The organism is Streptomyces sp. NPDC041191 (genome assembly GCF_055591945.1).
On the sequence record NZ_JBVIZC010000006.1, the window covers coordinates 252662 to 309811 of the forward strand.

48 protein-coding genes and 2 tRNA genes (1 of these 50 running past the window's edge) are annotated in these 57150 nt (G+C 74.2%); 35 read left to right on the forward strand and 15 right to left on the reverse strand.

All coding sequences use genetic code 11. The features are described from left to right. Positions 1–184: 184 nt before the first annotated feature. The 5 genes from ACZ6AQ_RS14525 (at position 185) to moeZ (ending at position 6575) form a co-directional block, all read left to right on the forward strand. On the forward strand, positions 185–1945 hold the full coding sequence (locus tag ACZ6AQ_RS14525) for a glycosyltransferase (protein ID WP_468760117.1): 1761 nt from the start codon (positions 185–187) through the stop codon (positions 1943–1945). Between the two features lie 13 nt (positions 1946–1958). After that, entirely contained in the window at positions 1959–3500 is a 1542-nt protein-coding gene (locus ACZ6AQ_RS14530) for a hypothetical protein (protein WP_468760118.1), read from the forward strand. 130 nt (positions 3501–3630) lie between these two features. After that, positions 3631–4602, forward strand: coding sequence for an NAD-dependent epimerase/dehydratase family protein (locus ACZ6AQ_RS14535; RefSeq protein WP_388693567.1), 972 nt, complete (start codon positions 3631–3633; stop codon positions 4600–4602). Continuing rightward, positions 4590–5333: a spherulation-specific family 4 protein gene (locus ACZ6AQ_RS14540; protein ID WP_468760119.1), complete on the forward strand. Its 744-nt coding sequence runs from the start codon at positions 4590–4592 to the stop codon at positions 5331–5333. The genes ACZ6AQ_RS14535 and ACZ6AQ_RS14540 overlap by 13 nt, the downstream gene beginning before the upstream one ends. 63 nt (positions 5334–5396) lie before the next feature. After that, entirely contained in the window at positions 5397–6575 is a 1179-nt protein-coding gene (moeZ, locus tag ACZ6AQ_RS14545) for an adenylyltransferase/sulfurtransferase MoeZ (RefSeq protein WP_388693571.1), read from the forward strand. Between the two features lie 49 nt (positions 6576–6624). Here moeZ and ACZ6AQ_RS14550 read toward each other — a convergent pair whose 3' ends face one another. Together ACZ6AQ_RS14550 and ACZ6AQ_RS14555 are read right to left on the reverse strand one after the other, a co-directional pair. After that, entirely contained in the window at positions 6625–8202 is a 1578-nt protein-coding gene (locus ACZ6AQ_RS14550) for an alpha/beta hydrolase (protein WP_468760121.1), read from the reverse strand. A gap of 97 nt (positions 8203–8299) precedes the next feature. Further along, on the reverse strand, positions 8300–10951 hold the full coding sequence (locus ACZ6AQ_RS14555) for a lysylphosphatidylglycerol synthase transmembrane domain-containing protein (RefSeq protein WP_468760122.1): 2652 nt from the start codon (positions 10949–10951) through the stop codon (positions 8300–8302). A 192-nt stretch (positions 10952–11143) separates the two neighbouring features. Here ACZ6AQ_RS14555 and ACZ6AQ_RS14560 point away from each other — a divergent pair, with 192 nt between their 5' ends. The 5 genes from ACZ6AQ_RS14560 (at position 11144) to nudC (ending at position 21594) form a co-directional block, all read left to right on the forward strand. Further along, complete coding sequence (locus tag ACZ6AQ_RS14560) at positions 11144–11599, forward strand: MGMT family protein (protein ID WP_468760124.1); 456 nt, start codon at positions 11144–11146, stop codon at positions 11597–11599. A 185-nt stretch (positions 11600–11784) separates the two neighbouring features. After that, positions 11785–15312, forward strand: a complete 3528-nt coding sequence (locus tag ACZ6AQ_RS14565; protein WP_468760125.1) for an ATP-dependent helicase — start codon at positions 11785–11787, stop codon at positions 15310–15312. Positions 15313–15584: 272 nt separating this feature from the next. Beyond that, entirely contained in the window at positions 15585–19127 is a 3543-nt protein-coding gene (locus ACZ6AQ_RS14570; protein ID WP_468760127.1) for an ATP-dependent helicase, read from the forward strand. Between the two features lie 10 nt (positions 19128–19137). Continuing rightward, a complete protein-coding gene (locus ACZ6AQ_RS14575) occupies positions 19138–20556 on the forward strand; it encodes a dipeptidase (protein ID WP_468760129.1) in 1419 nt (472 codons plus the stop codon). A 126-nt stretch (positions 20557–20682) separates the two neighbouring features. Continuing rightward, complete coding sequence (gene nudC, locus ACZ6AQ_RS14580; RefSeq protein WP_388693615.1) at positions 20683–21594, forward strand: NAD(+) diphosphatase; 912 nt, start codon at positions 20683–20685, stop codon at positions 21592–21594. Positions 21595–21678: 84 nt separating this feature from the next. Here nudC and ACZ6AQ_RS14585 read toward each other — a convergent pair whose 3' ends face one another. After that, positions 21679–21921: a mycoredoxin gene (locus ACZ6AQ_RS14585; protein ID WP_388693584.1), complete on the reverse strand. Its 243-nt coding sequence runs from the start codon at positions 21919–21921 to the stop codon at positions 21679–21681. Positions 21922–22156: 235 nt separating this feature from the next. Between ACZ6AQ_RS14585 and ACZ6AQ_RS14590 the strand changes: the two genes are divergently transcribed. The 5 genes from ACZ6AQ_RS14590 to ACZ6AQ_RS14610 all read left to right on the forward strand — a co-directional run bounded on the left by ACZ6AQ_RS14590 (position 22157) and on the right by ACZ6AQ_RS14610 (position 26011). After that, the gene (locus tag ACZ6AQ_RS14590) at positions 22157–24280 is read left to right on the forward strand and encodes an ATP-dependent DNA helicase UvrD2 (protein ID WP_468760234.1); all 2124 of its coding nucleotides are present in this window, start codon (positions 22157–22159) and stop codon (positions 24278–24280) included. Between the two features lie 172 nt (positions 24281–24452). Continuing rightward, entirely contained in the window at positions 24453–24797 is a 345-nt protein-coding gene (locus ACZ6AQ_RS14595) for a hypothetical protein (RefSeq protein WP_468760130.1), read from the forward strand. 193 nt (positions 24798–24990) lie between these two features. Further along, positions 24991–25359, forward strand: a complete 369-nt coding sequence (locus ACZ6AQ_RS14600) for a WhiB family transcriptional regulator (protein WP_388693587.1) — start codon at positions 24991–24993, stop codon at positions 25357–25359. Continuing rightward, entirely contained in the window at positions 25356–25679 is a 324-nt protein-coding gene (locus ACZ6AQ_RS14605) for a hypothetical protein (RefSeq protein ID WP_468760132.1), read from the forward strand. Before ACZ6AQ_RS14600 ends, ACZ6AQ_RS14605 begins: the two co-directional genes overlap by 4 nt. Before the next feature lie 131 nt (positions 25680–25810). Next, positions 25811–26011: a hypothetical protein gene (locus ACZ6AQ_RS14610; protein WP_468760133.1), complete on the forward strand. Its 201-nt coding sequence runs from the start codon at positions 25811–25813 to the stop codon at positions 26009–26011. Between the two features lie 90 nt (positions 26012–26101). On the opposite strand, the gene ACZ6AQ_RS14615 is transcribed toward ACZ6AQ_RS14610, so the two are convergent. Together ACZ6AQ_RS14615 and ACZ6AQ_RS14620 are read right to left on the reverse strand one after the other, a co-directional pair. After that, positions 26102–27463: an ABC1 kinase family protein gene (locus tag ACZ6AQ_RS14615; protein WP_468760135.1), complete on the reverse strand. Its 1362-nt coding sequence runs from the start codon at positions 27461–27463 to the stop codon at positions 26102–26104. A 41-nt stretch (positions 27464–27504) separates the two neighbouring features. After that, a complete protein-coding gene (locus ACZ6AQ_RS14620) occupies positions 27505–28644 on the reverse strand; it encodes a TOMM precursor leader peptide-binding protein (RefSeq protein WP_468760136.1) in 1140 nt (379 codons plus the stop codon). Between the two features lie 272 nt (positions 28645–28916). On the opposite strand from ACZ6AQ_RS14620, the gene ACZ6AQ_RS14625 reads away from it, so the two are divergent. The 4 genes from ACZ6AQ_RS14625 (at position 28917) to ACZ6AQ_RS14640 (ending at position 32741) form a co-directional block, all read left to right on the forward strand. After that, positions 28917–29492: a M48 metallopeptidase family protein gene (locus tag ACZ6AQ_RS14625; protein WP_468760137.1), complete on the forward strand. Its 576-nt coding sequence runs from the start codon at positions 28917–28919 to the stop codon at positions 29490–29492. A 132-nt stretch (positions 29493–29624) separates the two neighbouring features. Beyond that, on the forward strand, positions 29625–31271 hold the full coding sequence (locus tag ACZ6AQ_RS14630) for a TerD family protein (protein ID WP_468760138.1): 1647 nt from the start codon (positions 29625–29627) through the stop codon (positions 31269–31271). Between the two features lie 14 nt (positions 31272–31285). Continuing rightward, the gene (locus ACZ6AQ_RS14635) at positions 31286–31966 is read left to right on the forward strand and encodes an AIM24 family protein (protein WP_388693601.1); all 681 of its coding nucleotides are present in this window, start codon (positions 31286–31288) and stop codon (positions 31964–31966) included. 19 nt (positions 31967–31985) lie between these two features. Further along, positions 31986–32741 (forward strand): AIM24 family protein, encoded by a 756-nt coding sequence (locus ACZ6AQ_RS14640; protein WP_468760139.1) that lies wholly within the window; start codon positions 31986–31988, stop codon positions 32739–32741. A 61-nt stretch (positions 32742–32802) separates the two neighbouring features. Here the strand turns inward: ACZ6AQ_RS14640 and ACZ6AQ_RS14645 are convergent, their stop codons facing one another. Both ACZ6AQ_RS14645 and ACZ6AQ_RS14650 read right to left on the reverse strand, forming a co-directional pair. Further along, positions 32803–33339, reverse strand: a complete 537-nt coding sequence (locus ACZ6AQ_RS14645; protein WP_468760140.1) for an NUDIX hydrolase — start codon at positions 33337–33339, stop codon at positions 32803–32805. After that, entirely contained in the window at positions 33336–34841 is a 1506-nt protein-coding gene (locus ACZ6AQ_RS14650; RefSeq protein ID WP_468760141.1) for a zinc-dependent metalloprotease, read from the reverse strand. The genes ACZ6AQ_RS14645 and ACZ6AQ_RS14650 overlap by 4 nt, the downstream gene beginning before the upstream one ends. A gap of 212 nt (positions 34842–35053) precedes the next feature. Between ACZ6AQ_RS14650 and ACZ6AQ_RS14655 the strand changes: the two genes are divergently transcribed. The 4 genes from ACZ6AQ_RS14655 (at position 35054) to ACZ6AQ_RS14670 (ending at position 38454) form a co-directional block, all read left to right on the forward strand. After that, positions 35054–36163, forward strand: coding sequence for an SDR family oxidoreductase (locus tag ACZ6AQ_RS14655; RefSeq protein ID WP_468760142.1), 1110 nt, complete (start codon positions 35054–35056; stop codon positions 36161–36163). Positions 36164–36282: 119 nt separating this feature from the next. Beyond that, on the forward strand, positions 36283–36744 hold the full coding sequence (locus tag ACZ6AQ_RS14660) for a molybdenum cofactor biosynthesis protein MoaE (RefSeq protein WP_388698296.1): 462 nt from the start codon (positions 36283–36285) through the stop codon (positions 36742–36744). Between the two features lie 136 nt (positions 36745–36880). Then, entirely contained in the window at positions 36881–37168 is a 288-nt protein-coding gene (locus ACZ6AQ_RS14665; RefSeq protein ID WP_468760238.1) for a hypothetical protein, read from the forward strand. 194 nt (positions 37169–37362) lie between these two features. Next, on the forward strand, positions 37363–38454 hold the full coding sequence (locus ACZ6AQ_RS14670; protein ID WP_388698294.1) for a YlbL family protein: 1092 nt from the start codon (positions 37363–37365) through the stop codon (positions 38452–38454). Between the two features lie 161 nt (positions 38455–38615). Here the strand turns inward: ACZ6AQ_RS14670 and ACZ6AQ_RS14675 are convergent, their stop codons facing one another. After that, entirely contained in the window at positions 38616–39167 is a 552-nt protein-coding gene (locus ACZ6AQ_RS14675; RefSeq protein WP_468760143.1) for a PPA1309 family protein, read from the reverse strand. A gap of 164 nt (positions 39168–39331) precedes the next feature. Here ACZ6AQ_RS14675 and ACZ6AQ_RS14680 point away from each other — a divergent pair, with 164 nt between their 5' ends. The 4 genes from ACZ6AQ_RS14680 (at position 39332) to ACZ6AQ_RS14695 (ending at position 44613) form a co-directional block, all read left to right on the forward strand. Next, positions 39332–42217, forward strand: a complete 2886-nt coding sequence (locus ACZ6AQ_RS14680; protein ID WP_468760235.1) for a UPF0182 family membrane protein — start codon at positions 39332–39334, stop codon at positions 42215–42217. A gap of 45 nt (positions 42218–42262) precedes the next feature. Further along, positions 42263–42336 (forward strand) — tRNA-Met (locus ACZ6AQ_RS14685). Positions 42337–42542: 206 nt separating this feature from the next. Continuing rightward, the gene (locus ACZ6AQ_RS14690) at positions 42543–44465 is read left to right on the forward strand and encodes a tetratricopeptide repeat protein (RefSeq protein WP_468760144.1); all 1923 of its coding nucleotides are present in this window, start codon (positions 42543–42545) and stop codon (positions 44463–44465) included. A gap of 74 nt (positions 44466–44539) precedes the next feature. Beyond that, a tRNA-Met gene (locus ACZ6AQ_RS14695) sits at positions 44540–44613 on the forward strand. A gap of 126 nt (positions 44614–44739) precedes the next feature. Here the strand turns inward: ACZ6AQ_RS14695 and ACZ6AQ_RS14700 are convergent. Continuing rightward, complete coding sequence (locus ACZ6AQ_RS14700) at positions 44740–45159, reverse strand: Fur family transcriptional regulator (protein ID WP_468760145.1); 420 nt, start codon at positions 45157–45159, stop codon at positions 44740–44742. Between the two features lie 164 nt (positions 45160–45323). Between ACZ6AQ_RS14700 and ACZ6AQ_RS14705 the strand changes: the two genes are divergently transcribed. After that, positions 45324–46775 (forward strand): catalase, encoded by a 1452-nt coding sequence (locus ACZ6AQ_RS14705; protein ID WP_468760146.1) that lies wholly within the window; start codon positions 45324–45326, stop codon positions 46773–46775. A gap of 76 nt (positions 46776–46851) precedes the next feature. Here the strand turns inward: ACZ6AQ_RS14705 and ACZ6AQ_RS14710 are convergent, their stop codons facing one another. Together ACZ6AQ_RS14710 and hisN are read right to left on the reverse strand one after the other, a co-directional pair. After that, a complete protein-coding gene (locus ACZ6AQ_RS14710; RefSeq protein ID WP_388698283.1) occupies positions 46852–47241 on the reverse strand; it encodes a CBS domain-containing protein in 390 nt (129 codons plus the stop codon). A gap of 249 nt (positions 47242–47490) precedes the next feature. Continuing rightward, a complete protein-coding gene (gene hisN, locus ACZ6AQ_RS14715; RefSeq protein WP_468760147.1) occupies positions 47491–48303 on the reverse strand; it encodes a histidinol-phosphatase in 813 nt (270 codons plus the stop codon). Positions 48304–48497: 194 nt separating this feature from the next. Here hisN and ACZ6AQ_RS14720 point away from each other — a divergent pair, with 194 nt between their 5' ends. Next, entirely contained in the window at positions 48498–49145 is a 648-nt protein-coding gene (locus ACZ6AQ_RS14720; RefSeq protein ID WP_388698278.1) for a TetR/AcrR family transcriptional regulator, read from the forward strand. Here ACZ6AQ_RS14720 and ACZ6AQ_RS14725 read toward each other — a convergent pair. From ACZ6AQ_RS14725 to ACZ6AQ_RS14740, 4 genes are all read right to left on the reverse strand, one after another. Then, positions 49037–49360, reverse strand: coding sequence for a DMT family transporter (locus tag ACZ6AQ_RS14725; protein WP_388698275.1), 324 nt, complete (start codon positions 49358–49360; stop codon positions 49037–49039). The two genes, ACZ6AQ_RS14720 and ACZ6AQ_RS14725, sit on opposite strands and share 109 nt — an antisense overlap. A gap of 111 nt (positions 49361–49471) precedes the next feature. Continuing rightward, positions 49472–50485 (reverse strand): ribosome small subunit-dependent GTPase A, encoded by a 1014-nt coding sequence (gene rsgA, locus ACZ6AQ_RS14730; protein WP_388698273.1) that lies wholly within the window; start codon positions 50483–50485, stop codon positions 49472–49474. A gap of 3 nt (positions 50486–50488) precedes the next feature. Then, the gene (gene aroA, locus ACZ6AQ_RS14735) at positions 50489–51820 is read right to left on the reverse strand and encodes a 3-phosphoshikimate 1-carboxyvinyltransferase (protein ID WP_468760148.1); all 1332 of its coding nucleotides are present in this window, start codon (positions 51818–51820) and stop codon (positions 50489–50491) included. A gap of 21 nt (positions 51821–51841) precedes the next feature. Next, entirely contained in the window at positions 51842–52528 is a 687-nt protein-coding gene (locus ACZ6AQ_RS14740) for a M50 family metallopeptidase (RefSeq protein ID WP_468760149.1), read from the reverse strand. 50 nt (positions 52529–52578) lie between these two features. Between ACZ6AQ_RS14740 and ACZ6AQ_RS14745 the strand changes: the two genes are divergently transcribed. The 6 genes from ACZ6AQ_RS14745 to ACZ6AQ_RS14770 all read left to right on the forward strand — a co-directional run. Beyond that, the gene (locus ACZ6AQ_RS14745; protein ID WP_468760150.1) at positions 52579–53394 is read left to right on the forward strand and encodes an SOS response-associated peptidase; all 816 of its coding nucleotides are present in this window, start codon (positions 52579–52581) and stop codon (positions 53392–53394) included. A 30-nt stretch (positions 53395–53424) separates the two neighbouring features. After that, on the forward strand, positions 53425–54087 hold the full coding sequence (locus ACZ6AQ_RS14750) for an alpha/beta hydrolase family protein (protein WP_468760151.1): 663 nt from the start codon (positions 53425–53427) through the stop codon (positions 54085–54087). A 281-nt stretch (positions 54088–54368) separates the two neighbouring features. Beyond that, positions 54369–55025, forward strand: a complete 657-nt coding sequence (locus ACZ6AQ_RS14755; protein WP_388698319.1) for a sigma-70 family RNA polymerase sigma factor — start codon at positions 54369–54371, stop codon at positions 55023–55025. Beyond that, positions 55022–55339, forward strand: a complete 318-nt coding sequence (gene rsrA, locus ACZ6AQ_RS14760) for a mycothiol system anti-sigma-R factor (protein WP_468760152.1) — start codon at positions 55022–55024, stop codon at positions 55337–55339. The genes ACZ6AQ_RS14755 and rsrA overlap by 4 nt, the downstream gene beginning before the upstream one ends. A 189-nt stretch (positions 55340–55528) precedes the next feature. Then, positions 55529–56896, forward strand: a complete 1368-nt coding sequence (locus tag ACZ6AQ_RS14765) for an HD-GYP domain-containing protein (RefSeq protein WP_468760153.1) — start codon at positions 55529–55531, stop codon at positions 56894–56896. After that, positions 56893–57150 carry the start of an HD-GYP domain-containing protein gene (locus ACZ6AQ_RS14770; protein WP_468760154.1) on the forward strand. 993 nt of this gene lie beyond the right edge of the window, so the window shows 258 of its 1251 coding nt (coding positions 1–258); its start codon is at positions 56893–56895; its stop codon lies off the right edge, out of view. Before ACZ6AQ_RS14765 ends, ACZ6AQ_RS14770 begins: the two co-directional genes overlap by 4 nt.

Genomic DNA, 57150 nt, shown 5'->3' on the forward strand with positions numbered 1-57150 from the left:
CAGACGGCGGAGTGCTGGAGGGGGGGGAGAAGGGGGCGGGGGGGAGAAGTCACAATCCCCCCCCCCTCCCTTCCACGCCCTTCACACCCCCCCCCCCCGCCACCGGCTTCTCCGCTTACGTTCTTCCCGCTGCGGGCCGCCGGACCGACGGGGGCCGCCGTCAAGGGAGATCGGGGGTGCACACGTGCGGATCGCACTGCTCACGGAGGGTGGCCACCCGTACGCCACCGGTGAGGCGGACCTCTGGTGCGAACGGCTCGTGCGCGGGCTCGCGCAGCACCGGTTCGACCTCTACGCGACCGGTCTCCCGTCCTCCGCCGGGGCCCTTCCGCCGCTGCCCGCCCACGCCCGCCTCGTCCGGTCGGCGGACCCGGCGGGGAGCGACACGGCCCCCGCCGGCAACCGCTTCGAACGGGCCGTGTTCGGCGAACCCCGCGCGGCCCGCCGCGCCTACGGCCGCCGCGACCGCCGCCGCTTCGTCGAGGCGTACGGCCTGCTCGTCACGGGGGTCTGCGCCGAGGACGCGGAGGAGGCCGGGGGGCCCTCGGCCACCGGAGCCCCCTCGGCCACCGGAGCCCCCGCGACCACCGTGACTCCCGCGACCGCCGGGGAACACCCGGCCGCCGGGGACCCCGCCGCCGCCTTCGCCGAAGGACTCTACGCGCTCGCCGAACTCGCCCGCGAGCGCGGCGGACTCCCCGGCGCGCTCCGCTCCGACGACGCCGTGCGCACCCTCGAAGCCGCCTGTCGCGCGCCCGGCGCACGCCGGGGCGCGGCCGCCGCCGGCCTCCCCGACCACCTGGCCTTCGCCGGGCACCTGGAGCGCGCCCTGCGCCCCCTCTCCTACGACTGGTACGAGGAGGACGCCCTCGGCGCGGCCGACCTCTGCCACGCCACCGCCGGAGGCACCGCGGCCCTTCCCGGACTGCTGGCCAAACGCTTCTTCGGAACCCCGCTGCTCGTCACCGAGTACGGCGTCCGGCTCCGCTCCCACTACCTCTCGGCCGCCGGCGCCGACCGCTCCGCGCCCCTGCGCACCCTGCTGGCCGCCCTCCACGGACGGCTCACCGGCGAGGTCTACCGGCAGGCCGCCCTGCTCACCCCCGACAACGCCCACACCCGCCGCTGGCAGGAGAGGTGCGGCGCCGACCGGGACCGCATCCGCACCGTCCACCCCGGCATGCCGGCCGACCGCTTCGACGCGGTGGGGGAGGACGAGGAGAGCGGCGACCCCGCCACCCTGCTCTGGGTCGGCCGCCCCGATCCCGCCAAGGACCTCGTCGCCCTGCTGCACGCCTTCGCGGAGCTCCGCTCCCGGCAGCCCGACGCCCGGCTGCGCGTCGTCACCGTGCCCGTACGGGACCCGGGCGCCGACGCGTACCTCACCCACTGCCGGGGGCTCGCCGCGCAGCTCTTCCCCGACGAGGCCACCGGGGCGTACGCCGTCGGGGAGAACCCCGTCGCCTTCGAGGAGCTGGGAAGCCCGGAGGCGCCCACCCTGGAGGACACGTACGCCTCCGGTGCGGTCGTCGTCCTCTCCAGCGTGGTCGAGGGCTTCCCGGCCGGTCTGGTGGAGGCCATGTTCTGCGCGCGGGCCACCGTCTCGACCGACGTCGGCGCGGTCGTGGAGATCGTCGGCGGCACCGGGCTCGTCGTGCCGCCGCGCAACCCCCGGGCGCTCTCCGACGCGTGCCTCGCGCTGCTCCGCGACCCCGGGCGCCGGTACCGGCTCGGCGCCGCCGCCCGCGCCCGCGCGCTCGAACTCTTCACCGTCGAGCAGAACCTCGCCGCGTTCCGCTCCCTCTACCTCGAACTCCTCTCCCACGCGCCGGTGCGCCACCGGCCCGGGGACGGGGCCCTCTTCGCCCACCCCGCCGAGGCCCACGTGCCGGGCAGCTGGGCCCACAAGAACGTGACGGCGGGGACAGGAGCCCCCGATGCCTGAAGGAGGCACCCCCATGCGCGGCCCCGCCGCCCCGACCGGCCCCGGAACCCGGGACGCCCGCTCCGAGGTCCTCCTCGGCACGCCCGCCGTCGACGCCCCGCCGGCCGGGATAGCCCCGGCCCCGGGGGCGGTCACGGCAACGTCCCCGCGGCCCGACACGACCCGGACGCCGTCCCGTCCCGGAGGCGGGGACGACAGCGCCCCGGAACCCGCGGCCGGCGCCGCGCCGGCGGAGAGCGGCACCGGCACCGCCCCGGCCGGGGGCGGCGCGGAGGGAGCGCGGGACGACCGGAGCGGGCCCGGGACCGCCCGGCGGCCCGGGGACCCCGGCGGGCCGGGGCCGGCCCCCGCCCCCGCCCCGCACGGCCCCACCGCGGAGGCCGCCGCCGTCCCCGGGCCCCCGCTCCCGGCCGCGACCGCCCCCGGAGCCGTACCCGCCCCCGTACCCGCTGCCCCGGGCACGGAAGGACCCGCCGCCGGAACACCGGCCCCGGTCCCGGCGGCCCCCGCCGCCCCCCGCCCCCGCCGGGGCACCGCCGACCCCGTCAGGGTGCTCATGCACCGGCACCGGGAGCTGTGCGAACGGGCCGTCGACCCGCTGGAGATCGCCGCCGGGCTCGAAGCGCGGGGGTTCACCGACCGGACCGCCGCGCGCTACCGGCACCGGGACGTGTTCTCGCTAGCCGAGGAGCTGTACGCCCGCGTGCCGCGCGGCCGGGAGGAGACCGCGCCCCCCGCGCCCCGGCGGGAGGCCGTCGCCCCCTGGGCGCTCGCCGCGCTCGCGCCCGGCGCCGTCGCCGCGCTCACCGGGCTCGGGCTCGGCACCACCCACGGGTCCGTACGCCTCGCCGTCGGAGCCGCCGGGGCCCTCGGGCTCGGCGGCGCCCTCCTCCTCGCCGTCCGGCGCGGCCCCCTCGGCGCCCCCGGCGGCCGGACCGTGCCCGCCGCCGGCCTCTGGACCCTCTGGCTCCTGGCGTACGCGGCCGGCGGCGACGGATTCCTCGCCGAGGTGCTCAGCGGCGGCCCCGACGACCTCTGGGACCTGACCCCCGGGCCCCTCCTCGGCCTCGCCCTCGCGGTGGCCCCGGCCGCCTGGTGCGCCCACCTCTTCACCCTCCGGGTCCGCCGCCGGATCGCCGGCAGCCGGGGCCTCGCCGACTTCGCCGCCTCCGCCCGGAGGCTGCTCCTGGGCACCGTGGCGCTCCACCTCCTGGCCCTCGCCGCCCTGCTGGGCCTCACCGGGTTCAGCCCCGGGGCCTTCGCCCTCGGCGCGCTCCTCCTGCTCGCCCGGCTCCTGACCGCGCACGGCTTCCCCGAGACGGCCACCGCCGCCCTCGCCGCCGCCTGCGCCGCCGAGGCCCTCGCCCCCGCGAGCGTCCTCTCCTCCCGCCTCCCCCTCCCCGGTTTCGACGCGCTCGCCGTCCCGGTACGCGCCGTCGTCGGCGCCTGGGGTCCTGGGGCCGTACCCACCCTCGTCTGCGGCGCCGCCGCGCTCGGCCTCCTGGCCCACGCGACCGGCGTCCTCACCCGGGCCTCCGCCCACACCGCCCCGTGAATCCCCCGCGCACCCGCGGAGCCGACGCCGCGGGCGCGCCCCACCCCCCCTTCCCTCACCCCGCAAGGAGAACGAAGACCATGACCCCTCGACCCACAGCACCGGCCGGTCGGCACGAAGGGGCCGCGCGATGAGGGTGCTACTGCTCGGAGCCAACGGCTTCATCGGCCGCTTCGTCGCCGACCGGCTGCTCGCCGACCCGGCCGTCCACCTCACCGCCCTCGGCCGGGGCGACGACGCCGACGTGCGCTTCGACCTCGCGTCCGGCAGCCCCGGCGCGCTCACCCGGTTCCTGGACGCCGTCCATCCCGGCGTCGTCGTCAACTGCGCGGGAGCCACCCGGGGCGGCGCCCGCGAGCTGACCCGGCACAACACCGTCGCCGTCGCCACCGTCTGCGAGGCCCTGCGCCGCAGCGGCTGCGGCGCCCGGCTCGTCCAGGTCGGCTGCGCCTCGGAGTACGGGCCCAGCCAGCCCGGCTCCTCCACCGCCGAGGACGCCGTGCCCCGCCCCGGCGGCCCGTACGGCGTGTCCAAGCTGGCCGCGACCGAACTCGTCCTCGGCTCGGCGCTCGACGCCGTCGTCCTGCGGGTCTTCTCGCCGGTCGGCCCCGGCACCCCCGCCGGCTCCCCGCTCGGCCGCCTCGCCGAGGCGATGCGCCGGGCGATGCAGGCCGGGGACGGCGAGCTGAAGCTCAGCGGCCTCGGCGTGCAGCGGGACTTCGTGGACGTGCGGGACGTGGCGCGGGCCGTCCACGCCGCCTCGCTCTCCGCCGCCCAGGGCGTTGTCAACATCGGCACCGGCCGCGCGGTCCGGCTCCGCGACGCCGCCGCCGTCCTGGCCCGGGTCGCCGGCTACGCGGGCAACCTGAACGAGCTGGACGTTCCGCACGGCGGCCCGCAGCGCCCCGTGATCGGCGCCCCCCGCACCGAGGGGACCGTCGCCGACCAGCTGGCCTCCGCCCCCTACCCGTACCCCGACGGCTGCGGTCCCTGGCAGCAGGCCGACGTGCGCACCGCCCGCGACCGGCTCGGCTGGCGGCCCCGGATCAATCTGGAGGAATCGCTCGCGGACATCTGGATGGAGGCCGCGTGTCGCATCTGACGGCCACCGCCGCCGGGTCGGTCCGGGCGCTCGGCGTGGGCGTCCCCGGCTACGCCCACCCGCTGCTCGCCCCCGTCGAGTGGGGCGAACTGACCCGCCCCGGCACCCCGTTGCACTGGGCGGTGCTCAACGTGGCGGAGGGACCGGGCAGCCGCCCCGACCCGCACTGCCTGGAAGCGGCCGGGCGGCTCCGCGACGCCGGGGTCAGGGTCCTCGGGCACCTCGACGCCGCGTACGGCACCCGGCCCTTCGGGGAGCTGATGTCGGACGCCCACCACTTCCTCGACTGGTACCGGGTGGACGGTTACTACCTGGACCGCTGCCCCGCCGACCGGGCCGACCTGGCCGGGGTCCGGCGGGTCGCCACCGCCCTGGGGGCGGGCCCCGGCGGCGAGTCCCACCTCGTCCTCGGCCACGGCACCCACCCCCATCCCGGGTACGCCGAGACCGCCGACCAGCTGGTGACGTTCTCCGGCGCCTGGGCGGACTACCGCTGGTCGCAGGTGGCCGAGTGGACCGCCGCGTACACGGAGGCGAAGTTCGTCCACCTCGTGCACGGCGTCCCGCGCACCCACCTGGAGGAGGCCCTGCGGATCGCCCGCTGGCAGGGCGCCGGGACGATCTTCTTCACCGACCGCACGGGGACACCGGGACAAACCGCGGCGTTTCACTCCCTGCCCGGCTACTGGGACGAAATCGTCTCGCGGATCGGAACGGGTGTCTCGGAATGAGAAGGGGCGTGGCAGTGTTACGGGGAGAACAACCGTACTGACATACCGACAACCGGAGTCCCCGTGTCGCTGCCACCCCTGGTCGAGCCGGCCGCCGAGCTCACCGTAGACGAGGTCCGCAGGTACTCCCGCCACCTGATCATCCCGGACGTCGGGATGGACGGGCAGAAGCGGCTGAAGAACGCCAAGGTGCTGTGCGTCGGTGCCGGCGGCCTCGGTTCGCCGGCGCTGATGTACCTGGCCGCCGCCGGCGTGGGCACGCTCGGCATCGTGGAGTTCGACGAGGTCGACGAGTCGAACCTCCAGCGTCAGATCATCCACAGCCAGGCCGACATCGGCCGCTCCAAGGCCGAGTCGGCCCGCGACAGCGTCCTGGGCATCAACCCGTACGTGAACGTGGTCCTGCACCAGGAGCGCCTGGAGGCCGACAACGTCCTCGAGATCTTCGGCCAGTACGACCTGATCGTGGACGGCACCGACAACTTCGCCACCCGCTACCTGGTGAACGACGCCTGCGTGCTGCTCGACAAGCCGTACGTGTGGGGCTCGATCTACCGGTTCGACGGCCAGGCGTCGGTCTTCTGGTCCGAGCACGGTCCCTGCTACCGCTGCCTCTACCCGGAGCCCCCGCCGCCGGGCATGGTCCCGTCGTGCGCCGAGGGCGGCGTCCTCGGCGTGCTCTGCGCGTCCGTCGGCTCCATCCAGGTCACCGAGGCCATCAAGCTCCTCGCCGGCGTGGGCGACCCGCTGGTCGGCCGCCTGATGATCTACGACGCCCTGGAGATGCAGTACCGCCAGGTCAAGGTCCGCAAGGACCCGAACTGCGCGGTCTGCGGCGAGAACCCGACCGTCACCGAACTCATCGACTACGAGGCGTTCTGCGGCGTCGTGTCCGAGGAGGCCCAGGAGGCGGCGGCCGGCGCGACGATCACTCCCAAGCAGCTCAAGGAGTGGATCGACGAGGGCGAGGACATCGACATCATCGACGTCCGCGAGCCGAACGAGTACGAGATCGTCTCGATCCCCGGCGCGCGCCTGATCCCCAAGAACGAGTTCCTGATGGGCACCGCCCTCCAGGACCTCCCGCAGGACAAGCGGATCGTCCTGCACTGCAAGACGGGTGTCCGCAGTGCGGAAGTCCTCGCCGTGCTCAAGTCCGCGGGCTTCGCGGACGCGGTGCACGTCGGCGGCGGCGTGATCGGCTGGGTCCACCAGATCGAGCCCGGGAAGCCGGTCTACTAGGGCGTGTGCCCGGAGGGCCCGGCCCCCGCCGGGGCCGGGCCCTCCGGCGTCACTTCTTGCAGACGGTTCCGGACTTCGGCACCCGGCCGTCCAGGAGGTACGCGTCCACGGCCTTCTTCACGCACGCGCTGCCGCCGTTGTAGGCGCCGTGGCCCTCGCCCTCGTACGTCAGCTCCACGCCGACCCCGCCGCCGAGCCCCTTCACCATGGCCCGCGCGCCCTCGTACGGCGTGGCCGGGTCGCCGGTGTTGCCCACCACCAGGATCGGCGCCGCGCCCGGCGCGGAGACGTCCGGGTGCTCCCAGGTCCCGGCCACCGGCCACTGCGAGCAGCTCGCGAGCGACCAGCCCATGAAGTCGCCGAAGACGGGGGACGCCTCGCGGAACCGGCCGAGCCGTTCCTTCGCCTGCCCGAGGGTGTAGCGCTCCTCGTAGTCCACGCAGTTGACGGCGGCGTTGGCGGCCTGGACGTTGCTGTACGAGCCGTCCTGGTTCCGCCCGTTCATCGAGTCCGAGAGGGAGAGGAGCAGCGCGCCGTCGCCGCCCTCGGCCGCTTCGAGGCCCTGCTCCAGGTAGGTCCAGAACTCCTTCGAGTACAGGGCCTGCGCGATGCCGTTGGTGGCCTGCGTCTGGGTGAGCCTGCGGTCCCCGATGCCGGTGATCGGCTTCTTGTCGAGGGACGCCAGCAGGTCCGTGACGAAGGTCTCGACCTCGGCGACGCTCGTGCCGGGCAGCGCGCACTCGTCGCCGCGCTCCACGCAGTCCCGGGCGAAGTTGTCCAGGGCCAGCTGGAAGCCCCTCGCCTGGCCGAGGGCCCCCTCCTCGACGCCCGCCCCCGGGTCCACCACGGCGTCGAAGACGGCCCGGCCGACGTTCTTCGGGAACAGGTGGGCGTAGACCCCGCCGAGCTCCGTGCCGTACGAGATGCCGAAGTAGTGCAGCTTCTCGTCGCCGAGGACCCGGCGCATCAGGTCCATGTCCCGGGCGGCGTTCTCGGTGCCGACGTGCGGCAGGACGGTGCCCGCCTCCTTCTCGCAGCCGGCCGCGTACTTCTTCTGCGCGTCCGACAGCGTCCGCTCCTCGGCCGCGTCGTCGGGCGTGAAGTCCAGCGCGTAGTAGGCGTCCAGCTCCTTGTCGCCGGCACACTCCACGGGGACGCTGCGGCCCACCCCGCGCGGGTCGAAGGAGACCAGGTCGTAACGGCTCCGCAGGGTCTCGTAGTCCTCGGCGAAGCCGGGCAGGCCGGTGACGCCGGAGCCGCCGGGCCCGCCGAAGTTGAAGACGAGCGAGCCGATCCGCCGGGCGCCGTCCCGGGCCCGGGCCCGGATGAGGGCCAGCTCGACGGTCTCGCCCTCCGGCTTCGACCAGTCGAGCGGGGCCCGCAGGAAGGAGCACTCCCAGGCCCCGCCGCCGGGCGGCGGGGACGGCGCGGGCCCGCCGCCCTCGGCGGGGGACGGCGGCGGGCACGGGTTCCAGGACAGCTTCTGCGCCGCCAGCGCCGGGAGCCCGCCCGAGACGGACGGCTCCGGCGGGTCGCCGGCGTCGTTCCCGCCGCCCGAGCACCCGGCGGCGAGCAGCACGGTGGTGACGGTGAGCAGGGCGACGCGCTGGGCTGCGGAGATCGGCATGGACCCATGGTGGTCCCCCGCCCCCGCCGTCGCGCGGGACGGGGGTCCATGCGGGTGGCCCCGGGCGTGCCGGGACCCGGACGGGCCCCGGCACGCGTCACAGCGCCTCGCGCCGCGTCAGCCAGTTGAAGCAGAGCCAGCCCGGCAGGACCGGCAGCCACAGGGTGAGGAGACGGTAGAGGAGCACCGCCGGGGTCGCGACCTCCAGCGGGAGGCCCCCCACCGTCACCAGGCCGAAGGTCAGCGCGCCCTCGACCGCGCCGACACCGCCCGGCGTCGGCGCCGCCGAGCCGAGCGCGTTGCCCGCGAGGAAGACGACGGCCACGCTCGCGTAGCTGAGGGACTGGTTGTCGTGGCCGAAGGCCCGGATCGAGGCGTCCAGGCAGAGCACGAACGCGCCGGTGAGCAGCAGCATCCCGCCGATGCCGGTCAGCAGCTTCATCGGCCGCTGGAGCACGTCCAGCATGCGCGGCACCACGCCCGCGAAGAGCGAGCGCAGCCGGGTGGACACGAACTTGCGCAGGAACGGGATGGCCGTCACCACCAGGACGAGCACCGCGACCGTGAGCAGTCCCGCGATGACCGTCCTCGACGGGGTGAAGGTCTGCGACTTCTCCGTCCCCGTCAGGTAGCCGAAGGAGAGCAGCAGCAGGACGTGCGCCCCGAGGCCGAAGAGCTGCGAGGCGCCGACGCTCGCCACCGCGAGGCCGGGCCGCACCCCCGAGCGCTGGAGGAAACGGGTGTTCAGGGCGACGCCGCCGACCGCCGCCGGGGCGACGATCTTCACGAACGAGCCGGCGACCTGCGCCACCACCGTCCGCCAGAACCCGACCCGCTCGGGCACGAACCCCAGCAGGCTCATCGCCGCCGCGACGTAGCTCAGCGCCGAGAACAGCACCGCGGCCGCCACCCACCGCCAGTCCGCCTGGCTGATCGTCGAGAGCGGGGTGCGGGCGATCTGCGAGAGCAGGAAGTACGCGGCGACCGCGCCCGCGATCAGACTGACCAGGGTCCGCGGCTTGATCCGCTCCAGGCGCACCGGCTCCACCGGGGCCTGCGGGCGGATCAGCAGCACCTGCTGCCGGATCTGGACGAGCAGGTCCTCCTCGCGGGCCTCGTCGAGCGCCGTGTCCAGGGCCTGCTTCTCGGCCTTCTTGTCCGCCTTCCGCTCGGCCTTCTTCTCCGCCCGCGCGGCCCTCTTGTCCGCGGCGGCCTCGGCCTTGGCCAGCTCCCGCTCGCGCTTGGCCGCCTCGGAGGCGGCGAGGGCGGCCTCGCGCTCCCGCGCCGAGCGCTCCCGCGCCAGCTTCCGCAGCGTCGCGCGCGTGGAGCGGCTCAGCGCGATCGGCTGGAGCAGCGGCAGGCAGTCCGCGACGGTGTCCGGGCCGAGGACCTCCACGGCCGCCGCGACCGCCCGCTCGGCCCCGATCCGCAGCCCCAGGGTGGTGAGCAGCTGCGCGATGTCCATCCGCAGGACCAGGTCGCCGGCCGCGATCTCGCCGCCCCGCAGCTCGGTCAGGATCACCTTGCCGGAACGATCCACCAGGATGGCGTCCCCGGTGAGGCGGCGGTGCGCGATCCGGCGCGACTGGAGCGCCTTCACCTGCCGCCAGGCGCTGCGGGCCAGCTCGCCGGTGATCTCGTGGTCGTCCAGCGAGTCCAGGCTGCGGCCGCCGGTGTGCTCGTACACCAGCATCACGGCGTCCGGGCCGAGTTCCGAGGTGGCGATCAGCTTCGGCGCGTTCGCGCCGGCGGCGATCGCCGCGTACGCGAGGAGCGCCTCCTGCTCCAGGGCCTGGCGCAGCGAGACGATGGAGCGGCGGGTGGTGATCGTCCGCAGGGTGATCCGCCGCCACACGCGGTAGAAGAAGCCGTGCGCCTGCTGCTCCCGGTCGACCACGGTGACGTCGAGCGGCGGTCCGGCCTCCAGGGTCACGATGTAGCGGCGGCCCCGGTCCCCGTTGTCCGCCGAGTCGGGCACGCCCTCCGAGCGCAGCGCCGTCACCGGCCGGAAGCCGACCCGGCGCAGTCCGGCGAGGAGGGTCTGCCCGGTGGGCCGGACGTTCGGGGAGCCGACCGCGTACAGCGTGCCGTACGCCACCGACCAGCCGATGAGCACGGTCAGGACGATCGAGAGCGCCGTGGTGTACCCGGCCACCAGCATGGTGAACGCGTCGAGCAGCAGCACCGCCCAGAGCGCGATCCGCCAGCGGGGACGGCGGGCCATGCCCACGGCGGTCATGTACGCGATGACCGGGGCGAGGTAGTTGTGCACCGGGTCGGTCAGCCCGCCGCCGGACTGCGGCTGGGTCAGCGCGTCCCGGATCGTGCCCCGGACGGTGCCGGGCACGGCCTGGGCGACCCAGAGGTCGGTGGCGAGGGTCACGCCGTGGGCGAGGACGGCGGCGAGGACGCCGTCCGCGATGCGCAGCCCGTCCCGCTTGACCAGCCGCTCGACGGCGAAGGCGACCGGGACGAGGAGGACGGCGATGGAGGAGACGAGGCCGGCGATCCTGACGAAGACGTCCGGGGCGCCGAGGGCCCCCGCGTTGATGTCCTTCTCCAGGCCGGAGGTCGTCGCGTGGGCGAACGCGGCGACGGCCAGGACGAGCCCGATCGCGAGCAGGCCGGCGAGCAGCCGCATCAGGTCGGAGGGCCGGTGGACGCGGGCGGCGAGCAGCGGTTCGTCACCGGAGACCCGCTCGGGCACGTCGGTCTCGCCTCCCCTCGGAGGCTGCGTGTCCTGCCCCATCACCCTGTCCGTCTCCGCATGCGCGCCGTCTCGTTCCCGCTCTTGTTCCCGTGCGTGTCGCTCTTGCGTTTCTTGTCGTTCTTGTCGTTCTTGTTGCTCTTGATCTCGTATCACCAGTCACCGCCCGCACGATGGTGGCACGAAGAGCAGCCGCGCGGAGGCAGCAGGGCCATGTCGGTGGGATGGGGGAGGATGGGACGGACGAGTCTGGAGGAGCCCGTGGGGGAGGCCGGAGAAGTGACCGAGCACGGCGGAGGGACGCCCGGGCCCGGCGGGGAGCCGCCCGCGTACCCCGCGTACGCGGAGCGGGTGCTCGACGTCGCCGACGCGATCCCGCCCGGCCGCGTGATGACCTACGGCGACGTCGCCGAGTGGCTGGGCGAGGGAGGACCGCGCCAGGTGGGCCGGGTGATGGCCCTGTACGGCGCGGCCGCGCCGTGGTGGCGCGTGGTCCGCGCGGACGGCACCCTGCTCCCCGGCCACGAGCGGCGGGCCCTCGCGCACTACCGCGAGGAGGGCACCCCGCTGCGCCCCGCGGGCCCCGCCGCCGGGGGGCACGTGCCCAGGATCGACATGCGGCGGGCGCGCTGGGACGGCGCCGGGGCCCCGGACGGGGACGCCGGCGTGGGTGCCGGAACTCACACGTGAGGACATCGGCCCAGGAGGCGCGGCCGGGGCCGGGCGGACGGGCCCGGCCCGGCCCGTCGCGCGGCGCCGCGCACGGCTCGCCGCCGCCCCGCTTCGCGTAACGTCGTCGTTCGCGTCTTCCGGGACGGCCGCTCCGCACGGCCGCCTCACCCGCACCACCACACCCACCAGGACCGGCGAACCACGTGAGCTCCTCCTCCACCACCCGGCGTACGCCGCCGCACCAGGGACAGCCGCACCCGGGCCCGGGACGGCAGCGGACCCCGGGCGCGTACCGGCTGGTGCGCACCGCACCGGCCCCGCCGGGTCCCCCTCAGCTGGACGCGGCACAGCGGGAAGTGGTTGAGCACACCGGCGGACCGCTCCTCGTCCTCGCCGGCCCCGGCACCGGCAAGACGACGACGCTGGTCGAGTCGGTCGCGGCCCGCGTGGAGAAGGGCGCCGACCCCGAACGCCTCCTCGTCCTCACCTTCAGCCGCAGGGCCGCCGTCGAACTCCGCGACCGCATGGCGGTCCGGCTCGGCGGCCGCCGCCCCCCGCAGGCCACCACCTTCCACTCGTACTGCTACGCCCTGATCCGCGCCCACCAGGACGCCGACCTCTTCTCCGAACCGCTGCGGCTGCTCTCCGGACCCGAGCAGGACCTCGCGGTGCGCGAACTGCTCGCCGGCCAGATCGACCTGGAGAGGAACGGCCTCGGCGGCATCCGCTGGCCCGACGACCTGCGCGCCTGCCTCACCACCCGGGGCTTCGCCGACGAGGTGCGGGCCGTCCTCGCCCGCTCGCGGGAGCTCGGCCTCGGACCGGACGAGCTGGCCCGCTTCGCGGAGCGGGTCGGCCGCCCCGACTGGAAGGCGGCGGCCGGCTTCCTCGCCGAGTACCTCGACGTCCTCGACCTCCAGGGCGTCCTGGACTACACGGAGCTGGTGCACCGGGCCGTGCTGCTCGCCGGGAGCGTCACGCTGCCCGCGTACGACGCGGTGTACGTGGACGAGTACCAGGACACCGACCCGGCCCAGGTCCGGCTGCTGCGGGCGCTCGCGGGCGGCGGCCGGAGCACGGTCGTCGCCTTCGGCGACCCGGACCAGTCCATCTACGCGTTCCGGGGCGCCGACGTGAACGGCATCCTCGACTTCCCCGACTCCTTCGGCGGCGCGCCGGTCCGCGTCCTGCGCACCTCCCGCCGCTCCGGGGCCCGGCTCCTCTCCGCGACCCGCCTGCTGGCGCAGCGGATGCCGGTGCCCCGGCTGCCCGCCGAGAAGGTCCGCGCCCACCGGGAGCTGACGGCGGTACGGGACGGGGGCCGGGCGGAGGCGTACACGTACCCCACGGCCTCGGCGGAGGCCGAGAACATCGCGGACCTGCTGCGGCGCGCGCACCTGGAGGACGGCGTCCCCTGGCAGGACATGGCCGTCCTCACCCGCGCCGCCGCCTCCCTCCCCTCCCTCCGCCGCGCCCTCACCTCGGCGGGCGTCCCGGTGGAGACGGACGCCGCGGACACCCCGCTCCGCCACGAACCGGCGGTGGCCCCGCTGCTGCTCGCCCTGCGCGCGGTGTCGGGGGCGGGGACGGCTTCCGGGGCGGCCGGGACGGAGAGCGGGGCGGAGAGCGGGGCGGAGGCGGAGCGCGGGACCGGAACCGGGGCGGAGAACGGGACCGAGGCCGAGGCCGAAGCCGGGGCGGAGAGCGGGACCGAAGCCGAAGCCGGGGCGGAGAGCGGGACCGAAGCCGAAGCCGGGGCGGAGAGCGGGACCGGAACCGAAGCCGGGGCGGAGAGCGGGACCGGAACCGAAGCCGAAGCCGAAGCCGAAGCCGGTCCCGGCGGCCACGGCGACGGCGGTTGGCTCGACACCGAGACCGCCCTCGCGCTGCTCGCCTCCCCGCTCGCCGGCGTGGACCCGGCCGACCTGCGACGGCTCGGACGGGCGCTGCGGGACGAGGAGCGGGCCGCGGGCAACAAGGTCCCGTCCCCCTCCGACGTGCTCCTCGCCCGCGCGCTCGCCGAACCCGAACGCCTCGTCGCGCACGACCCCGCCCACGCCCACGGCGTCCAGCGGCTCGGCCGGCTCCTCCGGACGACCCGGGCGCTGCTCGCCGCCGGCGGCACCGCCGAGGAAGCCCTCTGGGAGCTGTGGCAGGGCACCCCCTGGCCCGGCCGCCTGGAGCGCGCCGCCCTGCGCGGCGGCCCCGCCGGGCGCAACGCCGACCGCGACCTCGACGCGATCTGCGCCCTCTTCGAGACCGCGGCCCGCGCCGAGGAGCGCGTCGGCGGCCGGGGCGTCCTCAACTTCCTCGAAGAGCTCGACGCCCAGGACATCGCCGCCGACACCCTCACCCGCCGCCCCGCCCGCCCGGACGCCGTCCGGCTCATGACCGCCCACCGGTCCAAGGGCCTCGAATGGGGCCTCGTCGTCGTCGCCGGGGTCCAGGAGGGCCTCTGGCCCGACCTGCGCCGCCGCGGCTCCCTCCTCGAAGCCGACCGCATCGGCCGCGACGGCCTCGCCGAACCCCTCACCCCCGGCGCGCTCCTCGCCGAGGAGCGCCGCCTCTTCTACGTCGCCGCCACCCGCGCCCGCGACCGGCTCGTCGTCACCGCCGTGAAGGCCGCCGCCGAGGACGGCGACCAGCCGTCGCGCTTCCTCGGCGAACTGGGCGCCGAGCCCAAGGACGTCCCCGGCCGCCCCCGTCGGCCCCTCGCCGTCTCCGCCCTGGTCGCGGAGCTGCGCGCCACCACCGTCGACCCGGCCGCCCCGCCCGCCCTGCGCGACGCCGCCGCCCACCGGCTGGCCCGGCTCGCCGCGCTCACCGACGACGAGGGCCAGCCGCTGGTGCCGGCCGCGCACCCGGACCGCTGGTGGGGCCTGTTCGAACCGACGCGCAGCACGGTCCCCCTCCGCGACCGCGACCGGCCCGTGGCGCTCTCGCCCAGCTCCCTCGACAGCCTCGTCAGCACCTGCTCCCTCCAGTGGTTCCTGGGCCGCGAGGTCAAGGCCGACGCCCCCGCCACCGCCGCCCAGGGCTTCGGCAACGTCGTCCACGTCCTCGCCGACGAGGTCGCCTCCGGCCGCACCCCCGCCGACCTCGACGTCCTCATGGCCCGGCTGGACTCCGTCTGGGACGCCCTCTCCTTCGACGCCCCCTGGAAGTCGGCCCAGGAGAAGCGGAACGCGCGCGCGGCCCTCGAACGCTTCCTGAACTGGCACGTCATGGACCGGGGCGGCCGCGCCCCCGCCGCCTCCGAGCAGGACTTCGACGTGACCCTGGAGGCGGGGGAGTACGAGGTCCGCGTCCGGGGCTCCATGGACCGCGTCGAGACCGACGAACAGGGCCGCGCCTACGTGGTCGACTTCAAGACCGGGAAGTCGTCCCCCACCCGGGACGAGGTCGCCCGCCACCCGCAGCTCGCCGTCTACCAGCTCGCCGTCCGCGAGGGCGCCCTGGACGAGGTCTTCGGCGGACGGCGGCCGGAACCGGGCGGCGCCGAACTCGTCCAGCTCCGGCAGCCCGCCCCGAAGAAGGAGGGCGGCGACACCCTGCCGAAGGTCCAGGCGCAGGAGGCCCCGACCGGGGAGTGGGTCGGGGAGCTGCTCGCCCACGCCGCCGGCCGGGTCCTGGACGAGCGCTTCACCCCCACCACCGGCCAGCACTGCGCGACCTGCTCCTTCCGGTCCGCGTGCAGCGCCCGGCCGGAGGGCCGCCACGTCGTCGAGTAGCGGGACGCGGCCGGGGAGGGCCGGCCGCGCCGCCCCGTGCCGGGAACCCCGCGCTTCGCCGGAGCCCCCGTCCGGAACGCCGTGCTCCGCCCCGCGCCCGGCGCCCCGCCGGCACCGGGCACCGGCCCGCGCGTGACGCCCCGTCGGAAAGAGAGGTCGGTCACGCGCGCGGGGGCCCCGCGCCCGGAACTCCCGCGCGCGGGACGCCCGGAACCCCGGCGCGGGGCCCCGCGCCGGGCCGCGCTGTCGGACGGCCCGGCTAGCCTCTTCCGGTGACCGCACGCATCAGCGACCCCGAGGAGCTCAAGGAGCTGCTCGGCATCCCGTTCACCCCGGAGCAGACGGCCTGCATCACCGCGCCGCTCGCCCCGCAGGTCGTCGTGGCCGGTGCCGGCTCCGGCAAGACGACGGTGATGGCCGCCCGCGTGGTCTGGCTCGTCGGCACCGGCCAGGTCGCCCCCGAGCAGGTCCTCGGCCTCACCTTCACCAACAAGGCCGCCGGCGAACTCGCCGAACGCGTCCGCACCGCCCTCGTCCGCGCCGGCGTCACCGACCCGGACGCGATCGACCCCGACAACCCCCCGGGCGAACCCCGCATCTCCACCTACCACGCCTTCGCCGGACAGCTCCTCACCGACCACGGCCTCCGCATCGGCCTGGAGCCCACCTCCCGGCTCCTCGCCGACGCCACCCGCTACCAGCTCGCCGCCCGCGTGCTCCGCGAGGCCCCCGGCCCGTACCCGGCGCTCACCCGGTCCTTCCCGACCCTCATCACCGACCTGCTCGCCCTCGACGCCGAGCTGGCCGAACACCTCGTACCGCCCGAGCGGCTCCGCGCGTACGACTCCGAGCTGCTCACCGCCCTCGCCGGCGCCAGGCTGAGCAACGCCGAGCTGCGCAAGGTCCCCGAAGCCGCCACCGCCCGCCGCGAACTCCTCGACCTCGTCGTCCGCTACCGCGCCGCCAAGCGCTCCCGCGACCTGCTCGACTTCGGCGACCAGATCGCCCGCTCCGCCGAACTCGCCACCACCCGGCCCGAGGTCGGCGCGATCCTGCGCGACGAGTTCCGGGTCGTCCTCCTCGACGAGTACCAGGACACCTCCGTCGCCCAGCGGCTGCTGCTCTCCGGCCTGTTCGGCCAGGGCACCGGGCACGCCGTGACCGCCGTCGGCGACCCCTGCCAGGCCATCTACGGCTGGCGCGGCGCCTCCGTCGCCAACCTGGACGACTTCCCCGAGCACTTCCCGCACCGTGACGGCAGCCCCGCCGACCGTTACGCGCTCTCCGAGAACCGGCGCAGCGGCGGCCGCCTCCTCGACCTCGCCAACGGCCTCGCCGCCCCCCTGCGCGCGATGCACGCGGGCGTGGAGGCGCTGCGGCCCGCGCCCGGCGCCGAGAACGACGGCGGCGTACGGATCGCCCTGCTGCCCACCCACGCCGAGGAGATCGACTGGCTCGCGGACTCCCTCGCCCACCTCGTCCGCACCGGCCGCGAGCCCGGCGAGATCGCCGTCCTGTGCCGCACCGCCACCGACTTCCCCGCGATCCACGCGGCCCTCGTCGCCCGCGACGTGCCCGTCGAGGTCGTCGGCCTCTCCGGCCTCCTCCACCTGCCCGAGATCGCGGACCTCGTCGCCGTCTGCGAAGTCCTCCAGGACCCCGGCGCCAACGCCTCCCTGGTACGGCTCCTCACCGGCCCCCGCTGGCGGATCGGCCCCCGCGACCTCGCCCTCCTCGGCCGCCGCGCCCGCCTCCTGGTCCACCGGGGGAACGAGGAGCCCGACCCCGAGCAGCGGCTCGCCGCCGCCGTCGAGGGCGTCGACCCGGCCGAGGTGATCTCCCTCGCCGACGCGCTCGACACCTTCCTCGACTCCGGCGGCGCCCCCGACGACGGCCTGCCGTTCTCCGCCGAGGCCCGGGTCCGCTTCGCCCGCCTCGCCGCCGAACTGCGCTCCCTGCGCACCTCGCTCGCCGACCCCCTCATGGACGTGCTGCACCGGGTCCTGAACACCACCGGCCTGGAGGTCGAGCTCTCCGCCTCCCCGCACGCCCTCGCCGCCCGCCGGCGCGAGACCCTCGGCCACTTCCTCGACGTCGCCGCCGGCTTCGCCTCCCTCGACGGCGAGGCGACCCTCCTCGCCTTCCTCGGCTTCCTGCGCACGGCCGTCCAGTTCGAGAAGGGCCTCGACAGCGCCCTGCCCGGCGGCGAGAACACCGTCAAGGTCCTCACCGCCCACAAGTCCAAGGGCCTGGAGTGGGACGTCGTCGCCGTCCCCGGCCTGGTCACCGGCCAGTTCCCCAGCGTCCGCGCGCGCGAGTCCTGGACCTCCCAGCCGCAGGTCCTCCCGCACGCCCTGCGCGGCGACGCCGCCACGCTGCCGTCGGTCGGCGCTTGGGACGCCACGTCCCTCGCGGCCTTCAAGGCCGCCATGCGCGACCACCAGCACACCGAGGAACTGCGCCTGGGCTACGTCACCTTCACCCGTCCCCGCTCCCTCCTCCTCGGCTCCGGCCACTGGTGGGGCCCGTCCCAGAAGAAGCCCCGCGGCCCCTCGGACTTCCTGCTCGCCCTGTACGACCACTGCGCGGCGGGCCACGGCGACATCGAGGCATGGGCGGACGAACCGGAGGAGGACGCGGAGAACCCGGTCCTGGCGGACGCGGACCGCGACGAGGCGTGGCCCCTGCCCCTGGACGAGGAGTCCCTCGGCCGCCGCAGGAGAGCGGCGGAACAGGTGAGGGCGCGGCTGTGGGCCCCGCACCCCGAGGACTCCCGGCCGCACCCCGAGGACTCCCGCCCGGCCGACGGGGACTCCCGCCCGGCCGACGAGGACTCCCGCCCGGCCGGGGCGGACCTCTGGCCGGGCGAGGAGGAGCCCTGGCCGGACGAGGAGCCCTGGCCGGACGGGGAGGAACCCGTACGGGACGAGGAGCCCTGGCCGGACGGGGAGGAACCCGTACGGGACGAGGAGCCCTGGCCGGACGGGGAGGAACCCGTACGGGACGGGGAGGCCCTCCCCGGGGACACCCGCGCGGACACGGTCCCGGCGCCGAGGGCCCCCGAGCCGGAGGCCCCCGAGGACCCGGAAGGGGACCGGGACCTCACCCCCGAGGACGCCAGGACCATCGCCTCCTGGGACCGCGACCTCACCGCCCTCACCGCCGAACTCCGCCGCACCCGCGCCACCACCCGGGACGTCCTGCTGCCCCCGTACCTCTCCGCCTCCCAGGTCCTGCGCCTCGCCGCCGACCCCGACGGTTTCGCGCGCGACCTGGCCCGGCCCATGCCCAGGCCGCCGCAGCCCGCCGCCCGCCGCGGCACCCGCTTCCACGCGTGGGTGGAGTCCCGCTACGAGGAGCTGCCGCTGCCCTTCCTCGGCCCGGAGGAGCTGCCCGGCGGCGAGGACTTCGCGGGCGAGCCCGAGATCCTCGACGAGCGGGACCTGGACGAGCTGAAGGAGGCGTTCGCCCGCACCCCGTACGCCCGCCGCACCCCGTACCGCGTCGAGGTCCCCGTCCACCTCACCCTCGCGGGCCGGGTCGTCCGGGGCCGGATCGACGCCGTCTACCGGGACCCGGACACCGGCGCGTACGAGATCGTCGACTGGAAGACCAGCCGCACGCGCACCGCCGACCCGCTCCAGCTCGCGATCTACCGGCTCGCCTGGGCCGAACAGCACGGCCTCGCGCCCGAGGAGGTGGACGCCGTCTTCGTGTACGTGCGGACGGGCGAGACCGCCCGGCCCGCCCGGCTCCCCGGCCGCGCCGGACTGGAGGCGATCCTGCTCGGCGGGGCACCCCCGGACGCCGGATAGGCTCGTGTGCATGAGCGAGACCCCGGACAGCGCCGTCCACGCGATACGCACGTACATCGAGCGGCACCGCGCCGCCTTCCTCGACGACCTCGCCGAGTGGCTGCGCATCCCCTCCGTCTCGGCCCAGCCGGAGCACGCCGGGGACGTGCGGCGCAGCGCCGACTGGCTCGCCGCCCACCTGAAGGAGACCGGCTTCCCCACGGTCGAGGTGTGGGAGACGGCCGGCGCCCCCGCCGTCTTCGCCGCGTGGCCCTCCGGGGACCCGGACGCCCCGACCGTCCTCGTCTACGGCCACCACGACGTGCAGCCCGCCGCCCGCGAGGACGGCTGGCACACGGACCCCTTCGAGCCGGTCGTGGCCGACGGCCGGATGTACGCGCGGGGGGCCGCCGACGACAAGGGCCAGGTGTTCTTCCACACCCTCGGCGTCCGCGCCCACCTCGCCGCCACCGGCCGCACGACCCCCGCCGTGAACCTGAAGCTCCTGATCGAGGGCGAGGAGGAGTCCGGCTCCCCGCACTTCCGCGAGCTGGTCGAGACCCGCGCGGAACGGCTCGCCGCCGACGCCGTGGTCGTCTCCGACACCGGCATGTGGTCCGAGACCACCCCCACCGTCTGCACCGGCATGCGCGGGGTCGCGGACTGCGAGATCGACCTGTACGGGCCCGACCAGGACATCCACTCCGGCTCCTTCGGCGGCGCCGTGCCGAACCCGGCCACCGTCGCCGGCCGGATCGTCGCCGCCCTCCACGACGCCGACGAACGCGTGGCGATCCCCGGCTTCTACGACGGGGTGACCGAACTCACCGACACCGAGCGCGCCCTCGTCGCCGAGCTGCCCTTCGACGAGGCGGCCTGGCTGCGCACGGCCAGGTCCCACGGCACCCTCGGCGAGGCCGGCTTCTCCACCCTGGAGCGGGTCTGGGCCCGCCCCACCGCCGAGGTCAACGGCATCGGCGGCGGCTACCAGGGTCCCGGCGGCAAGACGATCGTCCCCGCCTCCGCCCACCTCAAGCTCTCCTTCCGGCTCGTCGCAGGACAGGACCCGGCCGCGATCGAACGCGCCGTCCGGGACTGGCTCGCCGGACTCGTCCCGGCCGGCATCCGGTACGGGATCGTCTTCGGCGCCCCGACCCGCCCCTGCCTCACCCCCCTCGGCCACCCCGCCCTCCGGGCGGTGGCCGGGGCGATGAGCCGGGCCTTCGACGGCGCCGAGGTCCGCTACACCCGCGAGGGCGGCTCGGGCCCGGCCGCCGACCTCCAGGACGTCCTGGAGGCACCCGTCCTGTTCCTCGGCATCTCCGTCCCGTCCGACGGCTGGCACGCACCGAACGAGAAGGTCGAACTCGACCTCCTCATGAAGGGCGTCGAGACGACCGCTCATCTCTGGGGCGACCTGCCCGCCGCCCTCCACGCCGCCGAGCGCTGAACCCACCCACCGAACCGGGGGAGTAGGAAGCAACCTGTGAGCACCTTGAAGAACGCGCCGGTCTCCGAGAACGCGCCGGCCGCGGAGCACGCGCCGTCCCGGCGGGACGCGCCGGCGGACCGCCCGATTCCGCTCACCGCCCCGAGCGGCATCGACCGCGCCGCCCACCACCGCCTCGACGAGGCGTGGCTGGCGGCGGCCTGGAGCCACCCCACGACCCGGGTCTTCGTGGTCTCCGGCGGACAGGCGCTGATCGACGACCGGCCCGACGGCACCACCGAACTCGTCATGACCCCGACGTTCGAGGCCCCGGTCACCGAGACCCACCGCTACTTCCTGGGCACGGACACCGAGGGCGTCTCCTACTTCGCGCTCCAGAAGGACTCCCTGCCCGGCCGCATGGACCAGTCCGCCCGCCCCGCCGGGCTGCGCGAGGCCGGCCTGCTGCTCTCCGACCGCGACGCCGCCCTGATGGTGCACGCCGTGGCCCTGGAGAACTGGCAGCGCCTCCACCGCTTCTGCTCGCGCTGCGGCGAGCGCACGGTCATCGCGGCGGCCGGCCACATCCGCCGCTGCCAGGCGTGCGGCGCCGAGCACTACCCGCGCACCGACCCGGCGGTGATCATGCTCGTGACGGACGAGGAGGACCGGGCCCTGCTCGGCCGCCAGGTCCACTGGCCGGAGGGCCGCTTCTCGACCCTCGCCGGCTTCGTCGAGCCGGGCGAGTCCATCGAGCAGTCGGTGGCCCGTGAGGTCTTCGAGGAGGCCGGCGTCACGGTCGGCGCGGTCGAGTACGTCGCCAGCCAGCCCTGGCCGTTCCCGTCCAGCCTGATGCTGGGCTTCTTCGCCCGCGCCACCTCCGCCGAGATCTCCGTGGACGGCGAGGAGATCCACGAGGCCCGCTGGTTCTCCCGCGAGGACCTGGCCGCCGGCTTCGCGTCCGGCGAGATCCTGCCCCCGTACGGGATCTCCATCGCCTCCCGCCTGATCGAACGCTGGTACGGCAGCCCCCTCCCGAAGCCGGGCGGCGCGGTCTGACCCGTCCCGCGCACGACGAGAGCCCCTGCCGGACGCACGGTCCGGCAGGGGCTCTTTCCGGTCACCCCGAAGGGTGGCGGGGGCTCAGGCGCCGATCTTCTCCTTGACCTGCGCGAGGCTCGGGTTCGTCAGGGTCGAACCGTCCGGGAAGAGCACGGTCGGCACGGTCTGGTTGCCGCCGTTGGCCTTCTCGACGAACGCCGCCGAGTCCGGGTCCTGCTCGATGTTGATCTCCGTGTACGCGATGCCCTCGCGGTCCATCTGGCTCTTCAGCCGACGGCAGTAGCCGCACCACGTGGTGCTGTACATCGTCACAGTGCCCTGCATGGCCAGGCGCTCCTCTGGTGTCGCTTCGATAGCTGGCGGGTCCGAGAAGGAGAACGCGCGCCCCGCCCGTACCATTCCCGGCCCTCCGCCCGTACGTGTCGTCGGATCAGTACGACCGGCGCCCCCGCCTGTGGACAACCCTCCGCACCCGCCTCCCGGGACCTGGCAGCATGGCGGGGTGACAGCAGCAACGCACTCCACTCTTTTCCCACCGGTCCCGGAGACGGCCGACGCGGTGCTCGACGGGCTCGACCCCGAGCAGCGCGAGGTCGCCCTCGCCCTGAACGGCCCGGTGTGCGTGCTGGCGGGAGCCGGCACGGGCAAGACGCGGGCCCTCACCCACCGGATCGCGTACGGGGTGCGGGCGGGCATGCTCCAGCCCTCGAGCGTCCTCGCCGTCACCTTCACCCACCGCGCCGCGGGCGAGATGCGCGGCCGGCTCCGCCAGCTCGGCGCGGGCGGCGTCCAGGCCCGCACCTTCCACTCCGCCGCCCTCCGCCAGCTCCAGTTCTTCTGGCCGAAAGCAGTCGGTGGCGAGCTGCCCCGGCTCCTGGAGCGGAAGGTCCAGCTGGTCGCCGAGGCCGCGGCCCGCTGCCGCGTCCGGCTCGACCGGAACGAGCTGCGGGACGTCACCGGTGAGATCGAGTGGGCCAAGGTCACCCAGACCGTCCCCGCCGACTACCCGGCCGTCGTCGCCAAGGCCCTGAGGGACGCCCCCCGCGACCCGGCCGAGATCGGCCAGATCTACGCCATGTACGAGCAGCTCAAGCGCGACCGCTCGGTGATCGACTTCGAGGACGTGCTGCTGCTCACCGTCGGCATCCTCCAGGACCGGCACGACATCGCGGACCAGATCCGCCGCCAGTACCAGCACTTCGTGGTGGACGAGTACCAGGACGTCTCACCGCTCCAGCAGCGGCTGCTCGACCTGTGGCTGGGGGACCGGGACGACCTCTGCGTGGTCGGCGACGCGAGCCAGACCATCTACTCCTTCACCGGAGCCACCCCCGAACACCTGCTGAACTTCCGCACCCGGCACCCGGGCGCCACGGTGATCAAACTGGTCCGGGACTACCGCTCCACCCCGCAGGTCGTCCACCTCGCCAACGGACTGCTCGGCCAGGCCCGCGGCCGGGCCGCCGAGCACCGTCTGGAGCTGATCTCCCAGCGCGACCCGGGCCCCGAGCCCGTCTACGCGGAGTACGCCGACGAGCCGACCGAGGCCGAGGGCACCGCCCGCCGCATCCGCGACCTCATCGCCTCGGGCGTCCCGGCCGGCGAGATCGCCGTCCTCTACCGGATCAACGCCCAGTCCGAGGTCTACGAGCAGGCCCTCGCCGACGCCGGGGTGCCCTACCAGCTCCGCGGCGCCGAGCGCTTCTTCGAACGCCAGGAGGTGCGGGAGGCGGGCATCGCCCTGCGCGGCGCGGCCCGCGCCGGGGGCAACGACTCCCTCCTCGACGACGCCGAGGACCTGCCCGCACAGGTCAGGGCGGTCCTCTCCACCAAGGGCTGGACCACCGAGCCGCCCGCCGGCTCCGGCGCCGTCCGCGACCGCTGGGAGTCCCTCGCCGCCCTCGTCCGGCTCGCGGAGGACTGCGCCCGCGCCAGGCCCGGGGCGACCCTCTCCGACCTGGTCGCCGAACTCGACGAGCGGGCCGCCGCCCAGCACGCCCCGACCGTCCAGGGCGTCACCCTCGCCTCGCTGCACGCGGCCAAGGGCCTCGAATGGGACGCCGTCTTCCTGGTCGGCCTCACCGAGGGCATGATGCCGATCACCTACGCCAGGACCGACGAGCAGATCGAGGAGGAGCGGCGCCTGCTGTACGTGGGCGTCACCCGCGCCCGGGTCCACCTCACGCTCTCCTGGTCGCTCTCCCGCTCCCCGGGCGGCCGGGCCTCCCGGCGCCCCAGCCGCTTCCTCACGGGGCTGCGGCCCGGATCGGGCTCCCGCGCGGGCGCGGCCCCCGGCGGCGCCCCGGGCTCCGTCGAGCGGGGCGCCGCCACCCGCCGGCGCGGGCCGCGCGGCCCCGTCCGCTGCCGGGTCTGCGGCACGACCCTCACCGAGGCGGGCGCGATGAAGCTGATGCGCTGCGAGGAGTGCCCCTCGGACATGGACGAGGGTCTGTACGAGCGGCTGCACGACTGGCGCGCCGAGCGCGCGAGGGAGCTGGGGCAGCCCGACTACTGCGTGTTCACCGAGAAGACCCTGATGGCGATCGCCGAGCGGGTCCCCACCACGGACGGGGAACTCGCCTCGATCTCCGGTGTCGGCGTCCGCAAGCTGGGCCGCTTCGGAGCCGATGTCCTGGCCATCTGCGCAGGTGGGGAGAGGGGGACGGAGGGCGGGGAGGCATGAGGGAAACTCGTCGCGAAAATAGTTTGCGCCCGCCCCGTCAAGCCCCATAGGTTCTTAACCACGGAAACGGAGGCTTCTTCGAAGCCCTGTCTTCGTGCTGTACTTGTCCAAATAAACATGAGGGTCCGGCTCGCACCCGAGCCCTCCGAGACGCCGAGAGGAGGCGATTCCAGTGATCAGCTACACCACCCAGACCAGCACCGCCAGCTTCGTCAGCACCGCCAAAATGACCGATCGCTCGGTCGTCTCCGCCTGCACGCTCGGCCTCTCCGCCTCGGCGTTCACCGGCACCGGTCTGCCCTTCGCCGGCCTCTCCTTCCTCGGCATGCCCGCCGTGGAACTGCGGCCCGTGGTGGACCTGCGCGACGAGCGACCGACCAGGGCACGGGAAGCAGGAGCGGCAGCCAAGGCGAACGCCTATGGCTTCGCGGCGACCGGTGCCGGCATTCAGCAGCAGACGCAGCACCACACGATGTGGGCCTTCCGTGGGCTCGAACCCTGGAGCGATCCAGCCTGATCCATGATCAGGCAGGCGCCTTCAGGGCCGCGGAACCCCACCCGGGATCCGCGGCCCTTCTGTTTGTCCCCGAACGGGGACGACCCCGTCCCCGTCCGGGACGGCGGGGAGAAGGTGCCTCGGGACAGAACCACCCGGTACCAGCCGAAACCCCGGCCAACAGGCCGGAACGACCAGACGAGGAAAGAACACCGTGCAACTCGAAGCGCACGCCCCGTCCGTACCGCCTTCCGCATCGATCTCCCGGCCCGGCCTCACGGAGGACCCCGCTTTGACCCCCCTCACCACGCTCACCGCGCTCGACGACGCCATCGAGAACCTCGGCGTCCCCGTCCCCTGTCGCGCCTACGACCCGGAGGTCTTCTTCGCCGAGTCCCCGGCCGACGTCGAGTACGCCAAGTCCCTCTGCCGGACCTGCCCGCTCGTGGCGGCCTGCCTCGCCGGCGCCAAGGAGCGGCGCGAGCCGTGGGGCGTCTGGGGCGGTGAGCTCTTCGTCCAGGGCGTGGTCGTCGCCCGCAAGCGGCCGCGTGGCCGTCCGCGCAAGAACCCGGTCGCGGCATGAGCGCCCTCGGAACCATCGACCGCCCCCTCACGCACGATCCCCAGAAGCAGGCCCCGATGACCTCGTCCACCAGCGAGCCCGCAGGCTCCGCGACCCCGGCTTTCTCCCCCGCCGCCGCGCCCACCGCGCGTCAGAACAGGACCCGTGAAATGCAACTCATCCCAGAAGCCCTGGCCCGTGCGCATATGAACGAGCGACGGCGCGAGGTCGACGCGGAACGCCAGGCCCTGCGCCTGGTCGCCGCCCGGCGCATGCAGCGCCGAGCCGAGCGCGTCTCGCTGCGCGCCCGGCGCGCGCTGGCCATGGCCGTCATGCACTGACGGCGCCGCCCGCCCGGAACGGACGGGCTCGCGCCCCTGAAGGCGCCCTCGCGGGGGCCGGTCCTCACGGACCGGCCCCTGCGGGGCGTTGTCCGGGACGGTCCCGTCCCCGCCGGGCTATCGTCGGAGGGGTGGACGACGCCCGGACCCCGGAAGAGCCCCTGCCCCCGGAAGAGCCCCTCGCCTGTGCGCGCTGCGGAACGACCGCCGACGCCCCGCCGCTGACCTGGACCTGCTCGGTGGAGAACGGCCGGCGGGTGTACTTCTGCGAGGACTGCGCCCGGGCCCACCTCCGCGCGATCGAGGCCCGGCTCGACTCCTCCTGGTGGTGACCCGGCCGCCGCCACGCCGTTCCGCCCGTGCCGGGGGGACCGGCCGCACTCAGAAGACCGGCCCCGGCGCGGGGCGTTCCGGTGCGGGGCCTATTCCCCGGCCGGGTCCAGGTCCGGTCGCCGCGGTGTGAAGCCCGGCAGCCACTCCTCCAGCTCGTCCCGCAGTCCGACCGTCGCGTTGAGCTGGCAGAGGACCCCGATGGTGCTCAGCGTCACCCGGTGTATCAGCAGGTACGCGGGGGGCAGGTTCAACTGCTTGCCCAACTGGTGGGCGGGGGAGCGGGGATCGGCGATCCGGGCGGCCTGGGCGCGCATCCAGCCACGGGTGAAGACGAAGGAGTCCGCCTCGGCCGGTTCGATGATCGGCAGCAGGTACTCCAGGACCGCGTCCGGGTCGAGGGAGACGGACTCCTTGACGAACCCCTCCTCCCGCAGCAGCGCGTAGACCCTCTCGGCGTCACCGTCGAGAGCCGTCCGCAGGCAGACGCCGATGGTCTCCGGCAGCCCGCCCGGCAGCCGGTCCACGGTGCCGAAGTCGAGGACGCCGAGCCGCCATTCCGCCGGGTCCCCGTCGGCGCCGGGCAGCAGCCGGAAGTTCCCCGGGTGCGGATCGGCGTGGAGCAGACCGGTGCGTGCCGGTCCGGAGAAGAGGAAGCGGGCGAGGAGCTGGCCCGCCCGGTTCCGCTGCGCCTCCGTGCCGTCCGTGATCACCTCCGCGAGGGGGACGCCCTCCATCCACTCGGTCACCAGGACCTGGTCCGACCGGTGCACCACCGCCGGCACCACCACGTCCGGGTCGTCCGCGAACTCCTCCGCGTGCTTCTGCTGGGCCGCCGCCTCCAGGCCGTAGTCCAGCTCCTCGGAGACCCGGTCCCGCATCTCGGCGATCAGCGGTTTGATGTCCATGCCGGGGATCAGCGGTCCCAACAGGCGGGCGAACCGGCTCAGTTGGGCCAGGTCCGAGAGCAGGGCGTCCCCGGCTCCCGGGTACTGCACCTTCACCGCGACCTCGCGTCCGTCGTGCCACACGGCCCGGTGCACCTGCCCGATGGAGGCCGCCGCCGACGGCTTGTCCTCGAACTCCAGGAACAGCTCGCGCCAGTCGGCGCCCAGCCGCTCCTCCAGGACCGTGTGCACCGTTCGCGTCGGCATCGGCGGCGCGGCGTCCTGGAGCTTCGTCAGCGCGGCCCGGTAGGGACCGGCGACCTCCTCGGGGAGGGCCGACTCGAAGACGGACAGGGCCTGGCCGAACTTCATGGCCCCTCCCTTCAACTCGCCCAACACCTTGAACAGCTGCTCCGCCGTGCGCTGCTGGAGCTCGCGCGCGACGAGTTCCGCGGATCTGCCGCCGAGCCGTTTGCCCAGGCCCCAGGTGGCCCGGCCCGCGAAGCCCAGGGGCAACGCGGCCAACTTGGCGGTCCGGGTGACCGCCTTCCGGGGAAGATCAGACATGCGCCCCTCCAAAACCCAGACTGTCGTGCCGCGCAGGGCCGTTACCCCGCCATTGTGTCGTGCGCCCCTCCGGCCGCCGAGACGCGCTCCCCCTTCCCTCCGCGCGCGGCCCCGCAGGGGCAGGCCGGATGGGGTCTCAGCGGCTCCGCCCGCCACTCCAGGAACGGCAGCGACGTCTCCCAGCGGGTGCCCGTGCTCGCCGGCAGGTCCCCGTCCAGAAAGGCGAGGGCGTGTGCGGCGGCCAGCCCCGCCACCGCCGCGGCCAGTCCGACGTCGCAGGCCGGCAGCGGATGCGGGGCGCCCGAGCGCCACTGGGCGAGCAGCCGAGGCCGGACCGGCTCCCGGTCCGTCCGTTCCTCCTGGAGGCACCGGGCGCAGGCCGTGCCGCCCGGCAGCACGAGCGGTCCGACCGTCCCCGTCGCCTCGACGACTCCGGCGTACAGGTGGGGGGTGCCGGTGGAGACCCACGGCGCGGCCGGGAGCGGATCGGGGACGTACGCGCCGAGGCCGTCCCTCGGCGCCACCACGACGAGGGAGAGCCCGGCGCCGCCCCGGTCGCCCTTCCGGCCCTCGCGGACCGCGCCCCGCGACCAGAGGCCGACCAGGCGCCGGGCCGCGGTCGCCCGGCGCTCTCCGGCGGCTTCGGCGGGAAGGCCGCCCGGGGCCGTCTCCCAGGGCTCGACCCGGCCCGAGTCCAGCACCTCGACCACGCCCACACCCGCCGAGGCGAGCAGGGCCGCCACCGTCGCCCCCACCCGTCCGGCGCCCTGGACCCGGACGCGCAGGGCGCGCCGGGCCGCGAGGGTGCGCGCCGCCCGGTCCGGTTCGGGGTGGACCACGGACAGCGAGGCCAGGTCGGCGCGGAGCGGATCGAGGGCCGTGTCCACGGCCCCGGCGGCCGGCCCCGTCCTCCCGGGCCGCCCGGTCGTGGCGTCCGTGAGGAGCCCGGCCGCCTCCAGCCGGCCGAGGAGCGCCTCCAGGCGGCCGTCCGGCAGGCCGAGTGCCCTCGCCTCGGACCGCAGCAGTTCGATCCCCCGGGTGCCGTCGAGCAGTCCGAGCAGCGAGCCGGTCGCCGGATCGACCGGATCGAGCACCACCGCGTGCGCGGGGGTCACGCCGAACTGGACGCAGCGGAGACTCCGCCAGGCCCTCCGCAGCGCCGGTTTCACCATCGGATGCATTTTCCCGCCCCCGTCCGTCCCCATGCGGTGATCAGCGGCCGGTGACCGGTGATCCGGGTCCAGGGAGTGAAGGTTCCCCGAACCGCATTCATGATCGACAACGGCTTTTCCGTCGTCCCGTGACGAGAATGCCCCGGCCCCGCGACAGCCGCCGAAAGTTGTCCACAGGTCCGGGCTATTAGTCATTCGAATGCGGAGCAGGGTGAACCGGGCGTTCCCGAAACCACCCCACCGGCGGGACTTCCACCGCCGTCGGCGGGTAACGTCGGGGCATGCCCGCCGATCCCCAGCCCCGCGTGACCGACGAACCGCCCGGGGACGGGGGAGGGGGCGCGGTCGAGGTCCGCAGGAGCGCGCGGCGGAGGAAGTCCGTCTCCGCCCACCGCGAGGGCGACCGGACCGTCGTGCTCATCCCCGCCCGCATGACGGAGGCGGAGGAACGGCGCTGGGTCGGGATCATGCTGGCCAGACTGGCCGCGAAGGAGAGCAGGCCCGTCCCGGGCGACCGCGAGCTCACCGAGCGGGCGCTGCGCCTGTCCGACCAGTACCTCGGTGGCCGGGCCCGTCCCCGTTCGGTCCGCTGGGTGACCAACCAGAACTCCCGCTGGGGCTCCTGCACCCCCGCCGAGGGCAGCATCCGCCTGTCCCACCGGCTCCAGGGCATGCCCGAGCACGTCGTCGACTACGTCCTCCTGCACGAGCTGGCCCATCTGCTCGTCGCCGGACACGGCCCCGCCTTCTGGCGGCTTCTGGAGGCGTACCCCCGCACCGAGCGGGCGCGCGGCTATCTGGAGGGCGTGGCCGACGCCGAGCGGCTTCCGCGTCCTTCGGCCCCTCGCGAGGAGTGACGGAGCCGCCACGCGCCGGTGCGCGGGTTTCCCGATTTCGTACCGAAAACCGTTCGGCGTGTCTCGATGTCGTACACAGCGGTTAGCCTGGCGCGAGCATTCGCCATTCGGGATGGGGGACGGTCGTTACGCATGGCCAGGGAATTCCAACGCGGCCACAAGGCCAAGATCAGTGATCTGACCGCGGGGACGGATCTGTACGTGGGCGTGCAGATCTCGGCGCCCGGACTGACTTTCGACATCAGCTGCTTCGGGCTCGACGCCGACGAGCGGCTGTCGGACGACCGCTACTTCGTGTTCTTCAACCAGCCGAAGTCGCCCGAGGAGTCCATCCAGCTCCTCGGCGCCCAGGCCGGCGACACCGAGTCCTTCCGCGTCACCCTCGACCGCGTCCCCGCGCACATCCACAAGCTGTCCTTCACCGCGACGATCGACGGCGCGGGCCAGATGTCCCAGGTCGGCCCCGGCCATCTGCGGATCGTGGCGGGCGGCGAGGAGGTCGCCCGGTACGCGTTCACCGGAGCGGAGTTCTCCACCGAGCGCGCGGTGATGCTCGGCGACTTCTACCTCAAGGACGTCTGGCGGTTCGCCGCCGTCGGCCAGGGATTCGACGGGGGCCTTGAGGCCCTCCTGCGGAACTTCGGCGGCGAGGTCGCCGAGGAGGAGCCCGCCCCGCAGCAGGCGCCCGCCCCCGGCTTCGCCCCGCCGCCGCAGGCCGCGGCGCCCCCGGCCTTCGCCGCTCCCGCGGCACCGGCTCCCCCGCCCGCTCCGGCCCCGGTGCCGGCTCCCGCGTTCGGCGCTCCGCCGTCGCCCGCCCCCGCCCCGCCCGCGCCCCCGGTCCACACGGCGCCCACGATGGTCGCGCCCCTGGCCCCGGCCCCGGTGCCGCCGCCCGCCCCGGCCCCCGCGCCGTACGGACAGCCGCCCCAGCCGCCCCAGTACGGCCAGGTGCCCGGCCCGCCCCCGGGTCACCCGTACCCCGGCCACGGCGGGCCGCCCCCGTACGGCCAGACACCGCCCCCGTACGGGCAGGGCCAGACACCGCCCCCGTACGGACAGCAGCCCCCCGCGTACGGGCAGCAGCCCGGCGGCGTCCCGCAGGGCGTCCCCACCGGTGGCGCCGGACTCGCCGCCGCGCTCGCGCCGTACAAGGAGACCGCCACCGGCGCCCGGTGGACCCCGCAGAACCAGCAGCTCATGCGGGTCGACCTCGCCATGGGCGGCACGCCCGTCCTGGCCCGGCAGGGCTCCATGGTCATGTACCAGGGCAAGGTCGACTTCGGCTACAAGGGCGCGGGTTTCGCCGGCCGGATCGTCGGCAACGCCACCGGCCAGGAGATGCAGCTGATGCGCTGCACCGGCCGCGGCCAGGTCTTCCTCGCAGAGGAGAGCGCCCACCTGCACCCGATCGAGCTCCAGGGCGACGGCATCTGCGTCTCCGCCGAGAACGTCCTCGCGTTCGACGAGTCCCTGCAGTACGAGGTCCGCCGCATCGAGGGCCACGGCATCCCCGGCGGTGCCCTCTTCACCATGCAGTTCCAGGGCAGCGGCACCGTCGTCGTGAAGACCCGCGGCATCCCCGTGGTGCTGCCCGTCACGCCGACCACCTTCGCCGACTGCAACGCCGTCGTCGCCTGGTCGTCCGCCTCCCAGGTGGTCCTCTCCAGCCAGGTGCGGCTCCGCCGCAACGCCTACCCCGGCCACAGCGGGGAGACCGTGAACCTCCAGTTCCGGGGCGCCCCCGGCAACTTCGTCGTCGTCCAGCCCTACGAGGTCTGAGGGAGCCCGAAGCCATGAACCAGCAACTCGCGGGCTACGCCCCGACCCCCGTCGCGGCCCGGATGGAGAACCACGGCCGCGCCATGCTCAAGGTCGCCATGGCGACCGGTCAGGACCTCTACGCCCGGACCGGCTCGATGGTCGCCTACGAGGGCTTCATCACCTACGAGCCCAACCCGCCGGCCGTCCGCCAGTACGCGCAGCAGTGGATCACCGGCGAAGGCACGCCGATCATGAAGTGCGCCGGCGACGGACTGCTCTACCTCGCCGACTACGGCGCCGACGTCGTCGTGATCAACCTGAACAACGACTCCCTGTCGGTCAACGGCACCAATCTCCTCGCCTTCGACGCCCACCTCCAGTGGGGTGTCGAGCGGGTCAAGGGGCTCGCCAAGTTCGCCGGGCAGGGGCTGTTCAACGTGACGGTCTCCGGCACCGGCTGGGTCGCGCTGACCTCGCGCGGCACGCCGATCGTCGTCGACTGCGGCCGCGGCGAGGACGAGACCTACGTCGATCCCGACGCCCTCGTCGCCTGGTCGCCCTCGCTCAAGGTCAAGGGCAAGCGCAGCTTCAAGGCGTCCTCCCTCATCGGACGGGGCAGCGGCGAGGCGTACCAGATGGCCTTCTCGGGCCAGGGCATCGTCGTCGTACAACCGAGCGAGGACAGCACCGACCGCCTGCGGGCCCGGGGCTGAGGGGGAGCGAGAACACACCATGCAGAGCCCGCTTTTCAACCACGCCGAACAGCAGAGCCAGGAGCGCTACGTCGTCCAGAACCCGCAGCTCCTGCGGGTCAGCCTGAACGGCCAGGACGACGTCCTGGCCCGCAAGGGCGCCATGGTCGCGTACCAGGGACTGATCGACTTCGACGGCGAGTACCAGACCGCCAACCAGCGCCGGGCCCGCGCCCGCACCGGTGAGGGGCTCGACCTGATGCGCTGCTCCGGGCAGGGCACGGTCTACTTCGCCAACCTCGCCCAGCACGTCCACGTCGTGGAGGTCGAGCAGGAGGGCCTCACCGTCGACAGCGCCTACGTCCTGGCGCTCGACTCGACCCTCCACACCGAGGTCATCGCCGTCGACAGCCAGTACGGCGTCTCCGGCTCCGGCAAGTACCAGCTCAACATCTCCGGCCGCGGCAAGGTCGCCCTGATGACCTCGGGCCAGCCGCTGATGATGCGGGTCACGCCGGACAAGTACGTCAGTGCCGACGCGGACGCGATCGTCGCCTGGTCCACCGGCCTCCGCGTCCAGATGCAGGCGCAGACGCACAACTCCAGCGTCCGCCGCCGGCGCGGCGACACCGGCGAGGGCTGGGAGCTCAGCTTCCTCGGACAGGGCTTCGCCCTCGTCCAGCCCAGCGAGGTCATGCCCCCGCAACACGCGGCCATCGGCCAGGGCGTCGCCGCCCAGTTCGGGGCCGGACAGCACGGCGCCCGCGGCCAGAACCAGAACAACGCCTGGAGCTAGGGCGTGTGTGACGGAGGGGTGGGGGACGCCATCGGCGTCCCCCACCCCTCCGTCGTGCCCGTCACAGCCGTGCCAGCGTGCCCTCCAGAAGGCGGACCACCGACGTGTCGGCCACGTCCGCCACCTCCTCGTAGGCGTACCAGCGCAGATCGAGGGACTCCTCGCTGATCCGCTCCACCGCGCCGGCCGGGGCGAGGGCCGCGTACTGCACGTCCAGGTGCCAGTGGCAGGGCGGCGGGATCGGGTGCCGGTCGAGCCGTACCGGGCCGCCCGGCAGCAGGGTCAGTCCCGCGATCCCGGACTCCTCCGCCGCCTCCCGCAGCGCGGCCGCCTCGACCGTCGGGTCGTCCGGCTCGCAGTGGCCACCCATCTGGAGCCACAGGCCCAGCTTCTTGTGGAGGGTCAGCAGCACCCGCTCCCGCGCGGGATCGACCACCAGCGCGCTGGAGGTCAGGTGCCCGGCCCCGCACGCCTTGTACATGCCGTCCGGATGCGCGTCCAGATGGTCCAGGTAGACCTGGCGCAGCCGCTCCTGGTCCGCGTCCCCCCGGCCCCCGTACCCCTTCAGTACGAGGACCGCGTCGTCGTGCAGGCTCACCGGTCGCCGTCGCCCTCGCCGGAGCCGTCCTTGCCGGATCCGTCCTCGTCCGTCCCGCCGGGGGCGCCGTCACGCTTCTCACCGGAACCGGAACCGCCCGCAGCCGCCTCGCCCAGCATCTTGTCCAGCTCGGAGAAGTCCAGGTGCTCGCGGTGCACGAAGCCGTCCGGATCGTCCAGGTCGGTCGCCGTCGGCAGCATGTCCGGGTGCTCCCACAGCCCGTCCCGGCCGTCCACCCCGCGCGCGTCGGTGAGCGAGGCCCACAGGCGCGCCGCGTCCCGCAGCCGCCGGGGCCGCAGCTCCAGACCGATCAGCGTCGCGAAGGTCTGCTCGGCGGGACCGCCCGAGGCCCGGCGCCGGCGCAGCGTCTCACGCAGCGCGTCCGCCGAGGTCAGACGGGACTTGGCGGCCTCGTGGACCACCGCGTCCACCCAGCCCTCGACCAGCGCGAGCGCCGTCTCCAGACGGGCCAGGGCCGCCTTCTGCTCCGGGGTGTCCTCCGGCTGGAACATGCCCTGCTGGAGCGCCTCCTGAAGCTCCTCGGGGTGCGTCGGGTCGAGCCGGCCCACCGCCTCCTCCAGCTTCGAGGTGTCGACCTTGATCCCGCGCGCGTACCCCTCGACCGCGCCGAACAGGTGGGCGCGCAGCCACGGCACGTGCGCGAAGAGACGCTGGTGCGCCGCCTCGCGCAGGGCCAGGTACAGCCGCACCTCGTCCAGGGGCACGCCCAGGTCCTTGCCGAACGTCTCGATGTTCAGCGGCAGCAGCGCGGCGCGTCCGGCCGGACCCAGCGGCAGGCCGACGTCGGTCGAACCGACCACCTCGCCGGCGAGCGCGCCCACGGCCTGCCCGATCTGCTGGCCGAACATGGCGCCGCCCATGGAGCGCATCATGCCGATCAGCGGACCCGCCATGGCCTGCATCTCCTCCGGCAGGACGTCGCCCATCGCCGCGCCGACCCGCTCCGCGACCGGGTCCACGAGCTGCTGCCACGCGGGCAGCGTCGCCTCGACCCACTCCGCGCGGCTCCACGCCACGGCGGTGCCCGCACCGGAGGGCAGCGAGGTGACCTGGTCCAGCCAGAGGTCGGCCAGGCGCAGGGCCTCCTGGACCGCGGACCGCTCGGCCGGGCCCACGCTGGCGTCCTTGGTGCCGTCGGCGGTGCCCTGGGCCACCACCTGGCGTGCGATCTGCTTGGCCATGTCCCAGTTCACGGGACCGCCCTCGTAGCTCAGCATCTGTCCGAGCTGCTGGAAGGCCGCGCCCAGGTCGTTGGGGTTCAGCGAGCCGAACATCGCCGCGAACGGATTGTCCGCACCGCCCGCGCCTCCCGGTCCGCCCATGCCGGGCAGCGCCCCGAAGCCGAAGGGGTCGGCACCGAACGGGTTGCCGCCCTGGCCACCGGACCCCTGGCCACCTCCGGCGGGGTCCTTCTTCTTGCCCTCGTCGCCGTCCTCCGGCTCCTCCGGCGGAAGGCCGAATCCGAATGGGGTGTCACTCACAGGTTTCCTCGGCTCGTAGGGCCGCCGGCCTCCTGCCGACGGCGACTGCCCGACCAGGGCCCGACAGGCGGGCCCCGCACACCACCAGCGTAGACATCCGGGCCGGAAACGGGCTCGGTGCTCCGCCGGGGCGTGCCCTGCGGCAGGATGGACGCCACCTGGTCCGTACGCCGTGCGGCGTACGTACTGAAGACAACCGCTGGAGACGCCCGGTGAGTTCCCCAGATCCACAGGTTCGCGGAGCGCGAAACCACTCGTCCCGGTCCGCCGCGCGCGGCCCCGTCGTCGCGGTCACCGGCGCGGCCTCCGGCGTCGGCGACCTGCTGACCAGACGCCTCGCCGCCTCCGAGGAGGTCGGGCGGGTCGTCGCCATCGACGAGCGCCGGGGCGAGGTCCCCGAGGCGCGGTGGCACATCCTCGACGTGCGCGATCCGGCCATCGCGGAGAAGCTGCGCGGCGCCGACGTCGTCGTGCACCTCGCCGTCGACCTCGACCTGGAGACCGATCCCGCCGCCCGGACGGCCTACAACGTGCGCGGCACGCAGACCGTCCTGACCGCCGCCGCGGCGGCCGGGGTCCACCGGGTGGTGCTCTGCACCTCCGCCATGGTCTACGGCGCTCTGCCCGACAACGACATCCCGCTCTCCGAGGACGCCGAGCTGAAGGCCACGGCGGAGGCCACCGGCGTCGGCGACCTGCTGGAGATCGAGCGCCTCGGCCGCCGGGCGCCCCGCGCGCACCCCGGACTCCACGTCACCGTCGTCCGCCCGGCCGTCCTCGTCGGCGGCACGGACACGGCGCTCACCCGCTACTTCGAGTCGCCCCGGCTGCTCGTCGTCGCCGGTTCCCGGCCCACCTGGCAGTTCTGCCACGTCGAGGACCTGGTGAGCGCCCTGGAGTACGCGGCCCTGGAGAAGGTCGAGGGCGAGTTCGCGGTCGGCTGCGAGGGCTGGCTGGAGCAGGAGGAGGTCGAGGCGCTCTCCGGAATCCGGCGCATGGAGCTGCCCTCCGCCGTCGCCCTCGGCACGGCGGCCCGTCTCCACCGGATCGGCCTCACCCCGTCCCCGGCGGGCGACCTCGCCTACACCATGCACCCCTGGGTGGTGAGCGTCGGACGCCTGCACGACGCGGGCTGGCGGCCGAAGTGGACGAACGAGGAGGTCCTCGCCGCGCTCCTGGAGGAGGTCGAGGGCCGTCACACGGTCGCCGGCCGCCGCCTGGGCCGCAAGGACGCGACGGCGGCCGGCGCGGCCGGCGCGACGGTGGCGCTGCTGGGTACGGCGGCGCTCGTACGGCAGATGCGGAAGCGGCGCGGGATCTGACCCGCGCGGGTCCCGCACCGGCCGGGGCCCTGCGGACTGGAGGACCCTCCAAGGACGGTCCCGTCCATCGGTCGGAACCGTCCTTCCGGGTTGTCGGCGGCGTACGGCACGATGGGGGCATGGCACTGAGGTCTGACCATCCCGGCGAACGGGCCGCGGACGATCCCATCAAGCTCCTCGCGATCCGGGAGACCCCGCTCTCCGTCGACGAGGTCCTCCGGGCCGTCGGGGACGACGCCTCCGGCGGCACGACGCTCTTCGTCGGCACCGTGCGCAACCACGACGGCGGCGCGGACGTCGACGCGCTGGGCTACTCCTGCCACCCCACGGCCGGGGCGGAGCTGCGCCGCGTCGCCGAGAAGGTCGTCGCGAACCACCCGGTCCGCGCCCTGGCCGCCGTCCACCGGGTGGGTGACCTGCGCGTGGGTGACGTCGCGGTGGTCGTGGCCGTCTCCTGCCCCCACCGCGCGGAGGCGTTCGACGCCTGCCGCCGGCTGATCGACGACCTCAAGCACGAAGTACCCATTTGGAAGCACCAGACCTTCTCGGACGGAACCGAGGAGTGGGTGGGCGCCTGCTAGGGAGGACGGGAGGCAAGGCGGCGCGCCGACGAGCCGTAGCCGACCGCCCGATTTGCGTAACCGCCCCCCGGACGCGAGCGTTGACGACACGGATGAAACAGTCTGCTGATCAACTCACTGGGGATGGGAGGTCGGAATGGCAGCGCTGGCCTGGTTGCTGATTCCGCTTTTCGCAGTCGTCGGCGCGGCGATATGGGGAAGCTGGGCTTCGAGGGACAAGACCATGGGCGACGTGGCCGAACTCGCCGGCTACGCCCGCTTCAGGGACGCGATGGAACGCGCCCACGCTCCCCACGACTCCGCCTCCCCCGGCCCGGCCCTCCACGATCCCGTCCCCCAGGATTCCGCTTCTCACGGTTCCGTCCCCCACGAGCGCGAACCGGCCGCGGCGGCCACCGCCGTCACCACGTCGTCGTCCGGCTGACGCGGTCCCCGTTCGAAGCGGGCCACGCCCGTACGGCGTCCGGGCCCCCGGCCCCCGTGGGAAACCGGTTCCGCAAGGCCCTTCCGCGACTCTCGCGACCCCGGCCCCGCGAGGCCCGGACCCCGTAGGGCCCCGGGCCTCGTACGGCCCCGCCCCACGGGTGTGCTCACAGGCGAGTCCCGTACTGTCGTTCCATGCCACGCCGCACCGCGACGATGCTCGCCTCCACCCTGGTCCTGATCTGCCTGCTCATCGCGGGCGTCCTGATCCCGGTGCCGTACGCGGAGATGAGCCCGGGGCCCACGGTCAACACCCTCGGCGAGGCCAGGGGGAAGCCGGTCCTGCGGATTTCCGGCCGCACGACCTACCCGACCGACGGGCACCTGAACATGACGACGGTCCGCGTCACCGGCGCGAACTACCGGATGAACGCCTTCGAGGCCGTCTACGGGTGGCTCGCCCACGACAACGTGGTGGTGCCGCACGACACGCTCTACCCGGACGGGAAGACCGAGGAGCAGTCCAGCCAGGAGAACGCCGAGGAGTTCAGCCAGTCCCAGGAGAGCGCCAAGACCGCCGCCCTCAAGGAGCTGGGCATCCCCGTGGTCTCCCGGGTCGTCGTCGGCTCGGTGGTCAAGGGCGCCCCGGCCGAGGGCAGGCTGCACGCGGGGGACGTCATCAAGGCCGTCGACGGCGTGCCGATCGCCGAGCAGAGCGACGTCGCCGAGCAGGTGACGAAGCGCAAGCCCGGCCAGAAGGTCGAGTTCACGATCGTTCCCGCCAAGGAGGCGGCCGACGCCGAGAAGGCGCACAAGGAGCCGACCGTCACCCGGAAGGTGGTCGTCACGACCACCGCCTCCGAGGAGGGCGGCCGGGCCGTCGTCGGCATCCGGGCCGGGACCGACCACGTCTTCCCGTTCACGATCGACGTCAACCTGGCGGACATCGGCGGTCCCAGCGCCGGTCTGATGTTCGCGCTCGGCATCATCGACAAGCTCACCCCGGAGAGCCTCACCGGCGGCCGGTTCGTCGCCGGCACCGGCACCATCGACGACAAGGGCGAGGTCGGCCCGATCGGCGGCATCGGGATGAAGCTGGTCGGCGCGCGCGAGGCGGGCGCCGAGTACTTCCTCACCCCGGCCGACAACTGCGCGGCGGCCGCCGCCGACACGCCCGAGGGCCTCACCCTCGTCAGGGTGGACACCATCGCCGACGCCACGAAGTCGCTGCGGAAGCTCCGCGAGGGCGACACGGCGTCCCTGCCGAGCTGCGCGAAGAAGGGCTGACCGGCGGAAGGGCCGCCCCGCGCGCCCGACGGAGACCGGCCCGCGGGGCCGGGACCCGTACACGGGACCCGTACGGACACGGAGGACGTACGCGGAGGACGCCCCCGGACACGGGAGGAGGGGCACCCGGCCGGGCGTCCCTCCTCCCGTCCGCCGGGGCCTCAGTCCTCGAAGGTCGCCGCCAGGGCCTCGGCGAGCCCCGGCACCAGGTCCGGGCCGGTCAGCACCTCGGTCGCCGTGTCCTTCTCGCGCAGCCGGATCGCGGCCTCGCGCGCCCCGCTCCGCAGCACCGCCACGGTCATCCGGACCTCCTGGCGGTCCGGGTGCGCGGCGACCCACTTGGCGAGCTGCTTCTCGTTCAGGCCCTGCGGCACTTGGGCCTCCGCCGACGGCGGCAGCATGAGCCGCTCCACCGTCATGGCGCAGCCGACCACGGCGCCGGGCCAGGCGATCGTGCCGAGGAAGTCGTCGAGCGGCTTCCCGCGCGGCACCTTGTCCTGCTCGATCGGGGTGTAGGAAGCGGTGTCGTCGCCCAGGCCGAGCTGGGAGGCGAGCTTGGGCTCCTGGGCGCGCAGCCGGGCGGTGTCGACCAGGGCGAACAGGCGGGCGGGCTGGTCCCAGCCGAGACCCGACGCGTACGCGTCGATCTCGAGCACCGCGCGGGTGAGGGGGCTCGCGGCCATCGCCGGGCCGGAGGGGGAAACGTTGGACATGACCAATATCCTGCCTCCTCCGCCCCCGAAGACGGGAACTAGGTAAAGCCTCAGTAAGTTGCACCAGTGGGCCCTAGGATCGCGGGGCCTGTTTTCCGGCGCGTCACCAGCACGCGTCGACACCGAGACGCATCAACATCGAGGGGCGCACGTTGGCTTTCCAGATGCCGGACCGCGGCGGAGGCCCGTCAGGGCCAAGGATGAGAGTCGGCCGGCCGTCCCGGCGGGCCCGTACCCTGCTCATGACACTCGGGGTGCTGGCCGTTCTGGCCATGGCGTTCGTGATGTTCGCCGGGTTCTGGACGGACTGGCTCTGGTACCGCTCGGTCGAGTACTCGTCCGTGTTCACCACCACCCTCTGGACCAAGATCGGCCTCTTCGCGGTCTTCGGCCTCCTCATGGCCCTCGCCGTCGGCTTCAACATCTGGCTGGCGCACCGGCTGCGGCCGCCGCTGAGCGCGATGTCGCTGGAGCAGCAGAGCCTCGACCGGTACCGGATGGGCCTGGCGCCGTTCAGGAAGTGGGTGCTGCTCGCGGTCGCCGCCCTGGTGGGCCTGATCGCCGGCGCCTCCGCCTCCGGCCAGTGGCGCACCTGGCTGATGTGGGTCAACGGGGTGTCGTTCGGCCAGAAGGACCCCCAGTTCGGCCTCGACGTCTCGTTCTACGCCTTCGACCTGCCCTGGTACCGCTTCCTCCTCGCGTTCGGCTTCGCCGCCGCGGTCCTGTCGCTGATCGCCGCCGCGCTCACGCACTACCTGTACGGCGGACTGCGGGTCACCAGTCCGGGCGCCCGCGCCACGGCCGCCGCCACGGGCCACCTCTCGGTGCTGCTCGGCGTCTTCGTGTCGCTGAAGGCCGTGGCGTACTGGCTCGACCGCTACGGCCTGGCCGTGAAGTCCAGTGACTTCAAGGCCACCGGCAACTGGACGGGCCTGCGGTACGTCGACGCCAACGCGTACCTGCCGGCGAAGACCATCCTCTTCTGCATCGCCGCGATCTGCGCCGTGCTGTTCTTCGCGACGCTCTGGCGCCGCACCTGGCAGCTCCCGGTGATCGGCTTCGGCCTGATGGTGCTGTCGGCGGTCCTGATCGGCGGCCTGTACCCGGCCATCGTGCAGAAGTTCCAGGTCCAGCCGAACGAGCAGGCCAAGGAAGCCGAGTACATCCAGAAGAACATCGACGCGACCCGCAAGGCGTACGCGATCGACGGGACGAAGCCCGAGAACTACTCGGGCAAGTCGACGGTCAAGGCCAAGGACCGGCTGCGGACGGACGCCGATTCGGCGGCCAGCTACCGGCTCCTCGACCCGAACATCGTCTCGCCCACGTTCCAGCAGCTGGAGCAGAAGCGGAAGTACTACCAGTTCCCGACGACCCTGGACGTGGACCGCTACCAGGGCAAGGACACCGTCATCGGTCTCCGCGAGCTCAACATCAAGGGCATCCCGAAGCGGAACTGGATCAACGACCACTTCACCTACACCCACGGCTACGGCGCGATCATGGCCACGGGCACCCAGACGGACGCCAACGGCTCCCCGGTCTTCACCGAGTCCGGCCTGCCGACCACCGGCACGCTGCCGAAGTACGAGCAGCGGATCTACTACGGCGAGAAGACCGACCAGTACTCGATCGTGGGCGGCCCCCAGAAGGAGCTGGACTACGAGGAGAACGGCGAGAAGACCACCAGCTACAAGGAGAAGAGCGGCGTCAGCCTCTCCAGCACCTTCAACCGCGCGGCGTACGCGGTGGCCTTCAGCGAGCCGCAGATCCTCTACTCCGGGGCCATCGGCGACGGCTCGCGCGTCCTCTACAACCGCACGCCCAAGCAGCGCGTCGAGGCGGTCGCGCCCTGGCTGACCATCGACGGCGACGCCTACCCGGCGGTCGTCGGCGGCCGGATCCAGTGGATCGTCGACGCGTACACGACGACCAACGGCTACCCGTACGCCTCGCGCACCACGCTCGGCGACACCACGGCGGACTCCCTGACCGTCGGCAACCGGCAGCGCGCGGTCGTCGCCCAGCAGAACCAGGTCAACTACATCCGCAACTCGGTGAAGGCCACCGTCGACGCCTACGACGGCACGGTGACCCTCTACGAGTGGGACACCCGGGACCCGGTCCTGAAGACCTGGATGAAGGCGTTCCCGGGCACGGTGAAGCCGAAGTCCGAGATCAAGGGCGACCTCCTGGAGCACCTGCGCTACCCGCAGGACATGTTCAAGGTCCAGCGCGAGCTGCTGACCCGCTACCACGTCACCGACCCCGCGCAGTTCTACAGCGGCTCGGACGCCTGGCAGGTGCCGGACGACCCGACCACCAGGAACGGCAACGCGGTCCCGCCGTACTACCTGAGCATGAGGATGCCCGGGGACGAGGCGCAGCGCTTCTCGCTGACGACGACGTTCACGCCGAACGGCCGGCCCAACCTGGGCGGCTTTATGGCGGTCGACGCCGACGCCACCAGCAAGGAGTACGGCCGGCTGAGACTGCTCCGGGTCACCCAGGACGTGCCCGGTCCCGCCCAGGTGCAGAGCAAGCTCAACGGTCTGCCGTCCGTGGCCCAGTTCGTCCGGGACATGAAGGGCGCCGACTCGGACATCCAGTACGGCAACCTGCTGACCGTGCCGCTGGACGGCGGGTTCCTGTACGTGGAGCCGGTGTACGCCCAGGGGCGGAACGCGCTCTACCCGCTCCTGAAGAAGGTCGCGGTCTCGTACGTGGACGCGGACCAGCCGGAGGGCGACACGACCAAGGACACCACGGTGTTCGAGGACAACCTCACCAAGGGGCTCAACGCGGTCTTCGGGGTGGAGGCGCCGTCGCAGCCGACGCCGCAGCCGCCGGGCACCACGCCGCCGCCGGCTTCGGACGGCGACGCGCTGAAGCAGGCGATCGCCGAGGCGCAGAAGGCGTACGACGAGGGCGAGGCCGCCCTGCGCAAGGGCGACTGGACCGCGTACGGCAAGGCCCAGGCCGACCTCCGGGCGGCCCTCCAGCGGGTCGCGGACGCCGGAGCGAGGGTCAAGCCACCGGCGGGCGGCTGACCTGAGGTTTCTCCACCCCGCGTCGTGATACTGTTACGTCATCGACGCGGGGTGGAGCAGCTCGGTAGCTCGCTGGGCTCATAACCCAGAGGTCGCAGGTTCAAATCCTGTCCCCGCTACTCAGTGAGAACGAGGGCCCGAATCCATAAGGATTCGGGCCCTCGTCGTGTGTCGGCGTGTCAGGGGGTACCGAAGAGCGGTAGGGAAGGGGCGGGTTGGCGTGAGTCGTGTTTGACTTGTCTCTCTGTGGGCATGTCGACAAAACGCCGAGTGACCTCACTGGCTGCGGTTTACCAGATGTGCTCGGGTGGCGGGTGATGCGACGATGGTATTTATGGGGGACAGGGCAACTCTGTTGGAGACAGGGCGGTTTGTGCAGCGGCACGCCAGGAACGCCGCGGACGAGATCATAGAGGCGGTGGGGGCCGCCGGTGCCGCCGTGGGCACCGTCGAGAGCGATGCCGACGCCGAGAACGAGACCGAGACCGAGGCCCGGCACCGCCGTGCCGCCGAACTCGGCGACCTCGCCTCGGTGAGCGCCCTCGGCGCGATGCTGCTGCGTCGCGGCGACCTCGACGCCGCCGAGCCCTACCTGCGCGCCGCCACCGCCGAGGGGGACCGGGCCGCCGCCAACAACCTGGGCGTCCTGCTGCACCAGCGCGGATACGCCGACGAGGCCGCGGGCTGGTGGCGGGTCGCCGCCGTCGCCGGCTCCGCCCCCGCCGCCCACGCGCTCGGCCGCCACCACCGCGAGCGCGGCGACGAACCCGCGGCCGAGTACTGGCTGCGCCAGGCCGCCGAGCAGGGCCACGCCCTCGGCGCGTACGCCCTCGCCGACCTCCTGGAGCACCGCGGCGACATCGGCGCCGAGCGGTGGCTGCGCGCCGCCGCCGAGCAGGGCCACCGCGAGGCCGCCTACCGCCTGGCCACGGCCCTGGAGCGCCGTGCCACCGGGACGACCCGCGGCCCCCACGACACCGGCTCCCGGCTCCCCGTGCCCGGGGCCGCCCCCGCCGGAACGGCCGGCGACTCCCCGGGCGTGCTCGCCGAGGCCGAGCAGTGGTTCCGCCAGGCCGCCGCGCGCGGCCACCGCAGGGCCGCGCTCCACCTCGGCGCCATCCTGGAGCAGCGCGGCGAACTCAAGGAGGCGGGCCGCTGGTACCTCAGCTCCGCGAAGGAGGGCGAGGCCAGGGCCGCCTGCGCGCTCGGCTTCCTCCTCCGCGACGCGGGCGACGAGGAGAACGCCGCCGTGTGGTGGCTGCGGGCCGCCCAGGACGGCGACGGCAACGCCGCCAACGCCCTGGGCGCCCTCCACGCGGCCCGAGGCGAGCAGCAGACCGCCGAGCGCTGGTACCGGGCCGCCATGGACGCCGGGGACGTCAACGGCGCCTACAACCTCGGGCTGCTCTGCGCCGCCCAGGACCGCATCCCGCAGGCCGAGCAGTGGTACCGGCGGGCCGCCTACGCCGGCCACCGCGAGGCCGCCAACGCGCTCGCCGTCCTGCTCCTCCAGGCCGGCGACGCCAACGGGGCCGAGCCCTGGTTCTCCAAGGCCGCCGAGGCCGGCAGCGTGGACGCCGCCTTCAACCTGGGCATCCTCCACGCGGGCCGCGACGACGACCGCACGGCCCTCGTCTGGTACGAGCGGGCCGCCGCCGCCGGACACACCGAGGCCGCCCTCCAGGTCGGCATCGCCGCCCTGCGCGACGGGGACGAGCGGACCGCCGAGCGGCACCTGCGGTGCGCCGCCGGGGGCGGGAGCGCCGAGGCCGCCTTCCGGCTCGCCTCGGTGCTCGACGCGCGTCGCCCCGATCCGGGCCCCGCCGTGCTCGGCGCCTCCCGCGACGAGAAGAGCGAGTGCGAGGAGTGGTACGAGCGGGCCGCCCAGCAGGGCCACCGGCGCGCCCAGGTGCGGGTCGGGATGCTGGCCGCCGCGCGCGGCGACCTGGCGGAGGCCGACCGCTGGTACCGGGAGGCCGCCGAGGCCGGCAGCCGCAACGGCGCCTTCAACCTGGGGCTGCTCCTCGCCCGCGAGGGCAACGAGCGGGAGGCCGCCCTCTGGTGGACCCGGGCCGCCCGGGCCGGCCACGGCCGTGCCGCCCTCCGGCTCGCGCTGCTCGCGGCGCGCCGGGGCGAGCTGACCGAGGGGCGCCGCTGGTGCGCCCGCGCGGTGGAGCTGGGCCCGGCCGAGGTCGCCGAGCGGGCGGCGCGGCTGAGCGAGGCCCTGCACCAGGAGCTCACGGCCTGACGGCCCGGCCCCAGGTCGCCGGGGCCAACGGATTTGCGCCGGCGACGGAGTACCCGTAAGGTGGTGTTCACCGACGCGGGGTGGAGCAGCTCGGTAGCTCGCTGGGCTCATAACCCAGAGGTCGCAGGTTCAAATCCTGTCCCCGCTACTCAGTAGCAGACGTAAGGCCCGCATCCGATCACCTCGGATGCGGGCCTTCGTCGTATCCCGATGTGCATCCGGGAAGAGCGAAGGGGCCCCCGCCCGTGGCGGGGGCCCCTTCGGCGTACGGGTGTCAGGCGGTCGTCGCGCAGCTCGGGCAGAGGCCCCGGTAGGTGACCTCGACCTCGGAGACGGTGAAGCCGAAGCGTTCCGTGTCCGGGAGGTCCGCCAGCGGGTCGCCGACCGGGTGCACGTCGCGGATCGCGCCGCACCGGCCGCAGACCAGGTGCTGGTGCGGACGGTGGGCGTTCGGGTCGTACCGCTTGGCGCGCCCGTCGGTGGCCACCTCGATGACCTCGCCGAGGGTCACCATCTCGCCCAGCGTGTTGTAGACGGTCGCGCGCGAGATCTCGGGCAGCCGTGTCACGGCGCGCGCGTGGACCTCGTCGGCGGTCAGGTGCACGTGCTCCCCGTCGAGGACTTCGGCCACGACGCGTCGCTGTGCGGTCATGCGCCAGCCGCGTCCGCGCAGTCGTTCCAGCAGGTCACTCATGGGACTCAGCGTAACAGTCGGAGGACAAGATCCTGAACGGGTGTGACTTTGGAAGCCAGCTTGATTTGGACAATGTCCAGTGTAGGATCGTGCTCGGCACTGGCCGGAGTCCCCGAGGGACCGGCCGGAGGACAGGACACGCAGGGATGACGCAGGAGGCGCACGTGACGCAGGGACCGCTCACCACGGAGGCCGGAGCTCCGGTCGCCGACAACCAGAACAGCGAGACCGCGGGCGCCGGCGGTCCGGTCCTCGTCCAGGACCAGCTCCTCCTGGAGAAGCTCGCCCACTTCAACCGCGAGCGCATCCCGGAGCGCGTGGTCCACGCGCGCGGGGCGGGCGCCTACGGCACCTTCACGGTCACCCGGGACGTCTCGCGGTGGACCCGCGCCGCGTTCCTCTCCGAGGTCGGCAAGGAGACCGAGACCTTCCTGCGCTTCTCCACCGTCGCGGGCAGCCTCGGCTCGGCCGACGCGGTCCGCGACCCGCGCGGCTGGGCGCTGAAGTTCTACACCGAGGAGGGCAACTACGACCTCGTCGGCAACAACACCCCGGTCTTCTTCATCCGGGACGCCATCAAGTTCCCCGACTTCATCCACACCCAGAAGCGCGACCCGTACACCGGCTCGCAGGAGGCGGACAACGTCTGGGACTTCTGGAGCCTCTCCCCGGAGTCGACCCACCAGGTCACCTGGCTCTTCGGCGACCGCGGCATCCCCGCCTCGTACCGCCACATGGACGGCTTCGGCTCGCACACCTACCAGTGGAACAACGAGGCCGGCGAGGTCTTCTGGGTCAAGTACCACTTCAAGACCGACCAGGGCATCAAGAACCTCACCCAGGAGGAGGCCGACCGCCTCGCGGGCGAGGACCCGGACTCGCACCAGCGCGACCTGCGCGAGTCCATCGAGCGCGGCGACTTCCCGAGCTGGACCGTGCAGGTCCAGATCATGCCGGCGGCCGAGGCGGCGACCTACCGCTTCAACCCGTTCGACCTCACCAAGGTGTGGCCGCACGCGGACTACCCGCCGATCGAGATCGGCAGGCTGGAACTCAACCGCAACCCGGAGAACGTCTTCGCCGAGGTCGAGCAGTCGATCTTCAGCCCCGCGCACTTCGTGCCGGGCATCGGGCCGTCCCCCGACAAGATGCTCCAGGGCCGCCTCTTCGCCTACGGCGACGCCCACCGCTACCGCGTCGGCATCAACGCCGACCACCTGCCGGTGAACCGTCCGCACGCCACCGAGGCGCGTACGCACTCCCGTGACGGCTTCCTCTACGACGGCCGCCACAAGGGCGCGAAGAACTACGAGCCGAACAGCTTCGGCGGCCCGCAGCAGACGGGCCGTCCGCTGTGGCAGCCGGTCCCGGTCAGCGGTTCCACCGGCGACCACACGGCGCCGCTCCACGCCGAGGACAACGACTTCGTCCAGGCGGGCAACCTCTACCGCCTGATGTCCGAGGACGAGAAGGAGCGCCTGGTCGGGAACCTGGCGGGCTTCATCGCCAAGGTCTCGCGGGCCGACATCGCCGAGCGCGCCATCGGCAACTTCCGCAGCGCGGACGACGACTTCGGCAAGCGGCTGGAGGCCGCGGTCCAGGCCCTGCGCGGCTGACGGCAGCCCGCCGAGGAAGGAAGGGGGCCGGCCCCACCCGTATCCGTACGGGCGGGACCGGCCCCCTCGCGCGTGCTCAGGCGGCGGTGCTGTGCGCCGGGATCCAGCAGCGGATGATGTCGCGCACGGAGACGACGCCGACCGGGCCGTGGCCGTCGAGGACGATCAGGTGGCGGAAGCCGCCTCGGGTCATGGCCTCGGCCGCCTCCACCAGGGTCCAGGTGGGCGCGGCGAAGACGACGTCCCGGGTGGTGTGGGCGCCGGCGGTCTCGTGGTCGGGGTCGCGGCCGGCGCCGAGGGCGTCGAGGATGTCGCGTTCGGTGAGGATGCCGACGCCGCCGGAATCACCGTCCTGGACGATGGCGGCGCCGACGCGGCGCGCCGACATCAGCCTCGCCGCCTGGCGGAGGGTGTGGACGGGGCCGATGGTGAGGACCACGGTGCTCATGGCGTCGCGGACGAGCATGGAAGGGACCACCTCCGGTTCGAGAACTTTTTCACAAGTTCACAAGTAGGGGGAGTCTCAGAGTGGCACCGGGGGAGGGGGCCGACAAGAGGGCGTGCGAGGCCCTCCCGGGGGCGCGGGGGACGGCCGGACGTCTCCGGACGCGCCCCCCGGTCCGGGCGGGACGGCCGGCCCCCGGGCACAAGGGGCGGCCTCCGGCCCGCGAGGGACGGCCGGACCCCCTGCGCGCCGCCGGTTCCGGAGGGGCGGTCAGTTCCCCTCGGGCGTCCGCTGGTTCAGGTACGAGAGCAGTTCGCCGTGGAGGAGGCCGTTGGAGGCCGCCGCGCTCCCGCTGTGCGGCCCGTGCCGCCCGTCCAGACCCGTGTACGTGCCGCCCGCCTCCTGCACCACGATCGACACCGCCGCCATGTCCCACAGCGACAGCTCCGGCTCCGCGCAGATGTCCACGGAACCCTCCGCGACCATCATGTACGGCCAGAAGTCGCCGTACGCCCGGGTCCTCCAGCACGCGCGCGTGAGGTCCAGGAAACCGGGAAGGCGGCCCTGCTCCTCCCAGCCGCCCAGCGAGGAGTACGCGAACGAGGCGTCCGCCAGGGTGGCGACCTTCGAGACCCCGAGCCGGGTCGCCGAGGCCAGGCTGCGGCCCGTGTACGCGCCGGAACCCTTCGCCGCCCACCAGCGGCGGCCGAGGGCCGGGGCCGACACCACGCCCACCACCGGCTGGAAACCGGTCTCCCCGGCCTCCATCAGCGCGATCAGGGTCGCCCAGACCGGCACCCCGCGCACGTAGTTCTTCGTCCCGTCGATCGGGTCGATCACCCAGCGGCGCGGACCCGAGCCCTCCACGCCGTACTCCTCGCCCAGGATCGCGTCGCGGGGCCTGGCGCGCTGGAGCTGACCGCGGATCAGCTCCTCCGCCGCCTTGTCGGCCTCGCTCACCGGAGTCATGTCCGGCTTCGTCTCCACCTTGAGGTCGAGCGCCTGGAAGCGGTCCATGGTGGCCGCGTCGGCGGCATCCGCGAGAACGTGGGCGAGACGCAGGTCATCGTGGTAATCGGCCATGGGCGGCACTCTATCCCCGGGCGGTCCCCGGCCGGAGAACCGTCCACGGGCCCCGGCGGCCCATGGGGAGGACTCCGCCGCCGGCACCCGCCGACGTCCTTGACAGCGCGCGGACGCCTGCCGACCCTGAGCGCAGGGCCGCGCACGGGGGCGCACGGGGCCCTGCACCGACACGTACGGTCCGGGAGGCGCCGATGCCGACTGCCCGCGAGGCCCTGCTCGACGCGGCGCTCGCCGCGCTCGTCCACCGGCCGTGGTCCGCCGTGCGGATGGCCGACCTCGCCGCCGCCGCCCGGGTCTCCCGGCAGACCCTCTACAACGAGTTCGGCAGCAAGGAGGGGCTCGCCCGCGCCCTGGTGCGCGGCGAGGCCGACGCCTGCCTCCAGGAGGCCCGGCGGCTGCTCGCCGCGCCGGGCCCGCCCGCGCGGAACCTCGTCGCCCTCGCCGAGTGGATCGTGACCGCCGCCGCCGTCCGGCCGGTCCTGCGGGCCCTGCTCACCGGCGCCTGGGACGCGCGGCTGCCCGCTCCCCGGCCCGCCCGGCCGGGCGCCCGGCCCGCGGCCGTCCCCGCCCAGCGCCGCGCCGACGCCGGGCCGCCCGCGCCGGGAGAGCTGGTGGCGGCGATCGTGGCCTGCGCGGACGAGCGGTGGGCGGCCGGCTGCGAACTCGCCGTCCGGCTCGCCCTCGGCCACGTCGTCGCGCCCCCGGTGCCCTGCGACGCGGCTCCGGGCGCTCAGTGCGCGGAGCCGGAGAACTGGAGGCCGATGACCCCCGCGATGACCAGGGCGATCGAGACGATCTTGAGCGTGGAGACCACGTCCCCCAGGAAGACCATGCCGTAGATCGCCGTCCCGGCCGCGCCGATCCCCGTCCACACCGCGTACGCCGGGCCCACGTCCAGCTTCCGCAGCGACAGCGTGAGAAGGCCGAAGCTGCCCAGGGAGAAGCACGCGAAGGCGATCGTGGGCCACAGACGGGTGAATCCGTGCGAGAGCTTCAGGCAGACCGCGAAACCCGTCTCCAGGAACCCGGCGATCACCACCAGCAGCCACGCCATCGTCAGTGCCTCCCACGCCGTCGGTGACTGCTTCGTCGCACTTGGTGTGATTATGCACTTCTCGGATCCGGACGGGCGGGATTCCACCCGTCCGGGCGTGGAGGGGCCGGCTCAGTCGCCCTCGCGCCGCTCCCGGGTCGAGAGCAGCCGCCGCAGCGAGACGAGCCGTGCCGGATCGGCGTGCCCCTCCGCCACGTACGCGTCGAGGGCGCAGTCCGGCTCGTCGTGGCCGCACGCGCGCGGGCAGTTCTCCGTGCCCGGCACGAGGTCCGGGAAGGCGAGGATCACCCGGGACGGGTCCACGTGGTTCAGGCCGAAGGAGCGCACGCCCGGGGTGTCGATGACCCAGCCGCCCTCCGCGTCGTCCAGGGGCAGGGCGAGGGCCGAGGTGGTGGTGTGCCGGCCGCGGCCCGTGACCGCGTTGACGACCCCGGTGGTGCGCCGCCGGTCCGGCGGGACCAGGGCGTTGACCAGGGTCGTCTTGCCGACGCCGGAATGGCCCACGAACGCGGTGGTCCGGCCCTTGAGGTGCTCGTGGACCCGCTCGGCCGCGACCCCGTCGACGAACTCGTCCCGGGTGGTCACCACGTACGGCACGCCGAGCGCCCCGTACATCTCCAGGAGCGCGTCCGGCGGTGCCAGGTCCGACTTGGTCAGCACCAGCAGGGGGGAGAGGCCGCCGTCGTACGCGGCGACCAGGCAGCGGTCGATGAGCCGGGGGCGCGGCTCCGGGTCGGCGAGGGCGGTGACGATCGCCAGCTGGTCGGCGTTGGCGACGACCACCCGCTCGTACGGGTCGTCGTCGTCGGCCGTGCGCCGCAGCACCGAACTCCGCTCCCCGATCCGCACGATCCGGGCCAGGGTGTCCTTCTCGCCGGAGAGGTCGCCGACGATCGAGACCCGGTCGCCGACCACGGCGGCCTTGCGGCCCAGCTCGCGCGCCTTCATCGCCATCACGGGCCGGTCGCCCACCAGGCAGGTCAGCCGGCCCCGGTCGACGGTGAGGACCATGCCCTCGACGGCGTCCTCGTGCTTCGGCCGGATGCTGGTCCGGGGCCGGGTGCCCTTGCGGTTGGGCCGCTGGCGGATGTCGTCCTCGTCGGTGTGCTTGCCGTAGCGCCGCATGGTTCAGGCTCCGAGCATTTCGGTCCACATCGCCGGGAAGCCGGGCAAGGTCTTGGCCGTCGTCGCCACGTCCTCGATCTCCACGCCCTCGACCGCGAGGCCGATCACCGCGCCCGCCGTCGCCATGCGGTGGTCGTGGTACGTGCGGAAGACACCGCCGTGCAGCGGGCGCGGACGGATGTGCAGACCGTCCTCGGTCTCCGTCACGTCGCCGCCCAGCCCGTTGATCTCCTTGGTGAGCGCCGCCAGCCGGTCCGTCTCGTGCAGCCGCAGGTGCGCGACCCCGCGCAGGGTGGACGGGGAGTCGGCCAGGGCCGCGACCGCCGCGATGCCCGGAGTCAGCTCGCCGACCTCGCCGAGGTCCACGTCGATGCCGTGGATCCGGCCCGTGCCGGTGAACGTCAGACCCGCGTCGGTCAGCTCGCAGGAACCACCCATTCCGGTGAAGATCTCCCGCAGCGCGTCACCGGGCTGGGTGGTCCGCGCGGGCCAGTCCCGGACCGTCACCCGGCCACCGGTCACCAGCGCGGCCGCCAGGAACGGCTGCGCGTTCGACAGGTCCGGCTCGACCACCAGGTCACGGCCGCGCAGCGCGGACGACGTCACCCGCCACACGTCCGGCTCGCCGCCGTGCTCCGGCTCGTCCACCTGGGCGCCGACCGCGCGCAGCATGTCGACCGTCATCCGGATGTGCGGCATCGAGGGCAGCCGCCCGCCCACGTGCCGCACCTCGACGCCCTGGTTGAACCGGGGCGCGGAGAGCAGCAGGGCGCTGATGAACTGGGAGGACGAGGAGGCGTCGATCTCGACCGTGCCGCCGTCCAGGCCCCCGGTGCCCCGCACGGTCATCGGCAGCGCGCCGCGCCCGTCGTCCTCGACCCGGGCGCCGAGCGCGCGCAGCGCGTCGATCACGCCGTGCAGCGGACGTTCGTGCGAACGGGGGTCGCCGTCGAAGCGCACCGGCCCGTCGGCGAGCGCCGCGACCGGCGGCAGGAAGCGCATGACCGTGCCCGCGTTGCCGACGTCCACGGTCGCGGGGCCGCGCAGCGGCGCGGGGACGATCCGCCACGCCTCGCCGGAGCCGTCGGGCCCCACGCCCTCGTCGATCCTCACGCCGAGGGCACGCAGCGCCTCGGCCATCAGGAGGGTGTCGCGGGAGCGCAGCGGACGGCGCAGCCAGCCGGGTTCGGCGGCCAGGGAGGCGAGGACCAGGGCGCGGTTGGTGACCGACTTCGAACCGGGCACGGTGACGGTCGCGTCGACGGCACCGCGCGCGTACGGGGCGGGCCAGGGGTCGGTGGACGGATCGGTGTGCGCGGAAGCAGCTGCGGTCATGTCCCTCACTGTACGGGGGCGTCAGAACCGCAGGAGCCAGCGGCAGCCGCCGATCAGGCAGCAGATCGAGACCGTGTGGAAGAAGAGCAGCCACACCCCGGCGGGGACGTGGGTGAGCCGCGCGAGCTGGTCCGCGTCCGAGTCGGGGGCGCCGCCGCGGCGCCGCTTCGCCTGGAGCTCGAAGGCGGGACGGACCCCGCCCAGGAGCAGGAACCAGACCACCCCGTAGGCGAAGAGCCCCTGCACGTCCGGCCCGGTCAGCCAGGAGACGAGGAGGAGCGCGGCGCCCGTCACCAGGACGGTGAGGACGCCGTACGCGTTGCGGACCATCACCAGCATCGCGAGCAGCAGCGCGGTCGCGGCCCACAGCAGCAGCGTGGTCCGGTGGGTGCCGAGCAGGGCCGCGCCGCCGAGGCCGAGCAGCGGGGCGGCGGGGTAGCCGGCGGCCAGGGTGAGGATCGTCCCGAGGCCGGTCGGGCGGCCCCGGGACACGGTCAGGCCGCTGGTGTCCGAGTGCAGCCGGATCGCCTCCAGGCGGCGGCCGGTGGCGACGGCGACGAGGCCGTGGCCGCCCTCGTGGGCGATGGTGATCGCGTTGCGGGCCGGCAGCCAGAGCCGGCGGAGCGCGACCAGGACCAGCGCGCAGCCGCCGGTGGCCCAGACCAGCCACTGGTCCGGAGCGGGCTGGGTGCCGAGGATCTCGTTCATTCGGCGGGCTGCTCCTCGGTATCGGGCGGGATCGTGGCAGTGTGGCACGCATGTGCGGACGGTTTGCATCGAGTCGACGGCCCGAGGATCTGGTGGAGACCTTCGGGGTGGAGCAGTGGGACCCGGAGGAGACGCTGGCCCCGGACTGGAACGTGGCCCCCACCAAACGGGTCTGGGCCGTACTGGAGCGTCCTGTGAAGGACGCCGGAACCGACGAACCGGTTCGCCAGCTCCGCGTCCTGCGGTGGGGACTCGTCCCCTCCTGGGCGAAGTCGCCGGACGGTGCCGCCCGGATGATCAACGCGCGCGCCGAGACCCTGCACGAGAAGCCCTCCTTCAAGCGGGCGTTCGCCTCCCGCCGCTGCGTCATTCCCGCCGACGGCTACTACGAATGGGTGACCGGGGCGGCCGAACGCGACCTGGAGGTCGAGGGGAAGAAGAAGCGGCCCCGCAAACAGCCGTACTTCGTCACCCCGGCGGACGGTTCGGTCTTCGCGATGGCCGGGCTCTACGAGTTCTGGCGCGACCGGACCCTTCCCGACGACCACCCCTCCGCCTGGTGGGTCACCTGCGCGGTGATCACCACGGAGGCGGAGACCGGACCGCTGGGCGTGGCCCCGGCCGGGGGCCCCGGGTCGCTCGCCGAGATCCACCCCCGGATGCCGTTGATGCTGACGGAGGACCGCTGGGACGCCTGGCTCGACCCGGCGAACAAGGACGTGGAGGAGCTGCGCGCCCTGCTCGCCCCGCCGCCGGAGGGCCTGATGCGGGCCCATCCGGTGCCGACCGCCGTCAGCAACGTCCGCAACAACGGTCCCGAACTCCTGACGGAGCTGGACGGCCCGGAGGAGGACACGCTCTTCTGAACGGCCGCCCCGGCGGCCCGGGACGGCAGGATGGGGGACGTGACGGGAGAAGCGACGCGGTACGAGACGGTCCCCACCGACGCCGGCGAGGCCCGGATCGCCTGGTACGAGGGGCCGGAGGGGACGGACCCGTGGGCCGTCCTCGCCCTCGGCCACGGCGCCGGGGGCGGTGTGGAGGCCCGCGACCTCCGGGCGCTCGCCGGGGCGCTGCCCGCGCGGGGCGTCACCGTCGCCCTCGTCGAGCAGCCCTGGCGGGTCGCGGGCAGGAAGGTCGCGCCCGCCCCCAAGACCCTGGACACCGCCTGGCGCGGCCTCTGGCCCGCCCTCGCGAAACCGGGCCTCCCCGTCGTCGCGGGCGGTCGCAGCGCCGGCGCCCGCGTGGCCTGCCGCACCGGACGCGACCTGGGCGCCCTCGCCGTCGTCGCCCTGAGCTTCCCGCTGCACCCCCCGGGCAGGCCGGAGAGGTCCCGCGCCGCCGAACTCCTCGGCACCGGTCTGCCCACCCTCGTCGTCCAGGGCGGCAACGACCCGTTCGGCCGCCCCGAGGAGTACCCGGACGGCCCCCACCGCCTCGTCGTCGTCCCGTACGGGGACCACGGCTTCGCCCTCCCCAAGCGCGCGCCCCTCGGCGGTGACGAGGCCCTCGCCCTCCTCGTCGACGGCGTCGCGGAGTGGCTCGACGCGCTGCGCTGACGCCCTGTCCGCCCGCGCCCCGGGACCGGGAATGCCGGGCGGGGCGTCTCTGTTGTCCAGTACGTCGTACGACAGCAGGACGACAGCAGGAAGAGCAAGGAGAGGGAGTCCGCCGCATGGGTTCGACCATCTGCCCGGAGCGCGCACGGGGCGCCGACCTCGACTGGACGGTGCTGCCCTCGCCCAAGGGGGCCCCCGTTCGGGCGGCGGGCGGGGCGGTTCCTCGTCTATCCTCCGAAACGAGCGGGTCCACTCCCGGGCTCGCCGACGCGCTGGAGGAGGTGGGTCCGGTCACTGGGACCGACACAGGGACCGACGAAGGCCCCGAGGAGACGACCGGGGAGCGCAACGCGCGCTTCGAGCGGGACGCCCTCGGCTACCTCGACCAGATGTACTCCGCCGCGCTGCGCATGACGCGGAACCCCGCCGACGCGGAGGACCTGGTGCAGGAGACCTACGCCAAGGCGTACGGCTCCTTCCACCAGTTCCGCGAGGGCACGAACCTCAAGGCGTGGATGTACCGCATCCTCACCAACACCTTCATCAACTCGTACCGCAAGAAGCAGCGCGAACCCCAGCGCAGTGCCGCCGAGGAGATCGAGGACTGGCAGCTCGCCCGCGCCGAGTCGCACATGTCGACCGGGCTGCGCTCCGCCGAGTCCCAGGCGCTCGACCACCTTCCCGACTCCGACGTGAAGGAAGCGCTGCAGGCGATCCCCGAGGAGTTCCGCATCGCGGTCTATCTCGCCGATGTCGAGGGCTTCGCCTACAAGGAGATCGCGGACATCATGGGGACACCCATCGGCACGGTGATGTCCCGCCTGCACCGGGGCCGCCGCCAGCTGCGCGGCATGCTCGAGGACTACGCCCGCGACCGCGGACTGGTCCCCGCGGGCGCCGGTGAGACGTCGAACGATCTGAAAGGCTCGGGCTCATGAGCTGCGGAGAGCCGCACGAGACGGACTGCTCGGAGGTCCTGGACCATCTCTACGAGTTCCTCGACAACGAGATGCCGGACAGCGACTGCACCAAGTTCGAGGTGCACTTCGAGGAGTGCTCCCCGTGCCTGGAGAAGTACGGCCTGGAACAGGCCGTGAAGAAGCTCGTCAAGCGCTGCTGCGGCAGTGACGACGTCCCCGCCGACCTGCGGGCCAAGGTCATGGGCCGGATCGAGCTGATCCGGGGCGGCCACGAGGTGCCCGGGCAGGACGTCACGACCGGCGCCCCGGCGGCACCCGCCCCGCAGGAGTAGCGCCCCCGCACCGGGAGCGGAGGCCGCCGCGACGCGCTCGCGCCGGCCTCCGCCGCGTCCGGCCCCGCGTCGGTCCCCGCCGTACCCCGTCCCGCGCCGGCCGGATGCGCACGTCACCCGAAGGTGCGAATCGGCCCCACCGCCCCGCCCCGGCCCGCCCGACTCGCTAGCGTGGCGGGGATGATGGGCGTGAAGGTCATTCCCCCGGCGGCCCGCGTGTACATCGGCTGTGCCCTGCTCGCCGCCGGCGCGTGCGTCCTCCCCGCGCTGCGCCCCGGCACCCCCTGGGGCACGACCGCGCTCCTCGCCGCCCTGTACGCGCTCTGCGCACTGCCCGCCCGCTGCCCCCTCGTACGCCGCGCGCTCGGCGGCTCCGCCCCCGTGGGCACCGGCTTCTCCTCCCCCGTGCTCCTCGCCGCCGCGCTCCTCCTGCCGCCCGCCGCCGCCGCGCTCGCCGCGCTGCCCGGCAGCCTCCTCGCCCGCGTCGAGGAATCCCCGGCCGGCCCGCGCCGCGTCTGGCGGGCCGCGGCCGCCGCCCTCTCCGTCTGGGCCGCCGCCCACGCCTCCGGCGCCCTGGGCGGTCCGGCCGCCCTCGTACACGGCGCGGACGCCCCCGTCCTCCCGTACGCGCTGCTGCCCGCCGGCGCCGCCGCCCTCGTCTTCTGCCTGGTCCTCACCGCCCTCGACGCCGGCGTCCGCGCCGTCGCCGACGGGCCGTCCTCCCGGGCCGCCCGGCGCGGCCTCCTCGGCACGGCGCTCGCCCCGCACGCCGTGCACGGGCTCGCCGGGCTGATGATGGCCGTCCTCTGGCGCAGCGCGTACGGGCCGGTCGCCGCGCTCTTCGTGCTCCTGCCCATGTACATCTCCTGCTGGGTCTTCGGCCAGTACCACCGCGAACGCGCCGCCCACCAGGCCACCATCCGCGCCCTCGTCCAGGCCGTCGACATCAAGGACCGCTACACCCGGGGCCACAGCGAGCGCGTCGGTCACGCCTCCGTCCTCATCGCCCGCGAACTCGGCATGCCCGAGGACCGGCTCGACGTCGTCCGCTTCGCCGGCATCCTGCACGACGTGGGGAAGCTGGGCGTGCCCACCCGGGTGCTCCGCAAGGACGGCCCCCTCACCCCCGAGGAACGCCGGGTCATCGAACTGCACCCGGAGTACGGCCACGAGATCGTCCGGGGGATCGGCTTCCTCGGCGAGGCGCGGACCGCGATCCTCCACCACCACGAGCGCATGGACGGCAGCGGTTACCCGTACGGGCTGCGCGGCGAGCAGATCCCCGAGTTCGCCCGGATGGTCGCCGTCGCCGACGCCTTCGACGCCATGACCTCCCACCGCTCCTACAGCCGCGCCCGCCCCGTGCCGGTCGCCGTCGCCGAACTGGAACGGTGCGCGGGCACCCACTTCGACCCCCGGATGGTCGACGCCTTCGTCCGGGCCCTGGACCGGCACGGCTGGCGGCCCTCCGTCACCGCCGACGAGACCCCGCCCGACGGGAACGTGCCCCCGCCCCGCGGAGCGGACGCTCCCGCCCCCTCGAAGGAGCGCGGGTGAGGCCCGGCGCCGTCACCGTCGGCGCCGTCCACGCGGCCGCCCTGCTCCTCGGCCTCGCCGCCCTCGGCTCCGTCCTCCGGCACGGCGTCGACCGGCCCGGCGACGCCCTCGCCTTCGGCGCCCTCGTCGCCCTCGGCGAACTCGCCCGCTGGGGCGCCGACCCCGACGAGAGGGAGCCCGCGCCGCTCGCCGCCGCCGGAGCCCTCGCGTACGCCCTGCTCGGGGAGAGCGGCGGGAGCCCCACCACCCACGGC

Excerpts from the sequence above, each read along its gene's own strand:
- ACZ6AQ_RS14530 (WP_468760118.1), top strand. The coding sequence starts at position 1,959 with ATGCGCGGCCCCGCCGCCCCGACCGGCCCCGGAACCCGGGACGCCCGC.
- ACZ6AQ_RS14535 (WP_388693567.1), top strand. The coding sequence starts at position 3,631 with ATGAGGGTGCTACTGCTCGGAGCCAACGGCTTCATCGGCCGCTTCGTC.
- ACZ6AQ_RS14550 (WP_468760121.1), bottom strand. The coding sequence starts at position 8,202 with ATGCCGATCTCCGCAGCCCAGCGCGTCGCCCTGCTCACCGTCACCACC.
- ACZ6AQ_RS14555 (WP_468760122.1), bottom strand. The coding sequence starts at position 10,951 with ATGGGGCAGGACACGCAGCCTCCGAGGGGAGGCGAGACCGACGTGCCC.
- ACZ6AQ_RS14560 (WP_468760124.1), top strand. The coding sequence starts at position 11,144 with ATGGGACGGACGAGTCTGGAGGAGCCCGTGGGGGAGGCCGGAGAAGTG.
- ACZ6AQ_RS14575 (WP_468760129.1), top strand. The coding sequence starts at position 19,138 with ATGAGCGAGACCCCGGACAGCGCCGTCCACGCGATACGCACGTACATC.
- ACZ6AQ_RS14585 (WP_388693584.1), bottom strand. The coding sequence starts at position 21,921 with ATGCAGGGCACTGTGACGATGTACAGCACCACGTGGTGCGGCTACTGC.
- ACZ6AQ_RS14605 (WP_468760132.1), top strand. The coding sequence starts at position 25,356 with ATGAGCGCCCTCGGAACCATCGACCGCCCCCTCACGCACGATCCCCAG.
- ACZ6AQ_RS14615 (WP_468760135.1), bottom strand. The coding sequence starts at position 27,463 with ATGTCTGATCTTCCCCGGAAGGCGGTCACCCGGACCGCCAAGTTGGCC.
- ACZ6AQ_RS14620 (WP_468760136.1), bottom strand. The coding sequence starts at position 28,644 with ATGCATCCGATGGTGAAACCGGCGCTGCGGAGGGCCTGGCGGAGTCTC.
- ACZ6AQ_RS14625 (WP_468760137.1), top strand. The coding sequence starts at position 28,917 with ATGCCCGCCGATCCCCAGCCCCGCGTGACCGACGAACCGCCCGGGGAC.
- ACZ6AQ_RS14630 (WP_468760138.1), top strand. The coding sequence starts at position 29,625 with ATGGCCAGGGAATTCCAACGCGGCCACAAGGCCAAGATCAGTGATCTG.
- ACZ6AQ_RS14635 (WP_388693601.1), top strand. The coding sequence starts at position 31,286 with ATGAACCAGCAACTCGCGGGCTACGCCCCGACCCCCGTCGCGGCCCGG.
- ACZ6AQ_RS14640 (WP_468760139.1), top strand. The coding sequence starts at position 31,986 with ATGCAGAGCCCGCTTTTCAACCACGCCGAACAGCAGAGCCAGGAGCGC.
- ACZ6AQ_RS14660 (WP_388698296.1), top strand. The coding sequence starts at position 36,283 with ATGGCACTGAGGTCTGACCATCCCGGCGAACGGGCCGCGGACGATCCC.
- ACZ6AQ_RS14665 (WP_468760238.1), top strand. The coding sequence starts at position 36,881 with ATGGCAGCGCTGGCCTGGTTGCTGATTCCGCTTTTCGCAGTCGTCGGC.
- ACZ6AQ_RS14670 (WP_388698294.1), top strand. The coding sequence starts at position 37,363 with ATGCCACGCCGCACCGCGACGATGCTCGCCTCCACCCTGGTCCTGATC.
- ACZ6AQ_RS14675 (WP_468760143.1), bottom strand. The coding sequence starts at position 39,167 with ATGTCCAACGTTTCCCCCTCCGGCCCGGCGATGGCCGCGAGCCCCCTC.
- ACZ6AQ_RS14680 (WP_468760235.1), top strand. The coding sequence starts at position 39,332 with ATGCCGGACCGCGGCGGAGGCCCGTCAGGGCCAAGGATGAGAGTCGGC.
- ACZ6AQ_RS14690 (WP_468760144.1), top strand. The coding sequence starts at position 42,543 with ATGGTATTTATGGGGGACAGGGCAACTCTGTTGGAGACAGGGCGGTTT.
- ACZ6AQ_RS14700 (WP_468760145.1), bottom strand. The coding sequence starts at position 45,159 with ATGAGTGACCTGCTGGAACGACTGCGCGGACGCGGCTGGCGCATGACC.
- ACZ6AQ_RS14710 (WP_388698283.1), bottom strand. The coding sequence starts at position 47,241 with ATGCTCGTCCGCGACGCCATGAGCACCGTGGTCCTCACCATCGGCCCC.
- hisN (WP_468760147.1), bottom strand. The coding sequence starts at position 48,303 with ATGGCCGATTACCACGATGACCTGCGTCTCGCCCACGTTCTCGCGGAT.
- ACZ6AQ_RS14720 (WP_388698278.1), top strand. The coding sequence starts at position 48,498 with ATGCCGACTGCCCGCGAGGCCCTGCTCGACGCGGCGCTCGCCGCGCTC.
- ACZ6AQ_RS14725 (WP_388698275.1), bottom strand. The coding sequence starts at position 49,360 with ATGGCGTGGCTGCTGGTGGTGATCGCCGGGTTCCTGGAGACGGGTTTC.
- rsgA (WP_388698273.1), bottom strand. The coding sequence starts at position 50,485 with ATGCGGCGCTACGGCAAGCACACCGACGAGGACGACATCCGCCAGCGG.
- aroA (WP_468760148.1), bottom strand. The coding sequence starts at position 51,820 with ATGACCGCAGCTGCTTCCGCGCACACCGATCCGTCCACCGACCCCTGG.
- ACZ6AQ_RS14740 (WP_468760149.1), bottom strand. The coding sequence starts at position 52,528 with ATGAACGAGATCCTCGGCACCCAGCCCGCTCCGGACCAGTGGCTGGTC.
- ACZ6AQ_RS14745 (WP_468760150.1), top strand. The coding sequence starts at position 52,579 with ATGTGCGGACGGTTTGCATCGAGTCGACGGCCCGAGGATCTGGTGGAG.
- ACZ6AQ_RS14750 (WP_468760151.1), top strand. The coding sequence starts at position 53,425 with ATGGGGGACGTGACGGGAGAAGCGACGCGGTACGAGACGGTCCCCACC.
- rsrA (WP_468760152.1), top strand. The coding sequence starts at position 55,022 with ATGAGCTGCGGAGAGCCGCACGAGACGGACTGCTCGGAGGTCCTGGAC.